Raw genomic sequence first — 57,671 nt, 5'->3', positions numbered from 1 at the left:
CGGCGGCGCCCGGCGTTCCCCGGCGCCGCCGCCGACGCCGCCGAGCTCCCGAACGCAGGAGGGCCGGCCGTCCGGGGACGCGGAATACGGTCCGGCCGTTCCGGGTTGCAGTGCACGTCTTGATCTTTAGCGACCGGTGCGGCCGCCGCGACGCGGCGGGGGACGGGGGAGATATGACGGATTACGGCCACGACCTGCTGTTCGGCTCGTTCATCACTCCCCGGGCCGCCGCCCCGGAGGAGGTGCTCCACCTGGCGACGGTGTCCGAGGCCGCCGGCCTGGACCTGGTGACGTTCCAGGACCACCCCTACCAGTCCGGGTTCCTCGACACGTGGACGCTGCTGACCTATGTGGCCGCGCGCACCGAGCGCATCCGCCTGTCGGGCAACGTGCTGAACCTGCCGCTGCGACCGCCCGCCGTGCTGGCGCGCGCGGCGGCGAGCCTGGACCTGCTGAGCGGCGGACGGTTCGAGCTCGGCCTGGGCGCCGGCGGGTTCTGGGACGCCATCGAGGCCATGGGCGGACGCCGCCTGGCCCCCGGGGAGAGCGTCGACGCGCTCAGCGAGGCCATCGACGTGATCCGCGGCGTCTGGGACGTCGGCGACCGGACGCGCTTCCGCCTGGACGGCGCGTACTACCGGGTCGACGGCGCCAAGCGCGGCCCCGCCCCCGCCCACGACATCGGGATCTGGCTGGGCGCCTACAAGCCGCGGATGCTGCGCCTGGTCGGCCGCAAGGCCGACGGCTGGATGCCGTCGCTGCCCTACATGAGCGGCCCGCGCCAGCTCGCCGACGGCAACGCCGTCATCGACGAGGCCGCCGCCGCGGCCGGACGCGACCCCGCCTCCGTGCGCCGCCTGCTCAACATCGCCGGCCGGTTCGGGCCGCGCGGCGAGGGGCTGCTGTCCGGCCCGCCCCGGCAGTGGGCCGAGCAGCTGGCCGGGCTCACCTTGGAGTACGGGTTCAGCGGCTACATCGTCATGGCCGACGACCCCGCGGTCATCCAGACCTTCGGCCACGAGGTCGCCCCCGCCACGCGCGAGCTGGTCGCCTCCGCCCGCGCCGCCGCGGCGACCGGAAGCTGACCTCGGCGCGCCCCTCCGCCCCGGCCGCGCCGCCCGCCGCGGCCGGGCGCGCTTCCTTGCCGGGCCCCACGACCGTCGCTAGCGTTAGTTGAAAATTTCATTTTCGAGGAGAGCCACGGTGGTGCACGCGAAGCCTGCCTGCCGTCCCGGTCCTCGCCGACGGATCGCGCGCATCGCCGATCTGGCCGGTCTGCTGCTGCGCACGGGGCTGCTCTTCTCAGGCCGTCCCCTGCGCGCCCCCCGCCAAGTGCGCGCACTGCGCCGGTGGGGGACCACCCTGGCCGGTCTCACCGTGGCCAACGCGGTGCGGGAGCCCGACCGGCCGGCGCTGATCGACGACCGCGGCGCGCTCTCCTTCGCCGAGCTGGACGACCGCACCGGGCGGCTCGCCGCGGGCCTGCGGCCGGACGTCCCGCGCCCCCGCGTCGGCGTGCTGTGCCGCAACCACCGCGGCATGGCCGAGACCCTCATCGCCTGCGGCAAGAACGGGGCGGAGGTGCTGCTGCTCAACACGGGCTTCGGGGTCGGGCAGCTGCGCGCGGTGCTGGCCGAGCTGCGGGTGGACGTCCTCGTCGCCGACGCCGAGTTCGCCTCCGCGCTGGCGGCGGTGCCGTCCGAGCTGCGCCGCCGGGTGCTGTGGACCGGTGAGGGGGCCGACGCGGGCGACGGCCCCGGCGGGCCCACCCTCGAGGAGGTCATCGACGAGACCGCGGAGGCGCGGCGGACCCCGCCGCCGATCGCGGGGCGCACGATCGTGCTGACCTCCGGCACCACGGGGCAGCCCCGAGGGGCCCTGCTGTCGCCGAACCCGGGGCCGTGGGCGCTGGCGTCCCTGGCCTCGCGCCTGCCGCTGCGCGCCCGCCAGACGGCGATCATCGAGGCGCCGCTGTTCCACACCTGGGGGCTGGCCGCCCTGCAGATGGCGCTGGCGATGCGCTCCGCGGTGGTGCTGCACCGGCGCTTCGACCCGGTGCGGACGCTGCGCGCCGTGTCCGAGCACCGCGACGCCGTCCTGTTCGCCGTCCCGGTCATGCTGCAGCGCATCATGGAGCTGCCCGAGCCGGTGCTGCGCGGCTGCGACGCGTCCCGGCTGCGGATGGTGGCGGTCAGCGGCGCGCCGCTGCCGGGCGACCTGGCCGTGCGGTTCATGGACGTGTTCGGCGACACCCTCTACAACGTCTACGGGTCGACCGAGACCGCCTGGGTGTCGATCGCCGGGCCGAAGGAGCTGCGGGCCCATCCGGACACGGCGGGACGCCCGCCGCGGAGCACCTCGGTGGCCATCCTGGACCCGGCGGGAGGGCGGGTGCCCGACGGCGCGATCGGCCGCATCCACGTCGCCAACGAGGCGCTGTTCGAGGGCTACACCAGCGGCGAGCCGCCGCGGATCCGCGACGGGCGGCTGAGCACCGGCGACGTCGGCCACTTCGGACCGGACGGCCTGCTGTTCGTCGACGGCCGCGAGGACGGGCTGGTGGTGTCCGGCGGCGAGAAGGTCGTCCCCCGCCAGGTGGAGGACGCCATCGCCCGCATGCCCGGCGTGCTGGAGGTGGCGGTGGCGGGCGTGCCCGACGCCGCGTGGGGGCAGCGGCTGGCCGCCTACGTGGTGCCGCGCCGCGGCGCCCGGCTCACCGCGGACGCCGTCCGCCGGCACGTGCGCGACCAGGTGGCCGCCTACGCGGTGCCCCGCGACGTGCACTTCGTCCCCGAGCTGCCGCGGAACGCGACGGGCAAGGTCGTGCCCCGATGGCTGGACCCGGCCAGGCCCCGGGAGGTCCGCTCCGAAGGCCAGGTGAGCTGGCCGCACGCCGCGCCGTGACCGGCGCGTCCGAACACCCCTGATCGTCTTCTTATGCTGGGGTGATGCTGACTCGCCACGGGGTGCCCGCCGCCGCATTGGCGGCGCTCGTCGTCGCGGCCACGGCGGTGATGTGGCTGCGCGCCCCCGCCCATCCGCCGTGGCAGGCGCTCCTGGACGGGGTGCTCGTGCTGAGCGTGTGCGGCACGCTGGCGCTGTGGCGGCGCCGTCCCGTGGCCGGCTGCGTGTACGGGCTGGCGGCGACCGGCGCCTACTACATCCTCAGCCCGGTCGACGGGCCGCTGATCATCGTGACGATCGTGAACCTGTACGGGGTCGCGGCGACCGGGCGGGTGCGCACGGCCACGGCGCTCGGCGCGGTCCTGGTGATCGCCGCCGGGCTCGGCACCCTCGCCGGCAACCGGGACGTCAACAGCGTCGCGATCATCATGATGACCGGCTGGGTGGTGGCGCTGATCGCCCTCGGCGCCGTCCGGCACGGCCGCCGGGAGGCGCTGCGGGCGGCGGTGCGGCGCGCCGAGGAGGAGGCGCGCTGGCGGGCCACCGCCGAGCGGCTGCGCATCGCGCGCGAGCTGCACGACGTCGTCGGCCACCACCTGTCGATGATCAACGTGCAGGCGGGCACCGCGCTGCACCGGCTGCACCGCGACCCCGAGCAGGCCGGCCGGGCGCTCGCCGTGATCAAGGAGGCCAGCCGGGACACGCTGCGCGAGATGCGCGCCGCGCTGGGCGTGCTGCGCGCCGTCGACGAGGAGCCGGGCACCGCGCCCGCCGGGCGGCTGGACCGGCTGGACGACCTGGTCCGCCACGCCGAGCTGGCGTCGCTGGAGACGACGGTGCGCGTGGAGGGCGAGCCGCGGCCGCTGCCCGCCGGGGTGGACCTGGCCGCCTACCGCATCCTGCAGGAGTCGATCACGAACGTGACCCGGCACGCCGCGGCCCGGCGCGTCACCCTGCGGATCGGCTACGGTACGGCGCACCTGCTGGTGGAGGTCGAGGACGACGGGAGGGGCGCCGCGGTGGACTCGGGCGGGGACGGCAACGGCATCCGCGGCATGCGGGAGCGCGCGCGGGCGCTGGGCGGCGAGCTGACCGCGGGGCCGCTGCCCGGCGGCGGGTTCCGGGTGCGGGCCCGGCTGCCGTACGGGGCGGACCGATGATCCGGGTGCTGCTCGCCGACGACCAGGGGCTGGTGCGGGCCGGGTTCCGCTCCCTGCTCGACGACGAGGACGACATCGCCGTCGTCGGCGAGGCGGCCGACGGGGAGACCGCCGTGGCGGCCGCGCGGGAGCTGCGCCCCGACGTCGTCCTCATGGACATCCGCATGCCCGGCATGGACGGCCTGGCCGCCGCCCGCCGGATCATGGCCGCCGACGCGTCGGTGCGCGTGGTGATCCTCACGACGTTCGACATGGACGAGTTCGTGTACGGGGCGCTGCGCGCGGGCGTGGCGGGGTTCCTGGTCAAGGACACCGAACCGGAGGAGCTGCTGCGCGCGGTGCGGGTGGCGGCCCGCGGCGACGCGCTCATCAGCCCGTCGGTGACGCGGCGGCTCATCGCCGAGTACGCCGGCCGCAAGGCGCCGCCCGCGCCGGACGCGCGGCTGAACGCGCTGACCCCGCGCGAGCGGGAGATCGCGGAGCTGGTCGCCGGGGGATTCGCGAACGACGAGATCGCGCGGCGCCTGTCCCTCAGCCCCGCGACCGTCAAGAGCCAGGTCAGCCGCATCATGACCAAGCTGGGCGTGCGCGACCGCGCGCAGCTGGTCGTGCTGGCCTACGAGAGCGGCATGGTGCGTCCCGGCTGGCTCGGCTGAGGCCGTCGCAACTTGCGCGGCACCCGGCCGCAACCGGGGGTGTAGGGGCGCGTCCGCGCCGCGCAACGAACGGGGTAACCAGCCGCCGCCTCGCGGCCGATGTGCACCGCCGTGCCGTTCTCGCAGGCTGAGGGCATGAACGAGAAACCTTCCACGCCCTCGTCGGCGAGCAGGGCCGGGGCCGCGGTGGTCGGCTTCCTGGTCGGCGGGGCGGGCGGCTTCGTGGCGACCGAGGCGTTCGCCGCGTTCTGCCACTTCGTCCTCGGCGTGACCCTCGACGTGGAGGACACGCCCGCGCTGTTGGTCGTGTTCGCGGGTCTTCCCCCGCTGCTGGCGGTGGTCGGCGCGATCCTCGGGGTCCGCATCGCCGCCCGGGAGAGCGGAGGGGACCGGTGAGGACGGGAGTGTTCGGACGCCTGGCCGACTGGTCGTACCGCCGCCGCTGGATCGCGCTCGGCCTGTGGGCGCTGGTGCTGGCGGCGGTCACCGTCGCCTCCCGCGCCGTCGGCACCGACTACCGCAACGACTTCACCCTGCCGGGCACCCAGTCGCAGCGCGCGAGCGACCTGCTGGCCGAGCACGGCGCCGCGCAGACGGGCGACTCCCTGCAGATCGTGGTCAAGGCGCCGGGCGGGCTGCGCGCGCCGGATGCCGAGCGCCGCGTCCGGGACATGCTCGGCCGGGTGGACGGCCTGCCGGGCGTCGCGGCGGTCCGCGCCCCCTACGACGACGCCGCCGCGATCTCCCGCGACGGGACCATCGGGTACGCCACCGTCGCCCTCGCCGGCAAGGCCGAGAGCATCCCCCGCGACGACGTGGCGCGCATCGTCGACACCGCCCGGTCGGCGTCCGCCGACGGCCTGCGGGTCGAGGTCGGCGGGGAGGCGGCGCGCGGCGCGGAGGAGAGCGGCGGCGGCGCCGAGGGCGCGGGCATGCTGGCCGCGCTGGTCATCCTGGTGCTGCTGTTCGGGTCGCTGGTCGCCGCCGCCCTGCCGCTGGTCACCGCGCTGTTCGCGGTCGGCTCGGCGATCGGGCTGATCGGCCTGGCCTCGCAGGTGGCGACCGTCGCCGACTTCACCCCGCCGATCCTGATGCTGGTCGGCCTCGGCGTCGGCGTCGACTACGCGCTGCTGGTGTTCCACCGCTACCGGCAGGAGCTGCTGGACGGCGCCGAGCCGCGCGACGCCGCCCGGCGCGCCCTGGACGCCGCCGGCCGCACCGTCTTCGTCGCCGCGTGCACCGTCGTCATCGCGCTGCTCGGGCTGATCGCGCTCGGCCTCGGCGCGCTGCAGGGCGTGGCCGTCGCGGTCGCGCTGACCGTGCTGGTCACGATGCTCGCCGCGCTGGTGCTGCTGCCGGCCCTGCTGGGCCTGTTCGGCGGGCGCATCCAGCGGCAGGTGCGCCGGCGCGCCGAGCGGGCCGCCGCGCGCGGCAGGGAGCCGGGCGCGGGCTGGCGGCGGCTGGCCGCGGCCGTGCAGCGCCGCCCGCTGCCCGCGCTGCTGGTGGCGCTCGCGGCGCTGCTGGCGCTGTCGGCGCCCGCCCTGGACATGCGCCTCGGTTTCGCCGACGCGGGCAACGACCCGGCGTCGACGACCACCCGCAAGGCCTACGACCTGCTCGCCGAGGGGTTCGGCCCCGGCTTCAACGGCCCGCTGGTCGTCGTCGCCGAGACCGACGCCGCGCAGGCGGGGCGCGTCCGGCAGGTCCTGGAGCGCACCGAAGGCGTGGCCGCGACCACGCCGCCGCTGCCGTCCCGGGACGGCGCCCTGCACACGCTGATCGTCTTCCCCGACGCCGCGCCGCAGGACGAGCGGACCGCCGACCTGGTGCACACCCTGCGCGAGGACGTGCTGCCCGACGGGTTCCTGGTCGGCGGCCCCACCGCCGCCACCCAGGACTTCAGCGACACGGTGGCCGCGCGGCTGCCGGTGTTCGTCGCGATCGTGGTGGGCCTGTCGGCGCTGCTGCTGCTCGTGGTGTTCCGGTCGGTGCTGATCCCGATCAAGGCGGCGCTGCTCAACCTGCTCAGCATCGCCGCCTCGCTGGGCGCGATCACGCTGGTGTTCCAGGACGGCCGGTTCGGGGTGCCGCCGGGCCCGATCGAGGCGTTCATCCCCGTGATGATCTTCGCGATCGTGTTCGGGCTGTCCATGGACTACGAGGTGTTCCTGCTGTCGCGCATCCACGAGGAGTGGACCGCCGCGCGCGACCCGGGCCGCGCCGTCCGCGAGGGCCTCACCGCCACCGGCCAGGTCATCACCGCCGCCGGCGCCATCATGATCGTGGTGTTCGCCGCGTTCGTGCTGAGCCCGAGCCGGATGCTGCAGCAGTTCGGCCTGGGCCTGGCCGTGGCGATCCTGCTGGACGCCGTGGTGATCCGCTGCCTGATCGTCCCCGCGGTCATGCAGCTGCTGGGCCGCCATGCCTGGTGGCTGCCCGGCCCGCTGGCCAGGCGCCTTCCGCAGGTGGCGCTCGAACGCCCCGCCGCCTGAGCACGGCGGCCGCGTGCGGCCGTCCAGGGGAGCCGGCCCCCGGACGGCCGCACGTCGTGATCTACGACGTAAAGGCCGCCGCCGGAAGCACGCGGATCCGCCGGATCAGTCCTTCAGGGCGGCGGCGACGGCGTCGGCGAGCGAGGTGGTGGGGCGGCCGATCAGGGCGCGCAGGTGCCCCGAGTCGGTGGTCAGGTCGCCGCGCGCGACCCCGGTGTCGCTGTCGGCCAACGCCTTGGCGTACGGCTCGGGCAGGCCGGCCGACACCAGAGCCTTGGCGTACTCCTCCTCGGACAGGTTCCGGTAGACGATCTCCCGGCCGGTCTGCCGGGACAGCTCGGCGGCCAGCTCGGCCATGGTGAACGAGGCGTCGCCGCCCAGCTCGTAGATCTTTCCGGCGTGACCGTCCTCGGTCAGGACGGCGGCAGCGGCGGCGGCGTAGTCGGCCCGCGCGGCGGCGGCGATCCGGCCGTCGCCGGCGGCGCCCACGAGCGCGCCGCTCTCCAGCGCGGGCGCCAGGTTCTCGGTGTAGTTCTCGAAGTACCAGCCGTTGCGCAGGAACGCGTACGGCAGGCCGGACTCGCGGATCACCGCCTCGGTGGCCCGGTGCTCCTCGGCCAGCGTCATCCGCGTGGTGTCGCAGTTGAGGATGCCGGTGTAGGCGATCAGCTCGACCCCGGCGGCGACGGCCGCCTCGACGACGTTGCGGTGCTGGGGGACGCGCCGGCCGACCTCGCTTCCGGAGATGAACAGCAGCCTCCGCGTCCCGGCGAGGGCGGAGGCGAGGGTGTCCGGCGCGTCGTAATCGGCCCGGCGCACCTGGACGCCTCGTTCCGCCAGGTCCGCGGCCTTGTCGGGGGTGCGGACCGCGGCGACGATCCGCTCGGCGGGCACACCGCGTTCCAGCAGCGCCTCGACGGCAAGGCGGCCGAGCTTGCCGGTGGCTCCCGTCACGGTGATCACAGTGATGTCCTCTCGTCGGTTCGTACGATCGAAATGTTGGGCACTAACTATTAGATAGCACTAACCAGAGGGGAGGGTCTGGCGGCGCGGCCACGGCCGGGCCGGTTACCGTTGAGACATGACCAGCACGAGCCCGGACGTGACCGATCCCGCCCCCGGCACCGGGTGCCGCGCGCCCGAGACCGACGTCACCGACGAACTCGTCTGGGACGTGTTCGCCCGCGCCTGCCCGTCCCGCCGCACCCTGGAGAACGTCACCGGCAAATGGGGGACGCTCGCCTTGGTCGCGCTCACCGAGGGCAGGCACCGGTTCAACGCGCTGCGCCGGCGCGTCGACGGGGTGAGCGAGAAGATGCTGGCGCAGACCCTGCACACCCTCGAACGCGACGGCCTGGTCGTCCGCGACGTGCGCGCCACGATCCCCCCGCACGTCGAGTACAGCCTGACGCCGCTCGGCGAACGCGTCGCGGCCAAGCTCCGCGAGCTCATCGATCTGATCGAAAGCGAGATGCCCGCCGTGCTGGCCGCCCGCGCCCGCTACGACCGCACCTGACCGGCCGCCGCGGCCGGTGCGGCGCTCCAGCGGTCACGGACCCGGCTCGTCGGCGGCGCGGAATCGCAGAAAGAACCGCCGCGGGCGCCGGCCGACGACCGGTCGGGCAGCGTGGAAGGCATGGCTCCCAGGTGACGGGGCGGCGTCGCCCAGGGCGCGTCAGCCGAGGTCGGCCAGGTCCAGGGCGGCGGCGAGCTCGGAGAAGTCGCCGTCGGGATAGGCCTGTTCGGCCCAGATGGTCTTGCCGTTCGGGGTCGGGCGCGACCCCCAGCGCTGGGAGAGCTGGGCGACGAGGAGCAGGCCGCGTCCGCCCTCGTCCATGGCGCGGGCCCGGCGCAGGTGCGGGGCGGTGTCGCTGCCGTCGGAGACCTCGCAGATCAGCGTCCGGTCCCGGATCAGACGCAGCTGGATCGGGCCGCGGGCGTGCCGGATCGCGTTGGTGACCAGCTCGCTGACCAGCAGTTCGGTGACGAACGCGGCGGCGTCCAGGCCCCACCGGGACAGCCGGTCGGTGACCTTCCTGCGGGCGTCGGCGACGATCGCCGGATCGGACGGCAGATCCCAGGCGGCGACGTGGTCGGCGTCCAACGCGTGCGTGCGCGCCACGAGCAGGGCGACGTCGTCGGCCGGGCGGTCGGGCAGCACGGCGTCCAGGATCCGGTCGCACGTCGCCTCCAGCGACGGCAGGGGCCGGGCCAGCGAGCGGCGCAGGCGTTCCAGCCCCGCGGCGAGGTCGTGGTCGCGGGACTCCACCAGCCCGTCGGTGTACAGCACGAGCGTGCTGCCCTCCGGCACCTCGACCTCGGCGGACTCGAACGGCAGGCCGCCGAGGCCGAGCGGCGGGCCCGGCGGCAGGTCGAGGAACTCCACGGCGCCGTCCGGGCCGACGAGCACCGGCACCGGATGGCCGGCGCGGGCCAGCGCGCACCGGCGCGAGATCGGGTCGTAGACGGCGTACAGGCAGGTGGCGCCGATGTCGACGCCGGCGTCGTCGTCCTCGGCGCAGATCCGGCCGACCAGGTCGTCGAGGCGGATGAGCATCTCCTCCGGCGGCGGGTCCACGTCGGCCAGCGTGCGCACGGCGGCGCGCAGGCGGCCCATGGTGGCCGAGGCGTGCAGGCCGTGCCCGACGACGTCGCCGACGACCATGGCGACCCGGGCCCCCGACAGCGGGATCACGTCGAACCAGTCCCCGCCGACGCGGGCATGGGAGCTGGCGGGCAGGTACCGGGTGGCCACCTCCACGGCCGACTGCTCGGGGAGCCGCCGCGGCAGCAGGCTGCGCTGCAGGGCCAGGGCGGTGGTGCGCTCGCGGCCGTAGCGGCGGGCGTTGTCGAGGCAGACGGCGGCCCGGGCGGTGAGCTCCCCGGCGAGCACCACGTCGTCCCGTTGGAACGGCTCCGGCCTGCGGCCGCGCGCGAAGGTGGCGACGCCGAGCGTGACCCCGCGGGCGCGGATCGGCAGCGTCAGCACCGAGTGGATCCTGTGCGCGCGGACGGCGGCCACGCGCGCGGGGTTGTGGCTGATCGAGACGAGGAACCCCGGGTCGCCGGTGCCGGTCAGCACGGGCTCGCCGGTGGCGAGGCAGCGGGCCGCCGGGGAGAAGGCCGGATGCCCCTCGACCTCCCCCGGTTCCAGCACCACCTCGGGCGCCCCGGGCAGGACGGACCGGTAGGCGACGCGGCGCAGCGCGACCGGGCCGATGATCGGGCCGGGGCTGGGCTCGTCCCCGTCGAGCACGGAGTCCAGCAGGTCGACGATGGCCAGGTCGGCCAGCCGGGGGACCGCGATGTCGGCCAGTTCCCGGGCGGTGCGGGCGAGGTCGAGGGTGGTGCCGATCCGCGTGCTGGCCTCGTTCAGCAGGGTCAGCCGCTCCCTGGCCCAGTGCTGGTCGGTGATGTCGAGCACCCCGATCCACACGGCCCGGACCCTGCCCTCGTGGTCCCGCAACGGGGAGATGGACACCGACCACGCGTGCGCGCGGGCCTCGCCCGGCACCCGGCGGTGGGTCTCCCGGTGCACCGGCTCGCCCGTATCGATCACGCGGCGCATGTACCGCTCCAGCGACGCCCACTGGGGACCGGACATCACCTCGGTCAGGCGCCGACCGCGCAGATCGTCTTCGGTGATCCCGAACATCCGGCACATGCGGTCGTTGACCCGCAGGCACAGCAGGTCCGCGTCATGGATCGCCAGGGCGAACGGCGACTGGGTGAAGGCCCAGTTCAGCAGGTGCTCGCCGTGCTCGGCGCGGTCGTCGCCGTCGGCGTGGGGCGCGAGGGAGGGGCTCTCGCCGAAGGTCGTCAGGAACCACTGCAGGCCGCCGCCGGGACCGCGGCTCGGGTGCGCCAGCAGGTCCACGGCCACGCGGCCGCCGTCCTTGCGCCGCAGCCGCACCTCGCCGTTCCAGTCGGCGCGCTCGGCCAGGCTCCGCCGGACCGGCGACGGAAGCTCGTCGGCCAGCAGGGCGGCCGCCGGACGGCCCACCACCTCCTCGGCGGCGTATCCGAGCAGCCTGTGGGCGCCTGGGCTCCAGCACAGGACGACGCCGCGCTCGTCCACCACGGCCGTGGCCGCGTCGACGGCGAGTTCGACGCCCTCGGTCCGGTCCCAGGGGTAGCCGGTGTCCCCGTTCATCACTGTTCTCCCGCCGTGGCGGGAGACCTCCCCCGTACGTTGTCGCAGGTCGCCGCGCAGACGGTATATCTGACCGTATCAATACGGTACAAATCAATCAAAATGGTAAAAATTCCATCATCCTCGGGCCCGGTCTGCGAAAATCGCGGACGCCCCTGCTGATCATGCACTCAGGGAGCTTTCAGGTTCGCCGGGTAACGTGACCGCGGTGAGCCGGGAAGCCTGGTCGGCAAGGGGAGACATCCCGCGTCCGAAGTGAGCCGCGACGTCGGCCGCCGTGGAACGCGCCGGCCGCCGTCACGCCCTCACCGCGCCGCGCCCCGCGCTCATCCGACGAACCGGTTCGGACAGCACAGGAGTGTTGCATGCGGATTCTCGTCCTCGGCGGTGACGGGTACCTCGGCTGGCCCACGTCACTGCACCTTTCCCGGTGCGGCCACGACGTCGCCGTCGCCGACAACTTCGCGCGGCGGCAGTACGATTTCGAGCTCGGCGTCGAAAGCCTGGTCCCGATCGAATCGCTGCAGACCCGCGTCGCGGCGTGGCGCGAGGCGACCGGCGCGTCCATCGAGGTGTTCGTGGGCGACCTGACCGACGCGGACTTCACCTACGGGATCCTGCGCTCGTTCCGGCCGCACGCCGTGGTGCACTTCGCCGAGCAGCGCGCCGCGCCCTACTCGATGATCGACCGCAAGCACGCGGTCTACACGCAGGTCAACAACGTCGTCGGCACCCTCAACCTGCTGTACGCCATCGCCGAGGTGGACCGCGACATCCACCTGGTCAAGCTCGGCACGATGGGCGAGTACGGCACCCCCAACATCGACATCGAGGAGGGCTGGCTCGACCTGGAGTACAAGGGGCGCAAGGACCGGGTGCTGTACCCCAAGCGCCCCGGCTCCTTCTACCACCTGTCCAAGGTGCACGACAGCCACAACATCGAGTTCGCGTGCCGGATCTGGGGGCTGCGCGCCACCGACCTCAACCAGGGCGTCGTGTACGGGCAGCAGACCCCCGAGACCGCGCTGGACGACCGGCTGGCGACCCGGTTCGACTACGACGCGGTGTTCGGCACCGTCCTCAACCGGTTCGTCATCCAGGCGGTGCTCGGGCACCCGCTGACCGTCTACGGGCGCGGCGGCCAGCGCCGCGGCATCATCGACATCCGCGACACGGTCCGCTGCATCCAGCTGGCCTGCGAGAACCCCGCCGAGCGGGGCGAGTTCCGGGTGTTCAACCAGATGACCGAGGCGATGTCCGTCAAGGAGATCGCCGAGACCGTGGTCCGCTGCTTCCCGGGCGAGGCGCGCATCGAGCACCTGGACAACCCGCGCGTCGAGCAGGAGGAGCACTACTACAACGTCACCCACACCGGGCTGCTGGAGCTGGGGCTCACCCCGCACCTGCTCTCCGATACGCTGATCACCTCGCTGTTCGACGTGACCAAGCGGCACGCGCACCGGGTGCGGCTCGAGGCGCTCAGGCCCAAGGTCGACTGGCGCCGCCACGCCAGCCCCGTGCAGGAGACGTGACCGACCGGGAGTCGCGATGAGCTCACCCGAGGGCGCGTTCACGCGCGCCACCGGCCGCGCCGTGTCCGGCGAGGACGGCGGCGCCGACAAGCCCCGCTACCGGCGCTACCAGTACGACCTCATCGCCCCGCATTGCGGCCGCAGCGTGCTGGAGGTCGGCGCCGGGCTCGGCGAGTTCGCCGCGCAGTTCACCGGCCTGGACCGGCTCGTCGTCACCGACGTCGACCCGGACGCGGTGGCGGTGATGAAGACGCGCTTCGCCGAGCGGCCCGAGGTCGAGGTGCAGCAGTTCGACCTGGCGGGCAGGGCGCGCCTGGACCGGCCGGTCGACTCGGCGGTCGCGATCAACGTGCTGGAGCACTTCGAGGACGACGCGCACGTGCTCGCCGTGCTGGCGCGTTCGGTCGTCCCGGGCGGCACGATCGTGCTCTGGGTGCCCGGCTACCCGAGCCTGTTCAGCGACTTCGACCGGCGCGTCGGCCACGTCCGCCGCTACACGCCCGCCACGCTGCGGGACGCGATCGCCCGGGCGGGGCTGGTGTGCGAGCTGTCGCGGCCGGTGAACCTGCTGGGCGGCGTCGCCTGGTGGGCGGCGATGAGGCTCGGCAAGGTGCAGGGGCCCAACGGCGGGGCCGTGGGCCTGTACGACCGCGTGCTCGTCCCCGCCACCCGGGTGGTCGACCGGCTGCTGCCGATCCCGTTCGGGCAGTCGGTGCTGGCCGTCGCCCGGGTGCCGCGCGCCGGGGGCGGAGAGGGCGCGGTGAGCCGATGACCGCCGCCGCTCCGACCCGGGCTGCCGGACCCGCCGCGCGGGGCCGCGGCCGCCGCTCGCTGCGCCGCGTGTTCACCAAGTACACGATCGGCTCGGTGGCGGCGGCCGCGGCCAGCGAGGCGGTGCTGCTGGCGGCCTACGGGACGGGGCTGCTCGGCCCGTCGGCCGCGTCGGTCGCGGCGTGGACGGCGGGCGCGGCGGTCAACTACCTGCTCAACCGGTGGGCGTGGGACCGCCGCGGCCGCGTCGACCCGCTCCGCGAGCTGCTGCCGTACTGGCTGATCGCGGTGGCGACCATGGCGCTCAGCGCGTGGGCCACCGGCGTCGCCGACGACCGGGTCGGCGGGCTGGTGGAGTCGGGCTGGCTGCGCACCGGGCTGGTCGGCGGGGTGTTCGCCGCCGTCTACGGGGTGATGTTCGTGGTGAAGTTCGTCCTCTTCCACTACCTGGTCTTCGCGGACGGCCCGCGCCGCCCCCGCCCGGCGCGCCGCTCCCGCCACCAGGTGCCGAACACCACGCGGGAGTAGCGGTAGCCGTACACCAGGTTGCCGCCCTTCTTGGTCGTCCCGGCCGTGCGCCGCCGCATCGTCGCCGGGACCTCCCGCACCCGGTACCCCCGGGAGATCACGCCGATCAGCAGCTCGGACGCCTGGTACTGCGGCTGCCGCAGCGTGACGTTCGCGGTGACCTCGGCGCGCATGGCGCGCAGGCCGAAGGAGGTGTCGGTGATGCGCCGCCCGGTCAGCAGGCTCACCAGCCAGGCGAACACGTGCACGCCCGCGCGCCGCACCCGGTCGTCGGTCTCCTGGCGGCCCAGCCGCCGCGACCCGGTGACGAAGTCGGCCTCGCCGCGCAGCACCGGCGCCAGCACCCGTTCGATCTGCGCCGGGTCGTACTGGCCGTCGGCGTCGGTGGTGACGATGTAGTCGGCGCCGCCCTCGCGGGCGATGCGGTAGCCCAGGCGCAGCGCGGCGCCCTGCCCGCGGTTCACCGGGACGTCGCACACCATCGCGCCGTTCTTGCGGGCGATCTCGGCGGTGGCGTCGGTCGAGCCGTCCACCACCACGATCGTCGCGGTCTCGTGCCCGGCGACGGTCGCGGGGAGGGAGGCGACGACCTCGCCGATGCCCTGCTCCTCGTTGTAGGCGGCGATGACGATCGCGACCGGCGGCAGCCGCGTCCCGTACTCGGCGCGGAACGCCGCCACCGCCGCCTCGTCGACGTCCTTGATCGCGCGGTTCGGCTGCGCGGTCATGACTCGACGCGCCCTCCGCTCTCCTCCGAGGCGCCGTGCGCCCCGCCCTCGCCCGTGCGATGCGCGGGGGCGAAGTCGGGCCACACCGTCGCCAACCCGGAGCGCAGGTCGTGACGCGGCTCGTAGCCCAGGGCGCGGGCCGCGGAGATGTCGAGCACGACGGCGGGCATCTCCCCGGCCTTGGGCGGCACGTGCTCCACGGGGATCGGCGCGCCGGTGACCTCCCGCGCGATCTCGATCAGGTCGTTGACGCTCGTCGACCGGCCCGACCCGACGACCAGCGGGCCGGTCACGCCCTTGCGCCAGGCCAGCAGCACGGCCTGGACGATGTCGTCGACGTGCACGTAGTCGCGCACCTGGCGGCCGTCGCCGTACACCTGGACGCCGGTCCCGGTCGCGGCGGCGCGCATCAACCGCGGTACGAAGCTGTCCTTGTGCCGCATCCCCGGGCCGTACACGTTGGCGAACCGCAGCGCGCACGCCCGCATGCCGTACACGCCCGAGTAGGCGCTGAGCAGCATCTCCGCGGCCGCCTTCGTCGCCCCGTACGGGGTGAGCGGCCGCAGCGGCACGCGCTCGTTGATCGGTGCGTCGCCCACGTCGCCGGTGACGGCGTTGGTCGAGGCGAACACGACCCGGCGCACCGCCTGCTCGCGGGCCAGTTCCAGCAGACCGGCGGTGGCCTCGACGTTGAGCCGGTACACCCCGGCCGGGTCCTCGATGGACCGCAGCACCGAGGTCGCCGCGGCCAGGTGGACGATGCCGTCCGGCCCGGTGCCGACCGCCCGCTTGCGCACGTCCGGATCGCACAGGTCGCCCACCACCGAGCGGACCGCCGGATCGGGATGGGGCCTCTGGTCGGCGACCACCACCTCCGCACCGGCCTCCAGGAGGGCCGCCACCAGGCGGCCGCCGATGAACCCCGCCCCGCCGGTGACGAGCACCCGCGCGCCCTCGAGCCGCGCCTCCTCCGGCGACTGCTGCCCCTCCACCGCCGACGACTCCCTCACTGCGTTCACTCGCGACACTCTCGTCAGCCTGTATGAAGGTCGACCCTAATGGACGGCGATCGCTTCCAGGGCGGCGGCGTCCCGTCCGCCCGGTGTGTCGGCGGCGGCCCCGGTTCGGCATGATGACCGGCGGAGGGGAGGACACCAGGTGACCCATGTTGCGGCGGCGGGCCTGCCGCTGGTGATCGGACTCGTCCTGGCCGTGACCGCTCAGCGCGCCGGGTGGCGGCCGTCGCTCGCCGCGGCGCTGGCGGTCGGCGCGGCGCTGCGGCTGACGCTCCTTGCGGTCGCCGCCCGCGACTCCTGGCAGCCCTACGACCTGGCCGAGGACTTCCGCTCCACCGCCGACACCGTCCTCGCCGGCCGAGATCCGCTGGTGTACCTGCGCGAGGGCGGCTGGCATTTCCTGCCCTTCCTCGCCTACGTCCTGGCCGGGCAGCGGGCGCTCGGCGACCTGCTGGGCGTGCCGTGGAGCGTGATCGGCCGGGCGGTGCCGATCGCGTGCGACCTCGCCCTGATCCCGCTCGTGGGCAAGCTGGCCGCCGACCGCGATCGCGACGCGAGCGGGCTGCGGGCCTTCCAGTACGCGTGCGCACCGGTCGGGGTGATGGTCAGCGCGATCCACGGGCAGTTCGCCCCCATCACGCTGCTGTTCGGGGCGGCCGCGCTGGTCGCCGCGCGCCGCGGCCGCGCGCACGCCGCGGGGCTCCTCGCCGGGTTCGCGGTGACCTCCGCGAGCTGGGCGGCGCTGCTGCTGCCCGGCGTGCTGCTCGTCCTGGCCGGCGGACGCCGGCGGATCACCGCCCTGGCCTGGACGGCCGCCGTGCCGCTCGGGTTCCTGCTGAGCGGCTGCGCGTTCCTGGGCACGCCGGTGGGCGATCTGCCCGCGACGGTCGCCAAGTCGCTGTCGGCGCGGCCCGTCGTCGGCGACTGGGGCTGGACGGCGGTCGCGACCGGCGGGCACCAGGTCGTCGACCCCGCCTACGGCCGGATCGGCACGCTCGTCCTCGCCGGGGGAGTGCTGGCCGCCGCGTGGTGGTGGCGCCGCGCCGACCCCGTCGCCCTGACGCTCGCCCTGCTGCTGGCCTTCCTGATCGTCACGCACCGTTTCGGGGCGCAGTACCTGGCCTGGCCGATGCCGTGCCTGATCGCCCTCGCCGGCCGCGGCACCCGGCTCGCCGTCGCCGCGTCCGGCGTCTGGGCGGCGTTCGGCTACCTCTATATGACGCGCCTGGACGACTCCGCCTGGCGGGACGTCCACGTCTGGTGGGCGCTGTCGTCGCTCGCCGTCGCGGCGCTGCTCGTCCGCGCGTTGCCGCCACGTCCGGCGCCGGGAGAGCAGGGGAGCGGCGAGCGGGACGACGAGGCCGCGCGCGAGCCCGACCAGACGCCCGCGCGGTAGCCGATGACCGGCGGCGGCTCGGCAGGTTCGATCGGCCGCCCGGTGAGCCGGGAATCAACGACGGGTCGGATCACCCGGCCCGTCGAAAGGCGTCCCGCGGCAGCGCCGGATCAGTGGCCGCCTTTCCCTATGCGCCTCTCAAGAAGGCGCCTCGTCGACGCAAGCGCGGTGGCGGTGCCGCATGCCGGGAACGCCCGTCACTGATCCGGCCTCGCCGACGCCGACGGAACCGCCCGCTCTGCTGCCGGGACCCGCGGCGCGTCAGGAGCGGTGCTCGTCCACCAGGAGCGTCTGCAGAACCTGGCCGATCTCGCCGGAGGTGTCGGCGAGGGACGCCTGGGCGAGGGCGCTGCCGCCCGGGCTGGCGTGGACGCGGGCGTCCATGCAGAGCCATTCGCCGACGGGGTCGCGGTGCAGGGCCACGGTCACGTCGGTGTTGATGACCAGCAGCTTGGCGAAATCGAGCTGGGCGCCGACGCCGGAGGCGCTGTCGGCCAGCACGAGCGCGCGCACGAGAGGCGAGTCGGACTCGCCGGCGACCAAGGGAATGCGAGAGCGCGCCCATGCCCGGCCCGGCCCCCGGCGGGTGAAGGAGCCGTCCGTGTGGCGCCATTCCATCGCCGACAGGTAGCCGTCCAGGTGGGCGCCCGGCCACGCGGCGACGGTGTCGGCGTCGTCGGGCAGCGGGGGAGGGGCCGGCGCGTGGTCGGTCGGTTCGACGTGGGCGGGGGCGGCGGCGATCCGCCAGCCGGTGGCGCGGGCGACCGGCCGCCCGTCGTGCGACAGCTCCGCTTCCAGCAGGCTCACCCTCCGGCCGGGGCGCACGGTGCGGACCGCGACCCGCAGGGGCGCCACGGGCACCGGGTTGAGGATCTCCACGGTGACTCGCGCCACCCGCGTTCCGGGAGCGGGGTCGTGCCGTTCGAAGGCCCGGCCGAGCAGCGCCGACACCGGGCCGCCGTGCTGGAAGTCCGGAGACCACGGCCCCGCCGTGGCAGGCGTGCTGGCGAAGGCGTCCTCGCCGAGCGGTTCGTAGAACGATTCGGCCGGCGGCATGGTCGACACCGTCACCTCCCCATCAGTAGAACGCCATTCTAGAGGAGGGGCGTCGATTCGGCGATGACAGCGCGCGAGCACTCACCGGCGGGGACGGGTGCGGCGGGACCGGATCCCCGTCGTATGCGGGCCGCATTTCCGTAAAACCCCGCCGCCGCACGTTCCGGCCTTCGGAGAAAGCGGGAGGCCCGAACCCGTTATCAACGGGGGCGCGGACCGGCGCGCATGCCCAGTCGCATGGCCTCCCGCTGTCCGTACACGCACAGAGCCCAGATGACGAACACGTCCAGAGCGATAATCAGGACCGACCAGACCGGGTAGTACGGAATGAACAGGAAGTTCGCCACCGCGCTGAGCACCGCCATGCCGACGCCGACGATCCGGGCCCACAGACGTCCGGTCATGATCCCCCAGCCGGTCAGCACGAGCAGGAGGCCGAGGCCGATGTGGATCCAGCCCCATGCGGTCACGTCGACCGAGAAGGCGTAGCTGGCGGTGACCGCGTAGAAGCGGTGCTCGGCGAGCGCGGCGATGCCGGCGATCAGCTGGAAGATGCCCACTGTGATCAATAGGATGCCCGCGAACAGCACGACCCCCAGGGCCCACTCGGCCCGTCTCTCCTCGGTCGCGGGCGGCTGCGTCTTCTCCGACATGCGACTCTCCTCACAAGTCTCGCGACAGGTCTCGCGGCGTTTCCCAGGGGACCGCCGCGCCCTCGGTGTCGACGAAGAGGCGGCGGACGGACACGCGCCGCCGCTCTCTGCGGCTGCGCGTCGAAGTGACGACGACCCGCACGGCACTCCCCCTGTCGAGCACGGGTCGCGTCTGCCCTGCCTCTTACCCCGCGAATGCACGGTTAGCCGGACGGGAAGGGCGCCGCGGCGGGCGCGCACACCGACGCGCGTCGTGCGCGCGACAAGGTGCGCGACGGCAATGGCGATCCGGTCCCCCGGCATCGGGGCGCCCGTCGAGCGGACTCCTCGACGGTGCGAAAGGCGCCCGGCCGCCAAGGCCGACTGCCGGCGCCGCGCCCGGAATGCTTCTCGTCGGTCCCCGCCGCGTGCTTCGGCAACGGCATGCGATGGTGATCGGTGTCTCGTGTTCCCGCAAATCGGCACCTGGTGTGCCGACACGATGAAATTTGTGGTACGAGTTCACCTGACCAGCACCGGTTCGCTGGTTCATCCTTGTCACATCGTGACCGGATGGCAGTGTCGATCCACGCCGTGATCTCACGCGACGACGCGATGATCTCGCGTGGGACCATGGATTGACCGCACAGTGGGAGGAATCCGAGTACATGGCTACGCGACCGCACATGGCCAAGCTGGACGATGTCACCAAGTTCGCCGAAGGGCTGAGCGACGACTTCCTGATGTGCCGCACCTGGGCGCACGCCTGGGATCCGCGCACCTCGGCGGTGCAGCGCGCGAACGGCCGCATCCACTGGACGGTGGAGTGCTCCACCTGCGGCACCATCCGCACCCGTGTCATGACACCGAGCGGCGGCATCGTCGGTAACCGCTACAGCTACCCCGAGGGCTACCAGTCCGGTGGCATCGGCCGGATCGGCCAGCGCGGCCTCGCCGCGATCCGCATGGAGTCGCTCAAGCGCATCGGTGGCGCCTGATGCAGGAAGTTTTGATCGTCACCTACTGCGACCGCTGCTACCAAGACGATCAGGCCAAGACCGACGCGACGCTGACCGTCCAGGTGAGCATCGGCAACGACGAGGCCCGGCTGGACCTGTGCGAGCGCTGCGACCAGGCCCTGCTGGAGCCGCTGCGGGAGCTGCTGCGCACCCGCGGCCCCGCCCAGCGGGCGCTGGAGCGCGCCGCCGGCGCCGGCGGGTCCGATCGCCCCGCTCGGGTCCGTCCCGACGTCTCGGTGCGCTGCGGGGAGTGCGGGACGGAGATCGCGCTGCGCAACCGCGGCAGCCATTCCCGTGCCAGCCACGGTTGCGATCCGCAGGACATCAAGTGGTATTTCGGTGACGACGTCACCGAGGTGTGGGCCTGCTCCTGCGGCCTGGCGTTCCCCAACGAGCACGGCCGGACGACCCACGCGCACCGCGTCGGCCATCCTCTCCCCGAGGAGACCGGTCCGCAGGCACCGCCGCGCGCTGCATGACAACGGCGGTCCCCGCCGGTCGCGCCGTACCGGTGGAGACCGCCGTGCCGGGAACCCCTGCCCGGAACCGCCCTCGCGACGGGGCGGGACCGGGCAGGGGGCCCGGTCCCGCGACCGCGGGCGTTCCCGCGCCGGTCAGTCGGTGCCGGACTCGATCGCGGCGTGGTCGAGCAGCTCGCCGTCCCCCGCGCCCTCGCCGCGGGAGGCGATCGCCTCGGCCCCGCCCTCGGACATCGTGCCGATCAGACCGGTGGAGGCCGCCTGCGCGGCGCCGACCAGCGGCGGGCGCGGGCCGCCGACCAGGCCGAGCGAGGCGTACTGTTCGAGCTTGGCGCGCGAGTCGGCGATGTCCAGGTTGCGCATGGTCAGCTGGCCGATGCGGTCGACGGGCCCGAAGGCGGAGTCCTCGGTGCGCTCCATGGACAGCTTGTCGGGGTGGTAGCTGAGCGCGGGCCCGGAGGTGTCCAGGATGGAGTAGTCCTCGCCGCGCCGCAGCCGCAGGGTCACCTCGCCGGTGACCGCCGACGCGACCCACCGCTGCAGCGACTCGCGCAGCATCAGCGCCTGCGGGTCCAGCCAGCGGCCCTCGTACAGCAGCCTGCCGAGACGCCGTCCCTCGGTGTGGTAGATGGCGATGGTGTCCTCGTTGTGGATCGCGTTGACCAGGCGCTCGTAGGCGGCGTGCAGCAGCGCCATGCCCGGCGCCTCGTAGATGCCCCGGCTCTTGGCCTCGATGACCCGGTTCTCGATCTGGTCGGACATGCCCAGGCCGTGCCGGCCGCCGATGGCGTTGGCCTCCAGCACCAGGTCGACGGGGGAGGCGAACTCCTTGCCGTTGATGGTGACCGGCCGGCCCTGCTCGAACCCGATGGTGACGTCCTCGGGGACGATCTCGACGTCGGGGTCCCAGAACCGCACGCCCATGATCGGCTCGACGATCTCGATGCCGGCGTCGAGGTGCTCCAGCGCCTTGGCCTCGTGGGTCGCGCCCCAGATGTTGGCGTCGGTGGAGTAGGCCTTCTCGGGGCTGTCCCGGTAGGGCAGGCCCCGGTCGAGCAGCCACTGCGACATCTCGGCCCGGCCGCCGAGCTCGCTGACGAAGTCGGCGTCCAGCCACGGCTTGTAGATGCGCAGGGACGGGTTGGCGAGCAGGCCGTAGCGGTAGAACCGCTCGATGTCGTTGCCCTTGAACGTCGAGCCGTCCCCCCAGATCTGCACGTCGTCCTCGAGCATGGCGCGCACCAGCAGGGTGCCCGTCACGGCCCGGCCGAGCGGGGTGGTGTTGAAGTACGCGCGGCCGCCGGAGCGGATGTGGAACGCCCCGCACGCCAGGGCCGCCAGCCCCTCCTCGACGAGCGCGGTGCGGCAGTCGACCAGCCGCGCGATCTCGGCGCCGTACGCCGTGGCGCGCCCGGGCACCGACGCGATGTCGGGCTCGTCGTACTGGCCGACGTCCGCGGTGTAGGTGCACGGGACGGCACCCTTCTCGCGCATCCACGCGACCGCGACCGAGGTGTCGAGGCCACCGGAGAAGGCGATCCCGACGCGTTCACCGACAGGCAGGGAAGTGAGCACCTTGGACACGAGTACAAGTATGCACACCAATGCATGATCATGCAAACGCGGGTCTGGCGGCGATCGTGGCACCGGTCCGGGCCGTCCTCGCTGCAGGCCCGATCGGGTGATCGCCGACAAGGACCTGCAGGACGGCCGCGATCCGCCGGTCACTGCGGCGCCGCAAGATCGCTACGACGATCCCCGAACGCGCCGATCAGCAGGCCGGACGGGTCCGCCGCGGCTCACGTGGAGGGCGTCCGCCGACCTTCGATCCAGCCGTCTACAAGCGCCGCAACGTGGTCGAACGCTGCATCGGCCGTCTCAAGCATCGGCGCGGCGTCGCCACCCGGTTCGACAAACTCGCCCGCAACTAGCGAGCAGAGATCGTTTTGGTCGGTGTCTCGTTCTGGATCAACGCATGATCCACCGGACACGGCCTAGCGGGGCCGCTGGGAGGCGGCGGCCTCGGGCCGCAGGTCGCGCAGGCCGAGCCGGTGCGCGGGCTCCTCGGCGAGCGCGATCTCGCGGGTGACCCGCAGGTCGGACCCGACGTGCAGGAGCTCGCCGGGCGCCATCGCCCGCCAGGCGGGGTCGTCGTCCATGCGCTCGCTGGCGACCACCACCGCGGGGGCGGCGGACAGGTCGGCGGAGTGGATCCGCATGCGACCCGCCGTGCCACAATGGTCGAGATGCCGGTCGCCGTGGTGCCCGCCGCGGCGGCGTTCCAGCACGTACAGCGGGTGGGTGTCGGGATACCGCAGCGCCCACAGCCCTTGCGCGGTCGTCAGCACCAGGTTGAGCGAGAACACCGGCAGGTGTCCGGCGACCCAGCGGGCGGCGCGGACGACGCCGCCGGAGACGTCGCCGCCGCACGCGCGGATCTCCCTGGTGATCAGAGCGAAGAACCGCTCCGAGTCGGTGTCGCCGCCGACCAGCGACCGGGCCGGCCCCAGTTCCGCCTCCAGCTCGTCCAGGCCCTCGATGACGCCGTTGTGCGCGAACAGGCGCCCGTCCTGCTCGAACGGGTGCGTGTTGCGCGCGTCCAGCCCTCCGGTGGAGGCGAAGCGGATGTGCGCGAGGAAGGTGGACGACCGCACCTGCCGGGCCTCCCGCGCGAACGCCCGGTCCGCGTAGGCGGCGATGGGCGCCTTGTCCAGCCGGGGCGTGCCGTCCGCGTCGAAGAAGCCGAGACCGGTGCCGTCGGGTTCGCGGTGGCTCTGGTCGGCGAGGCTGTCGGGGGCGTCCAGGAGCCAGAAGGTGGCGCGGGTGCGCCGCGGGGAGCTGCTCATCCCGAACAGGCGGCACATGTCGCCCCTTTCCGTCGTCAGCGGCGGCCGTGCCGCCGGGGGTCCCCGCTCTCGGCGCCGTGGGCGAACGCCGTGGCGTCGCCGGCGCACCGCTGCGGACGGTCCTGCCGCTCCAGACGCGGCAGGACCCGGCGCAGGTCCTCCAGCAGCAGGTCGGCCAAGTCGTGGCTGAAACCGTTGCGCACCACGATCCGCAGCACGGCCAGGTCGGTGCGGTTGGGCGGGAAGGTGTAGGCCGGCACGAGCCAGCCGCGCTCGCGCAGGGCCGCCGAGACGTCGAAGACGCTGTAGCCGGTGACGTCGTCCCGCAGCCGGAACGCGAACACCGGGGCCTGCCCGCCGTCGGTGAGCAGCTCGAACGGGCCCAGTGCGGCGATCTCCCGGGCGAGGCGGGTCGCGATGTCCCGGCACGTCTGCTGGACCCGGCGGTAGCCCTCGAAGCCCAGCCGCAGGAAGTTGTAGTACTGCGCCACCACCTGGGCGCCCGGGCGGGAGAAGTTCAACGCGAAGGTCGGTATGCGCCCGCCCAGGTAGGAGACGTCGAACACCAGGTCGTCGGGCAGGGCGTCGTCGTCCCGCCACAGCACCCAGCCGACACCGGGCATCACCAGGCCGTACTTGTGGCCCGAGGTGTTGATCGAGGCCACCCGGGGCAGGCGGAAGTCCCACTCCAGCTCCGGGTCGAGGAACGGCGCGATCATCGCCCCGGAGGCGCCGTCCACGTGGACGGGCACGTCCAGCCCGGTCCGCTCGTGCAGGTCGTCCAGCCGGGCGGCGAGCTCGGCCACGGGCTCGTAGCTGCCGTCGAAGGTCGAGCCCAGGACGGCCACGACGCCGATGGTGTTCTCGTCGCACAGCGCCACCGCGGCCTCGGGGCTCAGGTGGTACCGGTCGCCCTCCATCGGCACGTAGCGCGGTTCGACCTCGAAGTAGTCGGCGAACTTCTCCCAGCAGATCTGGACGTTGACGCCCATCACCAGGTTCGGTCGGTCGGCCCGGCGGCCCCGCGCGTCGCGCCGGTGCCGCCACCGCCGCTTGAGCGCGAGCCCGCCGAGCATGGCCGCCTCGCTGGACCCCGTGGTCGAGCAGCCCACCGCCCGCCGCGCGTCCGGTGCGTGCCACAGCCGCGCCAGCATCTGCACGCACCGCATCTCCAGCTCGGCCGTCTGCGGATACTCGTCCTTGTCGATCATGTTCTTCGCGACGCACTCGTCCATCAGCCGCAGCGCCTGCGGCTCGGCCCAGGTGGTCACGAAGGTCGCAAGGTTCAGCCGCGCGGTGCCGTCGAGCATCAGCTCGTCGTGCACCATCTGGTAGGCCGTGTCGGGATCCATCTCCCCGGCGGGCAGCGCGTACCGGGGCACCCGCACCGGTTCCCGGCTGAAGACGGGATTGGCCTCCAGATCGCGGTCGCCGCGGCCGCCGTGCCGCGGCTGCTTCAGCGCCATCCCCGACATCCCCCCAGATCAGCGTGGTAGGGGGAGGCTTTCCCGGCATCCGGTGTCCGACACACCGCCGTGCCGGGGGAGCGCCGGGCTTACTTCCAGCCGCCGTAGGGGACGGTCAGCACCTCCATGTTGTGTCCGTTCGGGTCCTCGAAGTACACGCCCCGGCCGCCGTCACGGCGGTTGATCTCTCCGGCGCCGCTGTGGTCGGGGTTGGCGTAGTAAGGGATCCCCTCCTCCTTGATCCGGGCGAAGATCCCGTCGAACTCCTCCTCGGTCACCAGGAACGCGCAGTGGTGCCAGCGGAAGTCGTCGGAGTCCATGAAGTCGAGCGTGACGCCGTTGCTCGTCGTCACGGGCACGAACGGGCCCGTCGGCGGGCCCGTCTCCACCCCGAGGATCCGGGCCAGGAACTGCGCGGACGCCTGCTTGTCGCGGGCGGGGACGATGATGTGGTCGAGCTGCACCGGCATGGTCATCACCTTTTCGTCGACCGCTGCCTCTGCTCCCAGTCTGCGACCTCAAGTCCGGTCGAGGCCAACCATCGGCAGACCGCTCGGCGCGCAGGACGGATCGACGTGACGAGCACGATCGCGCAGTGCTCCTCTGCTGTGGTGCGCCGCTCGGCCCGCCGATACCGCCGGCCCGCTGCTCCCCGATCATCGGGACGCCGAGCGTCCCCAGGAGGCGACGAGCCCGACAGGAGGCGACGGCCGCGACAGGCGTCTGAGGCGTCGTTTCGGCGTCAGACCGCGGCTTGGACTTCTTCGACCGGTGGTGCGGTCTCCTTCTGCCGGGGTCGTCCGGGCCCCGGCAGTGACAGCCGCAAGATCCGCTTCCAGACCGAAGCCGTCTGCCGCGCCAGCGAACCGGAGTTGTAGGGAAGGCCGAATCGCTCGCACAGGGCGCGGACCCGCGGGGCGATCTCGGCGTAGCGGTTGCTGGGCATGTCCGGGAACAGATGGTGCTCGATCTGGTGGCTCAGGTTGCCGCTCATGAGGTGCAGGAGCGGGCCGCCGTCGATGTTGCAGGAACCCAGCAGCTGGCGCAGGTACCACTGGCCTCGTGTCTCGTCCTGGATCTGTTCCTCGGTGAAGACCTCGGCGCCTTCGGGGAAATGGCCGCAGAAGATGACGGTGTGCGCCCACACGTTGCGGGTCAGGTTCGCGGTGAGGTTGCCGAGCAGGACCGGCAGGAAGCACGGCCCCGCCAGCAGCGGGAACGCCACGTAGTCTTTGATGATCTGGCGCCGCACTTTGGCGGCGACGGCCCGCAGCTGGCCCAGTGCCTCCTTCAGGCTCTTGTCACCTGTGGGTATGCGCTCGAGCTCCACGTCGTAGATCGCGATGCCGTACTCGAAGAAGAGAGCGAGCAGCGCGTTGTACAACGGCTGGGCGAGGTAGATCGGATGCCATTTCTGCTCGGGGTGGACTCGCATGGCCGAGTAGCCGATGTCGCGGTCCTTGCCGAGCACATTGGTCCAGGTGTGGTGGACGAGGTTGTGCGAGTGCTTCCACTGGTCGGCGGGGGATGCGGTGTCCCACTCCCACGTCGCCGAGTGGATCTTCGGGTCGCGCATCCAGTCCCACTGGCCGTGCAGGACGTTGTGCCCGATCTCCATGTTCTCAAGGATCTTCGATACGGCCAGCGCCGCGGTCCCGGCGGCCCAGGCGGGCGGCAGCCACGACGCGAACAGCAGCACGCGGCCGGCCATCTCCAGCTTGCGCTGTGTCGCGATGAGACCGCGTATGTACCTCGCGTCGTCCTCTCCGCGACTCGCCATGACCTCATCGCGGATCTTGTCCAGCTCACGGCCGAACTCCTCGACGTCGGCGCGCGTGAGCATCACCGCAGTCGGCGTGCTCCGGGTGGTCGGCATGGTGCGCTCTCCTCCTAGAGTTCGATCTCGACAGGGCCGGCGGCGGCCGACACGCAGGTCTGGATCAGGTCGCCCTCTTCCCCATGGATCCGGCCGGTGCGCAGGTCGCGCACCCGACCGGACGAGAGCCGTGCCAAGCAGCCGTAACAGATGCCCATGCGGCAGCCGCTCGGCATGAGCACGCCCGTCTCCTCCCCGACGGTCAGCAGCGGAGTGTCGCCGTCGGCGTCCACTTCGCGGCGGCTCCTGGTGAAGCGGACGAGTCCGCCCGTGCCGCCGACCGCCGCGGGCCTCGCGGGACGGAAGCGCTCGACGTGCAGCTGATCAACGGGCCCGGACCAGTGTGCGGTGATTTCATCGAGCATCTGAGCAGGTCCGCATACCCACGCGGCGCGCTCCGTCCAGTCCGGACACAGGTCGGCCAGATCGGTCGGTTTCAGGCGTCCGTCGGTCCGTGTGTGCCGTTCGTACAGCCGCAGATTCGAGAACTCTGCCGCCAGTTCTCGAAGCCGCCTTCCGAAGATGACGTCCTCGGCTGTGGGAGCCGAGTGGACCAGCACCACGTCCAGCGGCTTCGCGCGGGGCGCGGTGCCCTTGCGGGCGCCGTCCGCGTCCCCGAGGCCCGCGCTCCCTGCGGCTCCGTAGGCGAACAGACTGTCCAGCATCGCCATCACCGGCGTGATCCCACTGCCGGCCGTCAGGAACAGCACGCGGGTCGGCGGTGGCTCCGGAAGCACGAATTCACCCTCCGGACGGCCGAGGCCGATGATCATCCCGGGCTCCGCCCGCCGCACCAGATGACCGGAGACCAGTCCGTCCGGGACCGCCTTGACGGTGATCGTGATTCGGCCGTCGGGGCGTCGTGGGGTCGAGGACAGCGAGTACGTCCGCCAGTGACGCACGCCGTCGATGTCGACGCCGATCCTCACCCACTGGCCGGGTCTGTGCGGAACCCAGCCGCGGCCAGGGCGGATCACCAGCGTCACCGCGTCCGCGGTCTCCGGACGCACGGCCTCGACCCGGCCGCACAGCTCCTCGACGGACCACAACGGGTTCACCAACCGCAGATAGTCGTCAGGCCGCACAGGGGTCGTCAGCCACCTCGCGGCGCTCGCCAGGCGCCGACGGACCCACCGGGACGCGATGTCTGATGTGGTGGTCGACGGAGCGGTCACGGATTCTCCACTTTCCACAGCCACGACATCTAACGCTTGGTGTCACATTTTTGACTGACAGTGATTTCAATTGGAGCGCAACATGCCGCAGGCACAGGCCCATCGCGCTTCTTACGGAAGGTGCCCCAGCCCACCGCCGCGCGGGACCCGGTGCGACGGCCGTCGACGGCTCTCACTGCCTCCTCTGCCGTTCAGGGCCGCCGCGGATTCCGGGGTCTGTGATCACAACCGGGCCGCAACAGATCATCGTTGACGGGCTCGGCGGGCCTGCCGGCGCAGCTGGGTGATGCGAGTGGTTCCGACGATCAGGGTGATGACGATCCCGGCGACCATCGCGATCAGCAACGCGACCGCCAACGGCAGGGTGCCGTGCAGGCTGAGGAAGGACACCCGTACCGTGGCGGTATTGCTCAGCAGGAACACGATGAACGCGATGGCCGCCACCGCGGCGGCCCACATGCCCGCCCATGCGCGACCGGCGCGAGTTCGAGCGGTGGAGGCCGCGGGCGGCGACGATCCGGCATCGGCCCCTTCGGTCGTCAAGTGCCGTGGGGGCTCGGCGGGTTCGCGACCGGACCGGAAAGGTCGGGACAAGCGCAGCATCGGCATGGAGTCCCCCAGGTGCACCGATATGTCGGACAACCTCTGTCGGGGGTTCCCAGATATCCCGACTCTACGCTCTGATATCCCGACTCTACGCTCCGCCTGCTCGTGCCGTGTCCAGATGGCACGCCGGGGGCGTCACCCGGCGCCGCAAGGGCGGCCCCGACACCCTTGCCGCGTGCCGCTCGATCGTCAGATGCCGTGCCGCCGGACGCCCAGGACCCGCTCGCAGGCGCGGGCCTCGGCCTCGCGCCCGAACGGGGCGCGTTCCGCGCGGACGGCGCGGCGGGTCTCCTCGGCGATCAGGTCGGCGTTGATCGCGCCCGCGGCGGTCGCGCCGGACGCCGCCGCGAGGATCACGGTCGCCAATGGATCGGCGACGTTGCCCGCGACCCACACCCCCGGGACCGCGGTGCGGCCGGCGGCGTCGGCCTCGATGTGCTCGCCGCCGCCCGACGGGTGCGGGACGGGCAGCAGCCCCAGGCCGGACAGCACCGCCGCGTGCGGCACGGCGCGCGGCGCCACCGCCAGCGCCCGCAGCGGGATCACCTCGCCCGTCCGCAGGCGCACGCCCGAGAGCGCGTCGCCGCTCATCTCAAGGCCGGACACCTCGCCGTCCACGACGGCGACGCCGCGCGCGGCCAGCTGCCCGGCCTCCTCCTCGGAGAGGCCGGGGCCGGTGTGCGTCAGCAGCGTGACCTTGTCGGTCCACTGGCGGAACAGCAGCGCTTGGTGCACCGCCCGCGCGTCGCAGGCCAGGATCCCGATCGGCTGGTCGCGCACCTCCCACCCGTGGCAGTACGGGCAGTGCAGGACGTCGCGTCCCCACCGCTCGGCGAGGCCGGGGACGTCGGGCAGCTCGTCGGTGATCCCGGCGGCCACGAGCAGCCGCCGCGACCACACGCGCCGCCCGGTGTCAAGGCGCACCGCGAACCCCTCGCCCTCGCGCGCCGCCGACACCGCCAGGCCGGTCACGACCTCGCCGCCGTAGGACGCGACCTCCCGCCGTCCCGCCTCCAGAAACCGCTCGGGCGGCATGCCGTCGCGGGAAAGGAACCCGTGCATGCGGGCGGCCGGGGCGTTGCGCGGCCGCCCGCCGTCCGCCACCAGGACCGAGCGCCGCGCCCTGCCCAGCATGAGCGCCGCGCTCAGCCCGGCCGCGCCGCCGCCGACGACCACCACGTCGTATCGGCCGCCGTCGTCAATCCGCATCGTGACCACCTCCGAGCCGACTGTGGCCCGCGCGGCGCCGATGGGACAAAAGACGTTGCCGAATCCGCAAAACGCGGCTTCCTTCCGTGGCCGCCGCGTCAGCCCGAGGCATCGGCGGCCGCTGGGCGGCCGTCAGGCGGGGGGAGAGGCGGGCGGGGCGGCGGCGCGCCGCCCGCCTGGGCGGTCTGCTGGTTCAGCCCGCCTGCTGCCACAGGTCGGGGCCGAAGACCTCGTAGTGGATGCGTTCGTCGCTGATTCCGGCGTCCAGCAGCCCGCGCCGCACGTCGCGCATGAACGGGATCGGGCCGCACATGTAGACGCGGGCCTTCTCCGGCAAGGACAGGCCCGAGACGTCCATGAGGCCCGCGCGGATCTCCTCGGCGGCCGTGTCGGCGCCGTCCGGCTCCTCGTACCAGGTGATCCGGCGCAGCTCGGGCATGCGCCGCGCGGCGGCGGCGATCTGGTCGCGCAGCGCGTGCGCGGCGGGCGAGCGGTCGGCGTGCAGCGCCAGGACGCGCCGGTCGGGCGAGACGGCCGCGAGGTGGTCGATCATGGCGGCCACGGGGGTGATGCCGATGCCCGCGCTGACCAGGATCAGCGGGTCGGTGTCGTCGTCCAGGACCAGGTCGCCGAACGGCGGGGACAGCTCCAGCACGTCGCCCTCGGCGACGTTCTCGTGAAGGTAGGTCGACACCGCGCCGTCGGGCGCGCCGCCCTCGCCGCGCACCCGCCGCACGGTGATCTGGACGGTGCCGTCGGACGGGACCCGCGACAGCGTGTACTGGCGCGGCTGGCGCAGCCCGTCGGGCAGTGTCACGGCCACGCTGACGTACTGTCCCGGACGGTATCCGGGGACACCGCCGCCGTCAGCGGGGGACAGCACGAAGGAGAGCACGTCCTCGACCTCGGGGCGGCGCTCCACCACCCGCCACGGGCGGAACAGATCGGCCGGCGTGGTCTCCGCCTCCCGGTAGAGCCGCGCCTCCTCGGCGATCAGCAGCGTCGCGAACAGCCAGTACACCTCCGACCAGGCCGCGTGCACCTCGGGCGTCACCGCGGGGCCCAGCACGGTCTTCACCGCCTCCAGCAGGTGCCGCCCGACGATCGTGTACTGCTCGGGCCGCACGGCCAGGGAGGCGTGCTTGTGGGCGATGCGGGACAGCAGGAGCTGCACGGAGGCGGCCTCGGCCCCGTCCTCGTGGGCGATGCGCCGGGCGAACGCCGCGACCGAGCCGGCCAGGGCCTGGCGCTGCTCCCCGTTGGCCTGGTTGCCCTGGTTGAACATGTTGCGCAGCTCGGGGTGCGCGGTGAACATCGCGTCGTAGAACGCGGCGGTGATCTCGGTGCCGTGCTCGATCACGGCGGGCAGCGTCGCCCGGATGGTCTGGGCGTGGTCGGTCGACAGCAAAACGCGATTCCCTTCTGGTGGTTCAACGGATGGTCGACGGCCACGTCGGCGATGCGGCCGCCGCGCTCGTCCTGCGGATCCGGCGGAAGACCGAGATCCTCGCCGCCGTCAGGAGCGGCGGCGCCGCGGAGCGGTGCGAGCGGTGCCGGGGGAGGCCGATGCCCGCGGCGAGCGCGTCGCGCGGTCGGCCCTCACCGACGGCGACGCCGGCCGCTCCGCCCGTGCGGACGCGGGCGGGACAGTGGGCATGGGTGTCTCCTTTGCGTAGACAAACCCAATAATGGTCATTTGTTGTGGTTTGCTGGCCGGGACTTTGGTCCCGGATGGCGGGGCCGTTCGGCACGCCCGCACGGTGCGGGAGGCTCCGCCCGGCCGGTGCGACGCGACGCGCGCCCCGCGCGAATCACGCGCCGTCGTCCAGCGGGGCCCGCCAGATCAGGACGGTTCCGCCGCCGGGGCGCGGACGCGTCTGGAAGGAACCGCCCAGGCGTCGGGCGCGTTCGGCCATGTTGCGCAGGCCGCTGCGGCGGCCGCCCTCGGGGATGCCGACACCGTCGTCCTCCACGCGCAGCACCACCTCGTCGTCGCCGACGTCGACGGCCACGTGCGCTTGGGCGGCCCGCGCGTGCCGGGCGACGTTGGACAGCGCCTCGCGCGCGACGGCGAGCAGATGCTCGCCGACCTCGTCGGGGACGGCGGTGTCGAGCAGCCCGTCGAGCCGGACGGACGGCGCGAAGCCGAGGTTGTCGGCGGCGTCGTCCACGACCGCGTGCAGGCGGCTGCGCAGGCTCTCCTCGTCGGGGCTCGTCTGGAGGGCGAAGATGGTGGAGCGGATCTGCCGGATGGTGTCGTCCAGGTCGTCGACCGCCCGCTGGACGCGCGTCGCCACGTCCGGGTTCCGAGTGATCTTGATGACGCTCATCAGGGTCATGGCGGTGGCGAACAGCCGCTGGATGACGGTGTCGTGCAGGTCCCGGGCGATGCGGTCGCGGTCCTCCAGCAGGGTCAGGCGTTCGGCGTCGCGGCGCCGGTCGGCCAGCTCCAGCGCCACCGCCGCCTGCCCCGCGAACGCCTCCAGGAGGCGCTGGACGACCTCGCTGAACGCCGCGGCGCTCGGCGGGTTGACCAGGGCGAGCACGCCGCGCGCCGACGCGCCCAGCCCCAGCGGGACGATCAGCAGCGGGCCGATCCGCGGACCCGAGGACGAGGCGGCGGCGCCCGCCGCGGCCTCGCCGTCCACCGTGCGCAGCGACACGCCGGTGCGGTACACCTCGCCGACCGGGCCCTGGTCGATCGGCGTGCGCAGGCGGGCGAGCCGGTCGGCGCCCGCCCCGTCGGCGGCCTGGAACACCAGGTCGGGCGACCCCTCGTCGGCCAGCCACACCGCGGCCGCGTCCGCGTCGGCGATCTGGCGGGCCCGCCGCGCCACCAGCGTCATGGCCTCGCGCGACCCGGTGCCCGACAGCAGGGCCGTGGAGATCTCCGCCGACGCCTCCAGCCAGCGTTCGCGGCGGCGCGTCTCGTCGTAGAGGCGGGCGTTCTCGATCGCCACGCCGGCGGCCGTGGCCAGCGCGACCACCATCGCCTCGTCGTCCTCGTCGAACTGGGCGCCGCCGGTCTTCTCGGTCAGGTAGAGGTTGCCGAACACCTCGTCGCGGACCCGGATCGGCACGCCCAGGAAGGTGCGCATCTTCGGATGGTTCGGCGGGAACCCCGCGGACTCGGGATGCGCGGTGAGGTCGGCCAGCCGCAGCGGCCGCGGCTCCTTGATCAGCAGCCCGAGGATGCCGCGCCCGTGCGGCCACTGCCCGATGGCGTCGAACTCCTCCCGGGTCAGCCCGGCGGTGACGAAGCGGGCGAGCCGCTCGCCCTCCTGCTCCACGACGCCGAGCGCGCCGTAGCGGGCGTCGACCAGCGTGGTGGCGGCCTCGATGATCCGGTTCAGCACCGACTCCAGGTCCAGCTCGCTGCCGATCGAGACCACGGCCTCCAGCAGGGCGTGCACCCGGTCGCGGGTGACGCGGGCCGCCTCCAGCCGGCTGTGCAGCTCGTCCAGCAGGTCGTCGAGCCGCAGATGCGGCAGCATCAGCCTGACGCGCTCGTCTCCGTCCTGGGTCACCGGCCTGTCTCCCTCACCGCGGACACGGTCGACGGGGTCTCCAGTGGTCGGTCGGGGGCGGGGCGCCGCGGCGGCGCCGGGCGGGCGCCGCCCGGAGGCCAGCGTATCGCCCTGGCTCCGGGCCCGACGCGGGTCGGAGGACGTCATGACGCCGGGAGCGCGGTCGCGAGCAGGACGATGCCGACGGAGCCCACCAGCGAGGCGACCGCCATGGCGCGGGCGAAGCCGACGCGGCCGCGGCCGTTGCCCCATCCGTGCAGGGCCGCGGCGGCCATGACGGCGGAGAACAGCAGCAGCTTGGCGGCCAGGGTGCGGCCGTAGCCGGGCTGCGCGAGCGACGACCAGGTGACGCCCTTGTGCCAGGCCAGCGCGATGCCGGTGGAGATCTGGACGGGCAGGAACACCGCGCCGGTGAAGACGCCGAAGCGGCGGCCGACGGCCCGCAGCATCCGGGCGCGCTGCCCGGTGTCGAGCATGCGGCGGGCCAGCGGCAGCACGACCAGGGACACCGTCAGCTGGCCGCCGACCCACAGGGCGGCGGAGGTGACGTGCAGGAACCGGATCAGCGACCACCAGCTCACCGGTCCGCCTCCCCGGTCACCTGGACGATGCCGTGCGCGCCGTTCTCGCCGTGGCGCATGTCGTGGTCCACGAACGTGTACCGGCCCGCTTCGGGGAACGTCGTCTCCACGAAGCCGCCCTGGGCGGCGGCGAGGTCGAGCACCTGTGCGCCTCCTCGTCCCCGTCCGGGGCGCAGCAGGTAGGCGCCCTCCTTGTAGACGGTGTCGAAGCGCGTTCCGACGATGTGGAAGGCCGTGCCGGAGCCGGGTCCGGCGGCGACCACCCAGAACCGGACCCGCTCGCCGACGCGGGCCGTCAGCGGCGCGTGGTCGTAGCCGGCGGCCGTGCCGTTGAACATCCAGGCGTCGGCGTCCCCGCGCCGCATCCGCGCGGCCCGTGCCGTGTCGTCGTGGTTTCCGACGTACAGCTCGCCCTGCACGATGACGTACTCCCGGTCGACGCGCGGCAGGTCCGGCGGGTCGATGATGACGGCGCCGTACATGCCGTTGGCGATGTGCTGGAGCATCGGCATCGTCGAGCAGTGGTACAGCCAGGCCCCCGCCTGGTCGGCGCGGAACCGGTAGGTGAGGCGCTCGCCGGGCTGGATGGTGCGCATCGGCCGGTCGGGGGCGAGGGCGCCCGCGTGGAAGTCGATGCCGTGGCCCATCGTCCCGTCGTTGATGAAGGTGACGACGAACACGTCGCCGACGCGGCCGCGCAGCGTGGGGCCGGGGACGGTGCCGCCGAAGGTCCACATGCGCTGCCGGACGCCCGGGGCGACCTCGATGTCCTTCTCGGTGGCGCGGATCTCGACGTGGTGCTCCCGTCCGCCGGGCGCGGGGCGCAGCGCCGCGTCGTAGGGGCGCCAGGAGGGGCTCATCGGGGCGGTCAGGTCGAGGGAGGCGGGGGACGTCTGCGCGCCCGCCGCCGTCGCGCGGGAGTGGGCCGTCTGCCCGTCGGCGACGATGCGCATCGTCATCCCCGCGGCCCGGTGCCCGGCGACGGTGCACCAGCCCTCGATCGTGCCGTCGAGAGGGGGCAGCCGCAGCGTCGCGCTCTGGCCGGGGCGCAGCATCGGCGTGCGCTGGCCCGTGGCCAGCCGCAGGTCGTGGTACTGGGCGTCGGCGTTGGTGACGCGCAGCACCAGCCGAGTGCCGGGGGCGGCCTTGATGGTCGAGGGCCGGACGCGCATGCCGGCGAGCGTGACGTCCACGGTGCGGACGCCGGCGGCGGCCGCCGCATGCTCGTGCCCCGCGCCGGTGGGCCCGGGGGTGCCGTCCTGCCCGCTCACCGCGATGACCACCGCGAACGCGGTCAGCAGGGAGCCGATCGCCAGGCCCGCGACCGGCGGGGAGAACGTCAGTTTCGAGGAGCGGCCGATGGCGCCCGCGGCGAGCACCACGAACACGGCGAGAGCGGCCGCCAGGACGGCCCACGCCGCCCGCTGGAGCCACGGCGGCACGGGCAGGGCGACCAGCGGGGCGGCCAGGTTGACCGCCGCCAGGCGCGTCTTCCACCCGAACGCGAGCAGGGACGAGTTGCGCTTCAGCTCGGCGGGTCCCCCGCCCAGCACCACCGGCAGCAGGAACGTCAGCGCCCCGATGAGCGTCTGACCGACGAACCCCGCCAGCAGGAACGGCACCAGCGGCTCGACGGCCTGCGCCACGCGATCGGCGGGACGCGCCGCCACCACGGCCAGGTCGGCGGCCACCGCCGCCGCGAAGCAGGCGGTCGCGGCCGCCAGCATCCAGGACGCGGGCGTGTGCGGGCGACGCTGCACAACCGCGCGGACGAACGGCGCCAGGGCGAACGCGGCCGCGCCGAGGTAGACCGCCAGACCGGCGACGGCGACCCAGCGCATCCCCGCCACGAGCCCGCCGACCGCCGCGGCCAGCCCGGCGACGGCCGGCGGCAGGGCGCGGCGCGCGATCGGGCCAGTGCCGTCCGGAACCCGGGTGCGCAGGACGGTCGGCCACAGCACGAACAGGGTGCCGAGCACCGCCAGCCCCACCCAGCCGAGCAGGTTGGCGTGGATGTGCGCGGCCTCCACCCGCAGGCGCGCGGCGCCGGACACCCGTCCCGACGCCATCACCCCGCCCAGCGTCCCGCCGACGACCAGCGCGGCCGCCGCGCAGATGTACCAGGGGACCAGGTGGGCGAACCGGCCGCCGAGAGCGCGCCGCGACCGGACCGCCAGTGCGCCGGCGTGGGCGCCAGCGACGACGACGACCAGGACGGCCCCCGCGACCGCCAGGCCGGACCGGCCGCCGGCGACACCGCACAGCACGGCCGCGACGCCGGCGTTCAGCGCGACGAGCCGGGCCGCCTGCCACCGCCGCGCCGGCGCGGGCAGCCGCTGCATCGCGGTGGCGAAGTGCTCCGACCAGACGACGATGGCGTTGGTGACCGCGCCGAGCAGGAACAGGTGCGCCGCGGACCACTCCGCCGCGGGGAGCCGCCCGCCCGTGAGCAGCGCGGCGACGGTCAGCGCCAGCCAGCCGACCACGACCGCGTTCGCGGCGGCGTGCCACGACGCGCGCGGCCGGCGCGGCGGCGCCTCGGGGGTGCGCGGCTCGATCTTCACATCCGCCGAGGTCATCACGGCATCACGACTCCGTCCGAGATCCAGGCGGGACAGGGCACCGGTTTCATCAAGCTAGGACTAGTAAATACTGACCTAGTTGTGAAAACCCATTCGGGGTGCCCCCAAGCGTCCCGGCGGGCGGTCCGTCCAGGCGCTCCCACACCACCACGAACCGTCCGGCGGGGTAACGGCGCTTTGGTCGGTCGATCCGAGGACCTTCGTCCCTGGGGGCCGCTCCGGCCGCGGGGGAGAGTCGGGCGGTGACAGCGGCAGCTCGTGGAGGTGCGCCATGCCTCACCCCTTCGCCACGCACGTCGGACTCCGGCGCCTGGTGACGGCGGCGATCGCGGCCCCGTCGGTGCACAACACCCAGCCCTGGCGCTTCCGGCGCGGCGACGCCGAGACCCTGGAACTGCACGCCGACCCGGAGCGCCGGCTGCCGGTCCTCGACCCGCGCGGCCGCTCCCTGCACCTCAGCTGCGGGGCGGCGCTGCTCAACCTGCGGCTGGCGATCCGGGTGACCGGGCACCGGCCGCTCGTCCAGCCCTTCCCGGACGCGCGGGACAAGCCGACGCTCCTGGCGTCGCTGCGGGCCGTGCCCGCCCCCTCGGCGTCGCTGACCGACGCGGAGCTGTACGCCGCGATCCCGCTGCGGCACACCAACCGCCAGCCGTTCTCCACGCGGCCGGTCCCGCGCGCGGTCCGCGAGGAGCTGGCCGCCGCCGCCAGGGCCGAGGGGGTCGTGCTGGGCCTGCCGGGACCGCAGACCACCGCCCATCTGCTCAGCCTGGTCGCGGCCGCCGACCAGGAGCTCGCCGCCGACGCGGACTACCTGGAGGAGCTGACCCGCTGGACCTCCATGGGCTGCCGCGGCGACGGCGTCCCCTGGTACGCCTTCGGGCCCCGCCCCACCGGCCGCGGCGTGCCCGTGCGGGACTTCGGCCTGGCCCGCCCGGTGCCCGGACGCGAGGTCGACCACTTCGCCGCCCGGCCGCAGCTGGGCGTCCTGATGACCCGCGCCGACGGGCCCGAGGACTGGCTGCGCGCCGGGCAGGCCCTGCAGCGGGTGCTGCTGACCGCCACGCGGCGCGGGGTGTCGGCCTCGCTGCTCACCCAGCCCCTCGACGTCCGCGACCGCAGCTGCGGCCCCTGGGTGCCGCGCACCGCGGGCCACATCCAGGCGATCCTCCGGTTCGGCTACGGGCCGCCGGTGCCGGGCTCGCCCCGCCGCGGCGTCACCGAGGTCCTCCAGAGCGCCTGACCTCCCCGCGGGCTGTTCCTGCGGCGGGGGCGCCGCGCCCGGACGTCAGCCGTCCTCCGCGCCCTCGCCGTCGGAGTCCTCATCGCGTCGGCGCAGGTGCGCCAGACACAGGTTCGGTTCGACGAACGGGTCGAGCCGCTCGGCGGAGAGCGGCGCGTTCATCTCGGCCAGCGCGCCCTGGATGAGGCCGAGATGCAGGGGGCAGATCACGTCGCGGTGCTCCTCGGCCAGCTCCCGGAACGGGCAGTGCACCAGCCGGATCAGCACGTCGTCGCCCGCGGCCTCGGCCTGCGATCCGAAACCGATGTCGGTGAGCAGGCCGGTCAGCCGCTCCAGGGCCTGCCGCGCGTCGACCCGTTCGAACGGGGCGGGGCGGTCGGCCAGATAGCGTCCCCAGGCCCGGCCCGCCTCGGCCGCGGACTCGGCCGGCTCCGGCATCGTGCCGGCGATCAGACTGGTGAGGATCTGCGCCAGCAGCCGGTAGCTGCGCACGCCGTACCCGGTGGCCGCGGCGCGGTACAGGACGCGGGGCCGGCCGGGCCCGGCGCGCTCCTCGGTCGCCCGTTCGGCGAGCCCGGCCTCGACCAGCCCGTCCAGGTGGAACCGCGCGGTGTTGGGATGCAGCCCGGTGCGCTCCGCCGCCTCCCGCACGCCCAGCGGCCCGAACGCCCGCAGCACGTTGAGCACCGCGGAGCGGCTGTCGCCGAGCGCCGGCCGCGGCTCGGCATCGACCAGATCACGCTTGCCCACACCCGGAGTTTATGCAAATGACCGTGGTAAAAACAGTCCGTGGTCGGGCGGTGGCGCCGCGCGCAGTCAGGGGAGGCGCTCCCAGCCGCGCCGCGGGGCGCGCGCCCCGAGCCGCTCGTCGCGGCTGTGGTAGACGATGTAGGGGCGGGTGAGATAGCCGACCGGCGCCGTGAGCATGTGCACCAGGCGGGTGAACGGCCAGATGCAGAACAGCAGCATGGCGCTGAGGGCGTGCAGCTGGAACAGGATCGGAACGTCCGCCATGAGGTCCGGGTCGGGCCGCAGCATGAACACCGACCGGAACCAGGGGGACACGGTCTCGCGGTAGTCGTAGCCGCCGCCCGCGAGGTTGGCGGCGACGGTGGCGGCCAGCCCCAGCACGATGACCAGGGTGAGGACGGCGTACATCAGCTTGTCGTTGCGGGTCGTGGCGGAGAAGACCGGCCCGACGGTGCGGCGCCGGTAGATCAGGATCGCCAGGCCCGTCAAGGTGCAGAAGCCGGCCGCGGTGCCGAGCGTCACTGCGGCCACGTGGTAGGCGTGCTCGCTGATCCCCGCCGCCTCGGTCCAGGTGTCCGGGATGACGAGCCCGCCGACGTGCCCGAGCAGGACGATCAGGATGCCGAAGTGGAACAGCGGGCTGCCGATGCGCAGCAGGCGCTTCTCATACAGCTGCGACGAGCGGGTCGTCCAGCCGAACTTGTCGTAGCGGTAGCGCCAGTAGTGGCCTATGACGAAGACCGCGATGGCGACGTACGGGAGCGCCACCCACAGCAGCACGTCCAGGACGTCCGCCTGTCCGCCGCCGTGCGGCGCGGTCGCGGCGGCCCCCTGGACGCGGGCGGCGAGGACACTGATCATTTGCGGGCTCCAACGACGGGTTCGGGCAGCAGGGCGGGGTGACCGGCGTGCGCGTCGAAGGGGGCGAGGCCGACCTCCTCCTCGGGCGGCCCCTCGGCGGCCAGACGGGCCACGGCCTCGCGCACGTCGCCGTCCAGCGGGGGCAGGGTGGCCGAGACGGCGTCCAGCACGGACGCCCAGGGCGATCCGGCCTCGGCGAGCGCCAGGCGCAGCAGTTCCAGCCCGGCGCGGTGCTCCAGCAGCAGCCGCCGTCCCTCGCGGCGGTCGCCGGTGGCGGCGAACTCCAGCACGACGGACAGATGGTCGGGAAGCTCGCCGTCGGCGAGGACGAGCCCCGCCGCGCGGTAGGCGTGCTTGAAGCGCAGCAGCGCCATGCCGCGCTTACGGGTGTCGCCGTAGGCGTAGTAGGTCAGGTAGAGGCAGCAGCGTCTGCGGTGGTCGAAGGTGGCGACGTAGTCGGCGGCCAGCTGCGCCAGGGGCGTGGCGTCGAGGTGGTCGAGGAACCGCCCCAGCGGCTCCCCGAGGGACGGCGGCAGCGCCGCCACCGCCTGGCCGAGCAGCGGACGGCGGGCGAGCAGCCCCTCGTCCGGGTAGCCGAGCAACAGCGAGGCGGTCTGCCAGGCCGCCGTCAGTTCGGCGTCGGTCGGCGCGGAACGCCCGCCCGGTGTCCTGATCCAGGTCTTCATGGCCGTGGCTCCGTTTCCGCGGTGCCCGCCCCGGCGGGCGGGTCGCCGCCCGGCGACGCGTCGTCCGGCCCGCCCGGCTCGTCGCGGCGGGGCGGGAACAGGCCGGCGGGCCTGCCCTTGCCGTCCCAGTTGAGCAGGTTGATGCGGGCGCGCCGGTCGGACGGGTCGGCGGAGCGGTCCGCCGTCTGACGTTCCCGGAGCATGTGGAAGTTCTCCACCGCGATCGGGGAGGCGCCGCCGGACGACTCGCCGAACGGCCCCCAGCCGCCCATCCCGGGGCCGCCCTCGTAGTTCAGGCTGCACTCGGTGGCGAGCTCTTCCAGCTTGTGGGCCTGCTCGGCGTGCGCGGGCGGGATGACGTAGCGCTCGTCGTACTTGGCGAGCGCCAGCAGCCGGTACATGTCGTACATCTGCTCGCCGGTCATGCCGACCTTGGCGGGGATGCCCTCGTCGGGTTCGCGCCCCAGGTTGATGTCGCGCATGTAGGAGCGCATGGCGGCCAGGCGGCGCAGGACGGCGTCGACGGGGGCCGGGTCGCCGGCCGTGAACAGCTGGGCCAGGTAGTCGACGGGGATGCGCAGGGCCTCGATGGCGGCGAACAGGTTGCCGGTGTCCTCGGCGTCGTGCCCGGTGTCGCGGACGACGTCCACGACCGGGGACAGCGGCGGGATGTACCAGACCATCGGCATCGTGCGGTACTCGGGATGCAGCGGCAGCGCCAGCCTGTAGGTGTTGATCAGCGCGTGGACGGGGGAGCGCTGGGCCGCCTCGATCCAGTCGCGCGGGATGCCCTCCCGCTCGGCGGCCGCGATGACCACCGGGTCGTGGGGGTCCAGGAACACCTCCAGCTGCGCCTCGTACAGCGCCTTCTCGTCGGGCGTGGACGCGGCCTCGAGCACCTTGTCGGCGTCGTAGAGCATCAGGCCGATGTAGCGCAGACGCCCCACGCAGGTCTCCGAGCACACCGTGGGGAGGCCGACCTCCACGCGCGGGAAGCAGAAGGTGCACTTCTCGGCCTTGCCGGTGCGGTGGTTGAAGTAGACCTTCTTGTACGGGCATCCGGTGATGCACATCCGCCACCCGCGGCAGCGGTCCTGGTCGACCAGCACGATGCCGTCCTCGGTCCGCTTGTAGATCGCGCCGGACGGGCAGGACGCCGCGCACGACGGGTTGAGGCAGTGCTCGCAGATGCGCGGCAGGTAGAACATGAAGGTCTTCTCGAACTCCAGCTTGACCTTCTCCGCCACACGGCCCAGCACCACGTCGCGCTCCTCCAGGCCGGGGGAGCCGCCGAGGTCGTCGTCCCAGTTCGCCGACCAGGAGATCTTCATGTCCTTGCCGGAGATGAGCGACTTGGGACGCGCGACGGGAGTGTGCTCCTGCAGCGGCGCGTTGGTGAGCGTGTCGTAGTCGTAGGTCCAGGGCTCGTAGTAGTCGTCGAGGGACGGCAGTTTCGGGTTGGCGAAGATGGTGAGCAGCTTGCGCAGCCGTCCGCCGCCCTTGAGCGTCAGGCGCCCTCGCCGGTTGAGCGTCCAGCCGCCGCGCCACTTCTCCTGGTCCTCGTAGCGGCGCGGGTACCCCTGCCCGGGGCGGGTCTCGACGTTGTTGAACCACACGTACTCGGTGCCGCTGCGGTTCGTCCACGCCTGTTTGCACGTCACCGAGCAGGTGTGGCAGCCGATGCACTTGTCGAGGTTCATCACCATCGCCATCTGCGCCATCACGCGCATCAGTACGTCACCTCCTGCGCGCGGCGGCGGATCACGGTGACCTCGTCGCGCTGGTTGCCGGTGGGGCCCAGGTAGTTGAACGCGAACGACAACTGGGCGTAGCCGCCGATCAGATGGCTGGGTTTGATCAGCAGCCGGGTCAGCGAGTTGTGGATGCCGCCCCGGCGCCCGGTCGTCTCGCTGCGCGGCACGTCGATGAGCCGGTCCTGGGCGTGGTGCATGTAGACGGTGCCCTCGGGCATGCGGTGCGACACGATCGCGCGCGCCACCACGACGCCGTTGCGGTTGACCGCCTCGATCCAGTCGTTGTCAGACACCCCGATCTTCGCGGCGTCCCGGTCGCTGATCCAGATGGTGGGGCCGCCGCGCGACAACGACAGCATGAACAGGTTGTCCTGGTACTCCGAGTGGATGGACCACTTGTTGTGCGGGGTGAGGTACCGCACGGCGATGCCGAGCTCCCCCTGCTCGCCCGCGCGCGGCTCGCCGAACAGGGCGTGCATGTTCAGCGGCGGCCGGTACACCGGGAGCTGCTCGCCGAGCTCGGCGATCCAGTCGTGGTCGAGGTAGAAGTGCTGGCGCCCGGTGAGGGTGTGCCAGGGCTTGAGCCGCTCGACGTTGATGGTGAACGGCGAGTACCGGCGCCCGCCGCTCTCCGAGCCGGACCACTCCGGCGAGGTGATGACCGGCGTCGGCCTGGCCTGGGTGTCGGCGAAGGTGATCTGCTTGCCCTCGTGCTCGGCGGCCAGGTCCGCCAGCGCCGTGCCGGTGCGCTCCTCCAGCGCCCGGAACCCCTGGACGGCCAGGTGCCCGTTGGTGGTGCCCGACAGCGCCAGGATCGCCTCGCAGGCGTGCACGTCGCGGACCAGGGACGGGCGCCCGTCGGCCGGTCCGCCGCGGATCACGCCGTTCGCGCGCCGCAGGTACTCCACCGGGCGCGTCAGGTCGAACGAGACGCCCTTGACGGTCGCGCCGAGCGACTCGGCCAGCGGCCCGAGCGCGGCCATCTTGGCGGCGACGGCGCCGTAGTCGCGTTCCACGACCACCAGCTTCGGCATGGTCGCGCCCGGCACCGGGGCGCACTCCCCGGTCTTCCAGTCGCGGACGCGCCCGTGCGGGGTGGCCAGCTCGTCCGGGGTGTCGTGCGTCAGCGGCACCGCGACCACGTCCTTGCGGACGCCCAGGTGCACCGCGGCCATGCGGCTGAACGCGTCGGCGATCGCCTGGAAGGCGTCCCAGTCGGTGCGGGTCTGCCAGGGCGGGGCGATCGCCGGGTTGAACGAGTGCACGAACGGGTGCATGTCGGTGGTGCTGAGGTCGTGCTTCTCGTACCAGGTCGCCGCCGGCAGCACGATGTCGGAGTAGATCGTCGTGCTGGTCATCCGGAAGTCCAGCGACAGCAGCAGGTCCAGCTTCCCGACGGGGGCCTCCTCGCGCCACGCCACGTCCTTCGGCCTGGCCTCCGGCGGCGCCTCGGCGGCGCGCAGCTGCGCGTCGGCGCCGAGCAGATGCTTGAGGAAGTACTCGTTGCCCTTGGCGGACGAGCCCAGCAGGTTGGCCCGCCACACCGTGAGGATCCGCGGGAAGTTCTCCGGCGCGTCGGGGTCCTCGCACGCGAACCGCAGCCGCCCCTGCTCGAGCTGCGACACGATGTACTCGCCGACCGGCATCCCCGACGCCTCCGCCTCGTCGGCCAGGTCGAGGGGGTTGCGGTCGAACGTCGGATAGGACGGCATCCACCCCAGCCGCGCCGCCTGCGCGATGACGTCCGCGGTGCTCTTGCCCGCCAGCCGCCCCTCGGCGGTCGCGGCGGCGAGGGCGTCGGCGCCGAAGCGGTCGTAGCGGAACTGGTCGGTGTGCAGGTACCAGTACGCCGTGCCGATCATCTGGCGGGGCGGCCGGGACCAGTCCAGCGCGAACGCCAGCTGCGCCCACCCGGTGAACGGGCGGCACTTCTCCTGGCCCACGTAGTGCGCCCAGCCTCCGCCGTTGACGCCCTGGCAGCCGGTCAGCGTGGTCAGCGCCAGGAACGCCCGGTAGATGGTGTCGGAGTGGAACCAGTGGTTGGTCCCCGCCCCCATGATGATCATCGAGCGGCCGCGGGTCTGCTCGGCGTTGGCGGCGAACTCCCGGCCGATCCGCGCGGCGGCCGCCGCCGGAACCCCCGTGATCGGCTCCTGCCAGGCCGGGGTGCACGGCTCGGACGGGTCGTCGTACCCGGACGGCCAGGTGCCCGGCAGGCCGTGGCGCCGCACCCCGTACTGGGCGAGCAGCAGGTCGAACACGGTCGTCACCAGGTGCTCGCCGACCCGCCGCACCGGCACGCCCCTGCGCAGCGTCCCGGGCGTCCCGTCGGGGGCGTCGAACCGCGGCAGCTCCACCTCGACCGGTGGTTCGGCCGCCGGGTCGTCGGCCACCGACAGGCGCGGGTCGGCGCCCTCGAGGTCCAGGTTCCAGCGTCCCGCGCCCTGCTCGCCGTACCGGAAGCCCAGTGATCCGCCGGGGACCAGGGGACGGTCGGTGACGGCGTCCAGCAGCACGGTCTTGAACGCGGCGTGCTCGGTGCGCGCCTCGGCGCCGGGCAGGTCGGCGGCGGTGAGGAACTTGCCCGGCACGTACGCGTCGCCCGCGGCGTTCGGCTCCAGCCGCACCAGGAACGGCAGGTCGGTGTACCGCTTGACGTACTCGGTGAAGTAGTCGACGCGGCGGTCGACGAAGAACTCCTTGAGGATCACGTGGCCCATCGCCATCGCCAGCGCGCCGTCCGTGCCGGGCTGTGCGGCCAGCCATTCGTCGGCGAACTTGACGTTGTCGGCGTAGTCGGGGGAGACCGCCACCACCTTCTGCCCCCGGTAGCGGGCCTCGGCCATCCAGTGCGCGTCCGGGGTGCGCGTCACCGGCAGGTTCGACCCCCACATGATCAGGTAGCCGGCGTCCCACCAGTCGCCGGACTCGGGCACGTCGGTCTGGTCGCCGAACACCTGCGGAGAAGCCACCGGCAGGTCGGCGTACCAGTCGTAGAACGACAGCATCGTCCCGCCCAGCAGCGACACGAACCGGGCGCCGGACGCGTGCGACACCATCGACATCGCCGGGATCGGCGAGAACCCCGCCACCCGGTCCGGCCCCCACGTCTTCACCGTGTGGACGTGCGCCGCGGCGATCATCTCGACCGCCTCGTCCCAGCTCGCCCGGACCAGGCCGCCCCTGCCCCGCGCCGACTTGTACCGCCGCGCCCGCTCCGGGTCGGACACGATCTCCGCCCACGCCGCCACCGGATCGCCGGTGCGGGCCCTGGCCTCCCGGTACATCTCCAGCAGGACCCCGCGGACGTACGGGTACCGCACCCGCGTGGGCGAGTAGGTGTACCAGGAGAACGCCGCGCCGCGCGGGCAGCCCCGCGGCTCGTACTCCGGACGGTCCGGCCCCACGGACGGGTAGTCGGTCTGCTGGGCCTCCCAGGTGATGATGCCGTCCTTGACGTACACCTTCCACGAGCAGGAACCCGTGCAGTTCACGCCGTGCGTGGACCGCACCACCTTGTCGTGCGACCAGCGGTCCCGATAGAACTCGTCCGCCTGTCGGCCGCCCTTCTTGTGGAGGGTGCGCCGGTCCTGCGATACGTCCGCGCGGGTGAAGAACCGGCGCGTCCCCACGAGAGCGTCCATCAGCGGACTGTCGAGGCCCGCCTCGCTCCGCCCCCGGCCATTACCCGCACTCACCGTCGCTCCCCCTCTGTCTCGTCCCCTTTTGCCTGTGCGCCATGGGTTCCTCCCGCGGGCGGGTCACGTCTGCCCGACGATGCGGCCATGGGCCGCCTCCTCCACCGCCCGGCGCACCACCGAAACGGTGAACGCGGCCGCGGCGACCGCTACCACGGCCAGCAGCACCAGCCCGAGGGCGTAGGAGCCGTAGGCGCCGTAGAGGGACCCCATCACCAGCGGCGGAACGAAGCCGCCCAGACCGCCGGCCGCGCCCACCACACCGGTCACCGAGCCGACCTTGCCCGCCGGCACCAGCCGCGCGACCAGCGCGAACACGGCGCCGCTGCCGACGCCCAACGCCGCGGCCATGGTCAGGAACGCCAGCGTGCCCACCGGCATCAGCGGCGGCGCGAACGCCTGCACCACCGCGCCGGCGGCCACCACCGCCAGCGCCGCGGCCAGGACCCGCGCGGGACCGAACCGGTCCGACAGCCACCCTCCGAACGGCCGCATGACGACCGCGAGGATCACGAAACCGGCCATCCGGGCGGCCGCGTCCGCCTGCGCCAGCCCGTACTCGTTCTTCAGATGAGTCGGCAGATATACCGAGAAGGCAACGTACCCGCCGAACGCCACCGCATACAGCGCGGACGCCTGCCAGGTGACGCCCAGCCGTGCGGCCTCCGCCAGCCGCCGCGCCGCAGGCTCGGCGGAGGCCGCACGGCCGGGCGCCTCGCGGAGCACCAGTGCGGACACCGCCGTGTACACCGCCAGCACGAGCGCGGTGACCCCGAACGGGGTCGCCGTCCCGCCCCAGTCGACCAGCTTCACCGTCGTCAGCGCGCTGATCGCGGTACCGCCCATGCCGGCGCCGAACACCCCGAGCGCCAGCCCGCGCCGCTCGGGCGGGAACCAGGCGTTGACGAACGGCACCCCGACGGCGAACGCCGTGCCGCCGATGCCGAGGAAGAAACCGCCGATCAGCAGCGCCGCGAAGGACGACTGCCCGGCCCATCCCAGGAACAGCACCGGGACGATGGTCGCCGCCGACACCACCGGGAACATCACGCGCCCGCCGAACCGGTCGGTCAGCGCCCCGACCGGGATCCGGCCCAGCGAGCCGACCACCACCGGCACCGCCACCAGCAGCGCCTGCTCGAAAGTGGTGAGATGCAACGCGTCCTTGAACCGGGGGCCGAGCGGGCTGAGCAGCGCCCACGCCCAGAAGTTCAGCGCGAAGCCCACGGTGGCCACCGCCAGCATCGCCATCGGCCGCCCGCCCGGATGCGCCGCCTCGGACGCCCCGGCCCCCTGCTCCCGTTCGCCTGCCACCGGCCTCACTTCCCACGCACACCCGACGGCCGCAGCCGTCCTCTCGCAGGGCTTCCCGAACTGGTCCGCTTCACGCCGTTCCAACGGTGGCCCGTCCGGTCCCACAGGTCCTAGGGACCTTGGTCCCGGCGCGGCGGGCTGTTCGTCGGCCTCGCGGCGAGCCTTCCGCGTCCGCGCACCGTCCCATGCCGTCCTGGGCGCGACGCGGCCGCCTGCCCCGTACGGGGAGGGAGACACAGGACCTGCGGCGCCGGGGTCGTTCGGCGTGCGGACTTGTGTGTTGACGCCCGGGCGGCGCGGCCGCCTGCCCAGCGCGGAAACGCATGCCCTGCGGCGCTGCGGTCGTTCGGGGCGCGGCCTGTCCGTCCACGGGCGAACGGGGGTTCTCGCGCAGAAGGGGCCGCGGACGACGCGTTCCGCGGCCCCTTCTCGTCGTGTCAGTTCAGGTTGAGGGTGAACGTGGTGGTGTTGTTGCGGATGTCCTCGTGGTTGTCGCTCAGGCTCAGGCCGTTGAAGGTCGCCGAGCCGACGGCCGGACCCTGGCCGGGCTCGGGCTCCTCGTTGACCCAGATGCCGAAGCCCGACTTGGCGTCGAACTCGTCACCGCTCTTGCGCGCCCCGGAGATGGCGACGTCGGTGAAGACGACGTCGGTGATCGGGTTGAGCGGCCGCCCGTCGGAGTACTTGGTCTGGAACATGATCCCCGAGTACGTCGGGTCGACGATGTCGACATCGTTGACCCGGATCCCCCGGAACGGGTACTCGCCGGAGTACGCCCACAGTGCGGGGAAGGTCTGCCGGCCCCAGAAGTGGCCGCCCGCCCGCACGAGCGAGATGTTCTCGAACGTCGTCTTCGGGTCGGCCTCGAAGCCCAGCGCCGGGATGCTCCCGAACCGCAGCGTGGCGATGGTGATCCCGGGGTAGACGAGGGTGTCGGCGATGTACAGGTTGCGGAAGGTGTTGCCGCCGCCCCCGTAGACCGCCAGGCCCGCGGCCCGCCAGGTCAGCAGCGAGGTGAGGTTCTCGTAGACGTTGCCGGTCTGCTGCTCGTTGTGGCGGTCGACGGCCGGGAACAGCGCGAAGCCGTCGTCGCCGGTGGTGCGCGCCTCGATGTTGCTGACCGTGTTGCCGCTGCTGCCGTTGGTCAGGTTGAGGCCGTCGGCCCACATGTTCCTGATCCGCGAGTTCTTGATGACGGAGTTGTCGACGTTGGTGCCCCAGAAGAGGCAGACCGTGTGCTCGACCCAGATGTCGTCGATGGTCATGTCGGCGACGTTGCTGAAGTCGAACACCTTGCCCGGGCCGTCGATGCGCACGGTGTAGTTGCCGAAGAAGGCGAACCCGGAGAACGTCGAGCCGTTGGCGGACGCGTCCGCGTGGAAGCCCGCGTCGGTGTTCTGCTGGTTCCTCGGGGTGTGGAACCGCGTGAACCACGGGCCCGCGCCCACGACCTTGACGGCCTTGCCGTAGACGTTGAACTTGTGGGTCGTCTCATAGTCGCCCGGCGGCAGGTACACGCCCTCCAGGTTGGGGTCCTGCCGCGCCCGGTCCAGGGCGTTCTGCACGTCCTGGTGGGTGAAACCGGCGGGGACCGCGTACTTGGCCGGGTCCGGGTTGGGCTTGGCGGCCACCTGCTCGGTGTTGATGAAGTCGATGGCGTAGGTGGTCGTGTTGTCCGCGTCCTTCTGCAGCTTGATCTTGCTGCCGGCGGGCACGGTGGTGCCGAGCATCAGGTTGGCCTCGTCGTAGATGTGGCGCGGCGGGCCCGCGCTCGGCGCGTCGCTCGGGTTGGCCTCGTCGCCGTACACCCAGGTGTAGCGGGACGTCAGGTCGAGGGCCTTGTGGAAGGTCCCGTCGACGTAGACGTTGAGCGTCGCGTCGATGCCGCCGCCGCCCGGGGCGTCGGGGATCGAGTAGCGGACCACCAGCGTGTTGGTGGGCGCCGTGGTGGTGAACTCGACGCTGGCGCCGGTTCCGGTGAGCCGGACCGCCCGGCGGCCCGACGCCTCGCCCGCCAGGTCCCCGACGGTGCGGTTGGGGCCGACGACCGTCGCGCCGCCGGCGAGCACGCCGTCCTCCGCCTCATACCACTCGTACGGCATGGTGGCGCCGCGTCCCGCGGCCGCCGCGCGGGGAGAGGTGTCGTCGGCGCGTCCGCCGGGCTTCTCGGCCGCGGCGGCGGGGGACGCCACCGGGCCGAGGAGGCCGCCGGACGCGGCCAAGGTCACGGACAGCAGGAGCGGGGTCAGCTTCCGTTTCATTTGTTCTGCTCCCTCGGTGAGCGGGGGGTTGGGGGCACTTCCGGGGGAAAGGTCTGATCAGCGCAGCCACACGGCGGTGTCCGCGGGCAGCACGTCGCCGTCCAGCGGCCCGCTGGCCAACAGGACCTCGCCGTCGACGCGCACGGGGTCGGCGCCGAGGTTCACCACGCAGGTGAGGCCCGAGTCGCGGGTGAAGGCGAGCACGTCGTCGCCCATCGGCAGCCAGGTCAGGGCGCCGTCGCCGAGTTCGGCGGCGCGGATGCGCAGCGCGGCGCGGTAGAGGGACAGCATCGAGGACGGATCGGCCTGCTGGGCCTCGACCGTCAGGTCCTTCCAGTCGGCGGGCTGCGGCAGCCACGGCGTCCCGGCGCCGAACCCGAACGGCGGCTCGGTGCCGGACCAGGGGAGCGGCACCCGGCAGCCGTCGCGACCGGGGTCGGTGCGGCCGGAGCGGCGCCAGATGGGGTCCTGCCGCAGCTCGTCCGGCAGGTCCTCCACCTCGGGCAGCCCCAGCTCCTCGCCCTGGTAGATGTACACGCTCCCGGGCAGGGCGAGCGACAGCAGCGCCGCGGCCCGGGCCCGCCGCATGCCGACCGTGAGGTCGCTGGGCATGCCGTGCTTGCGGTCGGCGTGGTCGAACGCGGTGTCGGCGCGGCCGTAGCGGGTGACCGTGCGGGTGACGTCGTGGTTCGACAGCACCCAGGTGGCCGGGGCGCCGACCGGCGCGAGCGTGGCGAGCGTGTCGTCGATGACGGTCCGCAGGGCGGCCGCGTCCCAGGGGGCGCCGAGGAACGGGAAGTTGAAGACGGTGTGCAGCTCGTCCGGCCGCAGGTAGCGGGCGAGCCGCTCCTGGTCGGGCAGCCACACCTCGCCGACCAGCATCCGGCCGGGGTAGGCGTCGGTCAGGCGCCGCCACTCCCGGTAGATGTCGTGGACGCCGTCCCGGTCGGTGTACGGGTCCCGTCCGTCGGGCGCGGCGTCGGGGTCCTTGACCGGCAGCGCGGCCGAGTCGACGCGGAAGCCGTCCACGCCCCGGTCGAACCAGAACCGCAGCACGTCCAGGAACTCGGCGCGCACGTCGGGATGGTTCCAGTTGAAGTCGGGCTGCTCGGGGGCGAACAGGTGCAGGTACCACTCGCCGTCGGGGGCCCGCGTCCAGGCCGGGCCGCCGAAGATCGACTGCCAGTCGTTGGGCGGCGCGTCCCCGTCGCCGCGCCGGAACCAGAACCGGGCGCGCTCGGGGGACCCCGGACCGGCGGCCAGGGCGGCGCGGAACCACGCGCTCTGGTCCGAGGTGTGGTTGGGCACCACGTCGAGGATGACCCGGATGCCCAGCGCGTGCGCGTCGCCGATGAAGGCCTCCGCGTCGGCGAGGGTGCCGAAGACCGGTTCGATGCCGCGGTAGTCGGCGACGTCGTAGCCGCCGTCGGCCATCGGCGACGGGTACCAGGGGTTGAGCCACACGGCGTCCACCCCCAGCTCGGACAGGTAGGGCAGGCGGGAGCGCAGCCCCGCCAGGTCGCCCACGCCGTCGCCGTCGCCGTCGGCGAAACTGCGCAGGTAGACCTGGTAGATCACGGCTCCCCGCCACCATGCTTCGGGCATGCTCACGCGCTCCTCGGGACTGTTCGCGGACGTTCGGAGAGGTGACGTTCGGAGAGGCTCGGTCGCGACTTCACGGTCACTGTTCGATCGGCGCCGTCGGAAAGGACTCGTCGGGCGCCGCCGGACGGGCGGCGCCGGGGACGGGGTCAGCCTTTGAGGCCCCCCGCGGTCAGACCGGCCATGATGTGCCGCTGGAACAGGAAGAACACGACGATGGTCGGGATGCTGGCGATCACCAGGGCCGCGGTCATCGTGGTCTGCGGCATGTTGGCCCGCAGCGAGGCGATGCCCACGCTGATCGTCATCTTCTCCGGGTCCTGCAGCACGAGCAGGGGCCAGGCGAAGTCGCGCCACACGTTGACCACCGTGAAGATCGACACGACGCCGAGGATCGGCCGCGACACCGGCAGCACGATCGACCACAGGATCCGCAGCGGCGAGGCGCCGTCGACCTGCGCCGCCTCCAGCAGGGCGGTGGGGATCGCGTCGAAGAAGCGCTTGAGCAGGAAGATGTTGAACCCGTTGGCGACCGCGGGCAGCCAGATCGCCCACGGCGTGTTCAGCAGGTCCAGCCGGACGATCGGCACGTCCTTGACCGTCAGGTAGGCGGGCAGCAGGATCACCGTCGGCGGGATCATCAGCGTCGCCAGCATGCCCATCAAGATCACGTTGCCGAACCGGGGGCGCAGCTTGGACAGCGCGTAGGCCGCGGCGACGTCGAACGCCATCGTGAACGCCCAGGCCCCCGCCGCGTACTGCAGGGTGTTCAGCAGGAACCGGTCGAGGTTCATCATCGTCCACGCCTGCCGGTAGCTGTCGAAGGAGACGGACGACGGCACGAACGTGGGCGGGATGCGGGCGAACTCCTCGCCGGTCTTCATCGCCCCGGTGACCATCCAGTACAGCGGGAACACGAAGACGGCCGTGAACAGCATCACCGTCGAGACCAGGACGGTCCAGTAGATCCTGCGGCCCCACGGCGAGTTCAGCTGGTGCGGCGACAGCACCGTCCGGTGCCCGGTGGCGAACGGCTTCGGACGGCGCCGCCTGGGCGCGCGCCGGGACGGCGGGGCGGACGCGGCGGGCGGACGCGTGGCGGTGAGAGAGGGCATGGTGACGGGCCTTCAGGTGACGTTGCGCGACACGCGCAGGTAGGCGGCGGAGAAGACGATCAGGACGATCATGAGCATCAGCCCGAGGGCGCTGCCCCCGCCGAAGTCCTGGTAGTCGAAGGCGTACTGGTACATCAGGTAGACGACGCTGAGCGTGGCGTCCTCCGGGCCGCCGCCGGTGAGCAGGTACGGCTCGATGAACACCTGCATCGTCGCGATGATCTGCAGCAGCAGCATCACCAGCAGGATCAGCCGGGTCTGCGGGATGGTGACGTGCCAGATCCGGCGCAGCGTCCCGGCGCCGTCCAGCTCGGCGGCCTCGTACAGCTCGCCGGGGACGGTCTGCAGCGCCGCCAGGTAGATCAGCGTGCCGGTGCCCAGGTTCATCCAGGTGGACACGATCACCAGCGAGATCAGCGCGGTGTCCCGGGAGTCCAGCCAGCTCAGACCCGGCAGGTGCACCAGGTTCAGCAGCTGGTTGAACAGGCCCGGCCCCGGGTCGTAGAACCACTTGAACAGCAGCACCGACACCGCCGGCGGCAGCATGACGGGCAGGTACACCACGAACCTCAGGTAGCCGCGGGCGTGCCGCAGCTCGTTCAGCACCAGCGCGATCGCGAAGGGGACCACGTACCCGCACAGCAGCGCGAGCAGGGTGAACATCGCGGTGTTGCGCCAGGCGGGCCAGAACGCGGGGTCCTGCACCACCGTCCGGATGTTGTCGAGCCCGACCCACTGGGGCGGATCGACGAAATTGTTCTTCTGGAAGCTCAGGACGACCTCGCGGGCCATCGGATACCAGGAGAAGAACGCGAAGCAGATCAGCGCTCCGCTGAGGAACCCGTAGGCGGTGAGGTTCCGCCGTACCGCCAGGCCGAGCCGCCTGCGCGGCGCCCCCGCCGGGCGGAGGCGGCCGCCGTGCGAAACGGTCATCGTGGTCCTTCCGGTGCCCCGGGAGCGCCGGGCGGCGCCCCCGGGAGGTGGGCGTCAGTTGCTGCGGGCGAGGAGTGCGTTGACCTTCTTCTCGGCGTCGGCCAGCAGCTGGTCGATGTCGGCGTCCCTGCGGGTCAGGACGGCCGACATGACGCCGTCGAGGATCGCGTAGATGGCCTGCGCGTTCGGCGGCTCCACCTTGGGCGTGACGCCGGACGACCCCTTCTCATACGGGGCGAAGTTGTCCACGGGCACGGTGGCGTACTGGCGCCGCAGCGCGCGCTCCTGGGCGCCGCTGGCGTTGTCGCCCCACAGCAGGTTCTCGGGGACGCCGACCGGGCGGCCCCCCTCCTTGAACCGCTTGTAGTCGAACTGGCCCTGCCCCGGCGTCAGGTTCCGGAAGTCCAGCCACAGCATGGCGGCCTTGATCTGGTCCGGGCTCGCCTTCGGGTTGATCATGTAGGCGTCGCCGCCGAGCAGGGACGCCCTGGCCTCCGGCAGCGTGGTCGCGCCGATGTCCTCGATCTCGGCGCCGAAGTTGAGGAACGTCTCGACGGCCACGTCCGGCGCGCCGACCATCATGCCGAGCTTGCCGCTGCCCATCATCCGCATGAGGTCCTCCCAGCGCAGCAGCTGCTTGGTCCCCATGGAGTCGTCGGTCCAGCGCATGTCCTTGAGGGTCTGCAGGACGGCGCGCCCTTCGGGGCTGTTGAACGCGGCCTTCTTGCCGTCGGGGGTGACGACGTCGCCGCCCCGCCCGTAGATCTCGGCGGTGAAGTGCCAGCCGCCGGTGTTGCCGGCGCTGTACTCGCCGTACCCGACGTAGCCGGGGCCCAGCGCGGAGATCTTCTTGGCGGCCTCGCGGACCTCGGCCCAGGTCTTGGGCGGGTTGTTCGGGTCGAGCCCCGCCTTGGCGAACAGCTTGCGGTTGTAGACGAGCCCGGTGGTGTAGCCCTTGCGGGGGACGCCGTAGATGCGGCCCTTGCCGTCCTGGAGCGCCTTGAGGAACTGCGGGTTGACGTCCTTGAGCCGCTTGAGGGCGCCGACGTAGGGGGTGATGTCGGCGGCCTGCCGGTTCTGAATGATCTTCTGGGCGTCGGTGTAGTAGACGTAGAAGACGTCCTCCATCTGCCCGCCGGCCAGCTTGGCCTGGAACGTCTCGGGCACGATGCAGGGGAAGGCGTCCTTGCCGACGACCGTGATGTTCGGGTACTCGGCCTGGAACGCCTTGACGTCGGCGTCCCACGCGGCCCGCTCGGCCTTGGCGGTCTTCGGGGGCCGGCAGCCGACGGTGATCGTCACCTTGGTGTTCGGATCGAGCGGCCCGGCCGTCGCGGCGGCCCCGCGGTCGTTCTGCCTGCTGGACTTGGCGCCGCACGCGGTGCCCGTGACGGCCAGTGCCGCCGTCAGCAGCACCGCCACTGGACGGAGTCTCATCGGGGGTTCCTCCTCGGGGGATTGCGAGGAACATACAGAGACGTACATCACAACGCAAGACCCGAATTTTTCAACGCAAGAACACGACGAAAGATCGCAAACTTTGGAACGCGCCCGGAATGACGAGAGCCGCCGCCCACGGGGGCGACGGCTCGGAGCGCGATGCGCGCGCGATCAGCCGGAGGCGGCCGGCCGCGGCGGCGCGGTGGAGCCGCGGACCACCAGCTCGGGCTCGTAGAGCAGCTCCTCGGCGGGCGCCGACCCGCGCTCCATCTGCGTGACCAGCATGCTGACCGCCGCCCTGCCCATCGCCTCGATCGGCTGGCGGACCGTGGTGAGCGGCGGGTGCGTGCAGTTGATGAACGCCGAGTCGTCGAACCCGACCACCGACAGGTCCTCCGGCGCCGACAGCCCGGCCCGGCGCACCGCCCGGATCGCCCCGAGCGCCAGCACGTCGCTCGCGCAGATCACCGCCGTGTACCCCGCCGCGATGATCCGCGCGGCCACCGAGTGGCCGCCCTCGATCGAGAACATGGCGTGCGCCACCGCGTCGTCGGGCACCTCGCCCGCGACCGCGCGGAACGCTGCCAGCTTGCGCTGCGACGGGATGTGGTCCTCCGGCCCCAGCAGCAGCGCGATGCGCTCATGCCCCAGCGACGTCAGATGCGCGTAGGCCTGCTCGACGGCGACCGCGTCGTCGGTGGACACCCGGGGGAACGTCAGCTCCGGCACCCCCGCGTTCACCAGCACGACCGGAAGCCCCAGCTCCATCAGCCGGTAGTAGTGGTCGTGCGGGGAATCGAGCTCCGCGTAGTGCCCGCCCGCGAACACCACGCCCGACACCTGCTGGTCGACGAGCATGTTGACGTAGTCGGCCTCCGACAGCCCGCCCGCGGTCCGGGTGCACAGCACCGGCGTGAACCCCCGCTGGGCGAGCGCGCCCCCGATCACCTCCGCCAGCGCCGGGAAGATCGGGTTGCCCAGCTCCGGCAGGACCAGGCCCACCAGCCGGGCCCGCTCCCCGCGCAGCTGCGTGGGCCGCTCGTAGCCCAGCACGTCGAGCGCGGTGAGCACCGCCTGCCGCGTCGCCTCCGACACCCCCGGACGCCCGTTCAGCACGCGGCTGACCGTCGCCTCGCTGACTCCCACCTTCTTCGCGACCTCGGCGAGCCGCCGGGTCCGCGCGGACTCCCCTGACTGACTCATTGCGCAAGGATACGACAGCCCTGTGCAAGTGAACGTCCGATCTTGCGCAAACGACGCAAGTGAGCCGCTCCCTCGGCGACCGGTGCGGGACGAAGGTCCCGGAAGTTCGGGCCATTGGTCCCTCGGCGGCGGAGCCCGTTGGTCCCTGGTCCGGCCGCGCGCTGATCGCTGGGATGTACGGGATCCTCATCCGAGTTCTGGAGTTGCCGCATGACGTCGAGTTCCGCCGTGCAGGTGGAAACGGTCGACAGGCCCGTGACGCGCAAAGGGACGCGTCTGGTCTCCTGGCTGACGTCGACCGACCACAAGGTGATCGGCTACCTCTACTTGATCACCTCGTTCGCGTTCTTTCTCATCGGCGGCGTCCTGGCCCTGGTCGTGCGCGCCGAGCTGGCGCATCCGGGACTGCAGCTGGTCTCCAACGAGCAGTACAACCAGGCCTTCACCATGCACGGCCTGATCATGCTGCTGCTGTTCGCCACCCCGCTGTTCACCGGGTTCGCCAACGTGGTGATGCCGCTGCAGATCGGCGCTCCGGACGTGGCCTTCCCCCGCCTGAACATGCTGAGCTACTGGCTGTTCCTGTTCGGCGGGCTGATCGCGGCCGCGTCCTTCCTCACGCCGGGCGGCGCGGCCAGTTTCGGCTGGTACATGTATCCGCCGCTGTCGAACGCCATTCACAGTCCCGGCATCGGCGCCGACATGGGCATCATCGGCCTCACGCTGGGCGGCTTCGGCACGATCCTTTCGGCGGTCAACTTCATCACCACGATCCTGTGCATGCGGGCGCCGGGCATGACGATGTTCCGGGTGCCGGTCTTCACCTGGAACGTGCTGATCACCAGCATCCTGGTGCTGGCGATCTTCCCGGTGCTGGCCGCGACGCTGGTGGCGCTGGAGTCCGACCGCAAGTTCGGCTCGCACATCTTCGACGCCGAGACCGGCGGCGCGCTGATCTTCCAGCACCTGTTCTGGTTCTTCGGGCACCCCGAGGTCTACGTGATCGCGCTGCCGTTCTTCGGGATCATCTCCGAGATCATCCCGGTGTTCAGCCGCAAGCCGATCTTCGGCTACGTGGGCATGGTGGCGGCCACGCTGTCGATCGCCGGCCTGTCGATGGCCGTGTGGGCGCACCACATGTTCACCACCGGCCAGGTGGTGCTGCCCTTCTTCTCGTTCATGACGCTCCTGATCGCCGTGCCGACCGGGATCAAGTTCTTCAACTGGGTGGGCACGATGTGGCGCGGACAGCTGACCTTCGAGGCGCCGATGCTGTTCTCGGTCGGCTTCCTCGTGACGTTCCTGTTCGGCGGACTCACGGGCGTGCTGCTCGCCTCGCCGCCGATCGACTTCCACGTCAGCGACTCCTACTTCGTCGTCGCCCACTTCCACTACACGCTGTTCGGCACCGTGGTGTTCGCCATGTTCGCCGGGTTCTACTTCTGGTGGCCGAAGATGACCGGCAAGGTGCTGCACGAGGGCTGGGCCAAGGTCCATTTCTGGACCCTGTTCATCGGCTTCCACGGCACCTTCCTGGTCCAGCACTGGATGGGCGTCCAGGGATTGCCGCGGCGGTTCGCCGACTATCCCGCCGAATTCACCACCCTCAACATGGTGTCCACGGCCGGTGCGTTCCTGCTGGGCATCTCCACGATCCCGTTCCTGTGGAACATCTACCGCACCGCCAAGTCCGCGCCGCGGGTGACCGTGGACGACCCGTGGGGCTACGGCGGATCGCTGGAGTGGGCGACCTCCTGCCCGCCCCCGCGGCACAACTTCACCTCCATTCCGCGCATCCGCTCCACGCGGCCCGCCTTCGACCTGCACCACCCGCGCGCAGGCACCGAGACGGGCTGACGAAGGACCGGTCGGCGACGGCCAGACGGCCTCGCGACCCCGCGCCCGTCCCGCCGTCCTCCCCCTCCGGCGGGACGGGCGCCCCTCACCAAAATCCGCCCTGCCCAGAGCGTGACCCGCGCGATACCACGCTGCAGTCCCAACAATTGAGCACAGCGGCCGGGACACCTGACCGCCGCCGCGCAACCACCGGCGCCCGAGAAAGAAGGGTGCGAAAACACTCGATCGATCACGAGCGGGCCGACCGACAAGAAACCTGGATCGGTCACCGCCGGCCGTAATGCGGATCGCGTCCTCGGAAGCATTGTGGATTTCCGCCCGGCGGCACGGTGACCAGTGCCGGTCCGGCCCAAGGCATCACTGTCCCCGAATACGACGAGCTTCACTCCGCAAGGCGCCCCTTGTGCCCCCGTGCCGGGCTCACCGGCTCAGCGATTGAATCCACCTTGCAACGACGCCAGAAGGCGGCCGCTGGATTTGGCCGTGACCGGAGGCAATGTCAATACCTGCTCGCGCAGTTTGCCGAGCAGCTCCAGGGCGCGGTCGAGCACGGCCTCGGGGCCC

At 72.8% G+C, this 57,671-nt stretch carries 45 protein-coding genes and 1 pseudogene; 16 read left to right on the top strand and 30 right to left on the bottom strand.

Translation table 11 applies throughout. The annotated features are described in order from the left end of the window. Positions 1-173: 173 nt before the first annotated feature. The 6 genes from AR3_RS14375 (at position 174) to AR3_RS14350 (ending at position 7,212) form a co-directional block, all read left to right on the top strand. Positions 174-1,085, top strand: coding sequence for an LLM class flavin-dependent oxidoreductase (locus AR3_RS14375; RefSeq protein ID WP_067914382.1), 912 nt, complete (start codon positions 174-176; stop codon positions 1,083-1,085). 121 nt (positions 1,086-1,206) lie between these two features. Then, positions 1,207-2,904, top strand: a complete 1,698-nt coding sequence (locus AR3_RS14370; protein WP_227023268.1) for an AMP-binding protein — start codon at positions 1,207-1,209, stop codon at positions 2,902-2,904. A 44-nt stretch (positions 2,905-2,948) separates the two neighbouring features. After that, positions 2,949-4,064 carry a sensor histidine kinase gene (locus AR3_RS14365; protein ID WP_067914377.1) on the top strand — a complete coding sequence of 372 codons (1,116 nt, stop codon included), beginning with the start codon at positions 2,949-2,951 and terminating at the stop codon, positions 4,062-4,064. Beyond that, positions 4,061-4,720 carry a response regulator gene (locus AR3_RS14360; protein WP_067914374.1) on the top strand — a complete coding sequence of 220 codons (660 nt, stop codon included), beginning with the start codon at positions 4,061-4,063 and terminating at the stop codon, positions 4,718-4,720. Before AR3_RS14365 ends, AR3_RS14360 begins: the two co-directional genes overlap by 4 nt. Positions 4,721-4,855: 135 nt before the next feature. After that, positions 4,856-5,116, top strand: coding sequence for a hypothetical protein (locus AR3_RS14355; protein ID WP_146150331.1), 261 nt, complete (start codon positions 4,856-4,858; stop codon positions 5,114-5,116). Further along, entirely contained in the window at positions 5,113-7,212 is a 2,100-nt protein-coding gene (locus AR3_RS14350) for an MMPL family transporter (protein WP_217998538.1), read from the top strand. Before AR3_RS14355 ends, AR3_RS14350 begins: the two co-directional genes overlap by 4 nt. Before the next feature lie 105 nt (positions 7,213-7,317). On the opposite strand, the gene AR3_RS14345 is transcribed toward AR3_RS14350, so the two are convergent. Then, entirely contained in the window at positions 7,318-8,166 is an 849-nt protein-coding gene (locus AR3_RS14345) for an SDR family oxidoreductase (protein WP_227023269.1), read from the bottom strand. A 127-nt stretch (positions 8,167-8,293) separates the two neighbouring features. Between AR3_RS14345 and AR3_RS14340 the strand changes: the two genes are divergently transcribed. Continuing rightward, positions 8,294-8,728, top strand: coding sequence for a winged helix-turn-helix transcriptional regulator (locus AR3_RS14340; RefSeq protein WP_067914369.1), 435 nt, complete (start codon positions 8,294-8,296; stop codon positions 8,726-8,728). A gap of 159 nt (positions 8,729-8,887) precedes the next feature. On the opposite strand, the gene AR3_RS14335 is transcribed toward AR3_RS14340, so the two are convergent. Next, the gene (locus tag AR3_RS14335) at positions 8,888-11,365 is read right to left on the bottom strand and encodes a SpoIIE family protein phosphatase (RefSeq protein WP_067914366.1); all 2,478 of its coding nucleotides are present in this window, start codon (positions 11,363-11,365) and stop codon (positions 8,888-8,890) included. Positions 11,366-11,730: 365 nt separating this feature from the next. Between AR3_RS14335 and AR3_RS14330 the strand changes: the two genes are divergently transcribed. From AR3_RS14330 to AR3_RS14320, 3 genes are read left to right on the top strand one after another with little or no spacing between them, the layout of a single operon-like run. Continuing rightward, positions 11,731-12,897, top strand: a complete 1,167-nt coding sequence (locus tag AR3_RS14330; RefSeq protein WP_067914363.1) for an NAD-dependent epimerase/dehydratase family protein — start codon at positions 11,731-11,733, stop codon at positions 12,895-12,897. A 16-nt stretch (positions 12,898-12,913) separates the two neighbouring features. Further along, positions 12,914-13,669, top strand: a complete 756-nt coding sequence (locus tag AR3_RS14325) for a class I SAM-dependent methyltransferase (protein ID WP_067914360.1) — start codon at positions 12,914-12,916, stop codon at positions 13,667-13,669. After that, complete coding sequence (locus AR3_RS14320; protein ID WP_067914357.1) at positions 13,666-14,196, top strand: GtrA family protein; 531 nt, start codon at positions 13,666-13,668, stop codon at positions 14,194-14,196. The genes AR3_RS14325 and AR3_RS14320 overlap by 4 nt, the downstream gene beginning before the upstream one ends. Here AR3_RS14320 and AR3_RS14315 read toward each other — a convergent pair. Both AR3_RS14315 and AR3_RS14310 read right to left on the bottom strand, forming a co-directional pair. Beyond that, complete coding sequence (locus AR3_RS14315; RefSeq protein ID WP_067914354.1) at positions 14,112-14,924, bottom strand: glycosyltransferase family 2 protein; 813 nt, start codon at positions 14,922-14,924, stop codon at positions 14,112-14,114. The two genes, AR3_RS14320 and AR3_RS14315, sit on opposite strands and share 85 nt — an antisense overlap. Next, the gene (locus tag AR3_RS14310; protein WP_217998537.1) at positions 14,921-15,943 is read right to left on the bottom strand and encodes an NAD-dependent epimerase/dehydratase family protein; all 1,023 of its coding nucleotides are present in this window, start codon (positions 15,941-15,943) and stop codon (positions 14,921-14,923) included. The genes AR3_RS14315 and AR3_RS14310 overlap by 4 nt, the downstream gene beginning before the upstream one ends. Positions 15,944-16,082: 139 nt before the next feature. Between AR3_RS14310 and AR3_RS14305 the strand changes: the two genes are divergently transcribed. After that, a complete protein-coding gene (locus AR3_RS14305) occupies positions 16,083-17,336 on the top strand; it encodes a glycosyltransferase 87 family protein (protein ID WP_067914352.1) in 1,254 nt (417 codons plus the stop codon). A 261-nt stretch (positions 17,337-17,597) separates the two neighbouring features. Here the strand turns inward: AR3_RS14305 and AR3_RS14300 are convergent, their stop codons facing one another. Continuing rightward, positions 17,598-18,392 carry a thioesterase family protein gene (locus tag AR3_RS14300; protein WP_067914403.1) on the bottom strand — a complete coding sequence of 265 codons (795 nt, stop codon included), beginning with the start codon at positions 18,390-18,392 and terminating at the stop codon, positions 17,598-17,600. Positions 18,393-18,592: 200 nt separating this feature from the next. Beyond that, complete coding sequence (locus AR3_RS14295; protein ID WP_067914349.1) at positions 18,593-19,045, bottom strand: DUF7144 family membrane protein; 453 nt, start codon at positions 19,043-19,045, stop codon at positions 18,593-18,595. 665 nt (positions 19,046-19,710) lie between these two features. Here AR3_RS14295 and AR3_RS14290 point away from each other — a divergent pair. Next, a complete protein-coding gene (locus tag AR3_RS14290; RefSeq protein WP_067914346.1) occupies positions 19,711-20,022 on the top strand; it encodes a hypothetical protein in 312 nt (103 codons plus the stop codon). Then, positions 20,022-20,522: a hypothetical protein gene (locus AR3_RS14285; protein ID WP_146150332.1), complete on the top strand. Its 501-nt coding sequence runs from the start codon at positions 20,022-20,024 to the stop codon at positions 20,520-20,522. The genes AR3_RS14290 and AR3_RS14285 overlap by 1 nt, the downstream gene beginning before the upstream one ends. 135 nt (positions 20,523-20,657) lie before the next feature. On the opposite strand, the gene argG is transcribed toward AR3_RS14285, so the two are convergent. Further along, complete coding sequence (argG, locus tag AR3_RS14280) at positions 20,658-22,106, bottom strand: argininosuccinate synthase (protein WP_067914340.1); 1,449 nt, start codon at positions 22,104-22,106, stop codon at positions 20,658-20,660. A 254-nt stretch (positions 22,107-22,360) separates the two neighbouring features. Here argG and AR3_RS32925 point away from each other — a divergent pair. Beyond that, a pseudogene (locus tag AR3_RS32925) lies at positions 22,361-22,453 on the top strand (IS5/IS1182 family transposase); the annotation flags it as partial. Between the two features lie 63 nt (positions 22,454-22,516). Here the strand turns inward: AR3_RS32925 and AR3_RS14275 are convergent. From AR3_RS14275 to AR3_RS14225, 11 genes are all read right to left on the bottom strand, one after another. Then, on the bottom strand, positions 22,517-23,386 hold the full coding sequence (locus AR3_RS14275; protein WP_067914337.1) for a class II glutamine amidotransferase: 870 nt from the start codon (positions 23,384-23,386) through the stop codon (positions 22,517-22,519). Between the two features lie 17 nt (positions 23,387-23,403). Further along, positions 23,404-24,834, bottom strand: a complete 1,431-nt coding sequence (locus AR3_RS14270; protein ID WP_067914335.1) for a glutamate decarboxylase — start codon at positions 24,832-24,834, stop codon at positions 23,404-23,406. Between the two features lie 89 nt (positions 24,835-24,923). Then, the gene (locus tag AR3_RS14265; protein ID WP_067914400.1) at positions 24,924-25,304 is read right to left on the bottom strand and encodes a VOC family protein; all 381 of its coding nucleotides are present in this window, start codon (positions 25,302-25,304) and stop codon (positions 24,924-24,926) included. 272 nt (positions 25,305-25,576) lie between these two features. Further along, the gene (locus tag AR3_RS14260) at positions 25,577-26,710 is read right to left on the bottom strand and encodes a fatty acid desaturase family protein (RefSeq protein WP_067914331.1); all 1,134 of its coding nucleotides are present in this window, start codon (positions 26,708-26,710) and stop codon (positions 25,577-25,579) included. Positions 26,711-26,724: 14 nt separating this feature from the next. Then, the gene (locus AR3_RS14255) at positions 26,725-27,696 is read right to left on the bottom strand and encodes a ferredoxin reductase (protein ID WP_245637883.1); all 972 of its coding nucleotides are present in this window, start codon (positions 27,694-27,696) and stop codon (positions 26,725-26,727) included. A 432-nt stretch (positions 27,697-28,128) separates the two neighbouring features. Then, positions 28,129-28,494: a lipopolysaccharide assembly protein LapA domain-containing protein gene (locus tag AR3_RS29625; RefSeq protein ID WP_083951494.1), complete on the bottom strand. Its 366-nt coding sequence runs from the start codon at positions 28,492-28,494 to the stop codon at positions 28,129-28,131. Between the two features lie 186 nt (positions 28,495-28,680). Beyond that, on the bottom strand, positions 28,681-29,700 hold the full coding sequence (locus AR3_RS14245) for an NAD(P)/FAD-dependent oxidoreductase (protein WP_067914325.1): 1,020 nt from the start codon (positions 29,698-29,700) through the stop codon (positions 28,681-28,683). Positions 29,701-29,893: 193 nt separating this feature from the next. Next, positions 29,894-31,108, bottom strand: coding sequence for a globin domain-containing protein (locus AR3_RS14240; protein ID WP_067914322.1), 1,215 nt, complete (start codon positions 31,106-31,108; stop codon positions 29,894-29,896). A gap of 403 nt (positions 31,109-31,511) precedes the next feature. Then, on the bottom strand, positions 31,512-33,194 hold the full coding sequence (locus tag AR3_RS14235; protein WP_067914394.1) for a sensor histidine kinase: 1,683 nt from the start codon (positions 33,192-33,194) through the stop codon (positions 31,512-31,514). A gap of 176 nt (positions 33,195-33,370) precedes the next feature. Beyond that, entirely contained in the window at positions 33,371-33,808 is a 438-nt protein-coding gene (locus AR3_RS14230) for a hypothetical protein (RefSeq protein ID WP_067914319.1), read from the bottom strand. Then, positions 33,805-36,387 carry a multicopper oxidase domain-containing protein gene (locus tag AR3_RS14225; protein WP_067914316.1) on the bottom strand — a complete coding sequence of 861 codons (2,583 nt, stop codon included), beginning with the start codon at positions 36,385-36,387 and terminating at the stop codon, positions 33,805-33,807. Before AR3_RS14225 ends, AR3_RS14230 begins: the two co-directional genes overlap by 4 nt. A 274-nt stretch (positions 36,388-36,661) precedes the next feature. Here AR3_RS14225 and AR3_RS14220 point away from each other — a divergent pair, with 274 nt between their 5' ends. Continuing rightward, on the top strand, positions 36,662-37,633 hold the full coding sequence (locus AR3_RS14220; RefSeq protein ID WP_067914313.1) for an Acg family FMN-binding oxidoreductase: 972 nt from the start codon (positions 36,662-36,664) through the stop codon (positions 37,631-37,633). 45 nt (positions 37,634-37,678) lie between these two features. Here the strand turns inward: AR3_RS14220 and AR3_RS14215 are convergent, their stop codons facing one another. From AR3_RS14215 to AR3_RS14160, 12 genes are all read right to left on the bottom strand, one after another. Beyond that, positions 37,679-38,383 (bottom strand): helix-turn-helix transcriptional regulator, encoded by a 705-nt coding sequence (locus tag AR3_RS14215; protein WP_067914310.1) that lies wholly within the window; start codon positions 38,381-38,383, stop codon positions 37,679-37,681. Between the two features lie 66 nt (positions 38,384-38,449). Continuing rightward, entirely contained in the window at positions 38,450-39,244 is a 795-nt protein-coding gene (gene narI, locus AR3_RS14210; RefSeq protein WP_083951491.1) for a respiratory nitrate reductase subunit gamma, read from the bottom strand. Continuing rightward, positions 39,241-39,930 (bottom strand): nitrate reductase molybdenum cofactor assembly chaperone, encoded by a 690-nt coding sequence (gene narJ, locus AR3_RS14205; RefSeq protein ID WP_067914307.1) that lies wholly within the window; start codon positions 39,928-39,930, stop codon positions 39,241-39,243. Before narJ ends, narI begins: the two co-directional genes overlap by 4 nt. Beyond that, positions 39,927-41,660 carry a nitrate reductase subunit beta gene (gene narH / locus AR3_RS14200; protein ID WP_067914304.1) on the bottom strand — a complete coding sequence of 578 codons (1,734 nt, stop codon included), beginning with the start codon at positions 41,658-41,660 and terminating at the stop codon, positions 39,927-39,929. The genes narJ and narH overlap by 4 nt, the downstream gene beginning before the upstream one ends. Beyond that, a complete protein-coding gene (locus AR3_RS14195) occupies positions 41,660-45,328 on the bottom strand; it encodes a nitrate reductase subunit alpha (RefSeq protein ID WP_067914301.1) in 3,669 nt (1,222 codons plus the stop codon). Before AR3_RS14195 ends, narH begins: the two co-directional genes overlap by 1 nt. A 117-nt stretch (positions 45,329-45,445) precedes the next feature. Further along, positions 45,446-46,705, bottom strand: a complete 1,260-nt coding sequence (locus AR3_RS14190) for an MFS transporter (protein ID WP_390098785.1) — start codon at positions 46,703-46,705, stop codon at positions 45,446-45,448. A 428-nt stretch (positions 46,706-47,133) separates the two neighbouring features. Further along, positions 47,134-48,957, bottom strand: a complete 1,824-nt coding sequence (locus AR3_RS14185; protein ID WP_146150333.1) for a right-handed parallel beta-helix repeat-containing protein — start codon at positions 48,955-48,957, stop codon at positions 47,134-47,136. A gap of 57 nt (positions 48,958-49,014) precedes the next feature. Continuing rightward, positions 49,015-50,562 carry a glycoside hydrolase family 13 protein gene (locus AR3_RS14180; RefSeq protein ID WP_067914293.1) on the bottom strand — a complete coding sequence of 516 codons (1,548 nt, stop codon included), beginning with the start codon at positions 50,560-50,562 and terminating at the stop codon, positions 49,015-49,017. A 146-nt stretch (positions 50,563-50,708) separates the two neighbouring features. Further along, positions 50,709-51,674 (bottom strand): carbohydrate ABC transporter permease, encoded by a 966-nt coding sequence (locus AR3_RS14175; protein WP_083951490.1) that lies wholly within the window; start codon positions 51,672-51,674, stop codon positions 50,709-50,711. 12 nt (positions 51,675-51,686) lie between these two features. Next, positions 51,687-52,607 carry a carbohydrate ABC transporter permease gene (locus AR3_RS14170; protein WP_067914291.1) on the bottom strand — a complete coding sequence of 307 codons (921 nt, stop codon included), beginning with the start codon at positions 52,605-52,607 and terminating at the stop codon, positions 51,687-51,689. A gap of 54 nt (positions 52,608-52,661) precedes the next feature. Next, on the bottom strand, positions 52,662-54,044 hold the full coding sequence (locus AR3_RS14165) for an ABC transporter substrate-binding protein (RefSeq protein WP_067914288.1): 1,383 nt from the start codon (positions 54,042-54,044) through the stop codon (positions 52,662-52,664). A 174-nt stretch (positions 54,045-54,218) separates the two neighbouring features. After that, positions 54,219-55,250 carry a LacI family DNA-binding transcriptional regulator gene (locus tag AR3_RS14160; protein WP_067914285.1) on the bottom strand — a complete coding sequence of 344 codons (1,032 nt, stop codon included), beginning with the start codon at positions 55,248-55,250 and terminating at the stop codon, positions 54,219-54,221. Positions 55,251-55,460: 210 nt separating this feature from the next. Between AR3_RS14160 and ctaD the strand changes: the two genes are divergently transcribed. Further along, positions 55,461-57,107 carry an aa3-type cytochrome oxidase subunit I gene (gene ctaD / locus AR3_RS14155; protein WP_067914282.1) on the top strand — a complete coding sequence of 549 codons (1,647 nt, stop codon included), beginning with the start codon at positions 55,461-55,463 and terminating at the stop codon, positions 57,105-57,107. The last annotated feature ends 564 nt before the right edge of the window (positions 57,108-57,671 follow it).

The sequence above is a fragment of the Actinomadura rubrobrunea NBRC 15275 genome, assembly GCF_001552235.1.
GTDB lineage: Bacteria > Actinomycetota > Actinomycetes > Streptosporangiales > Streptosporangiaceae > Spirillospora > Spirillospora viridilutea.
Note: the sequence above shows the minus strand (reverse complement) of the source record. Positions and strands in the feature narration are given on the sequence as shown.

Bases quoted from the DNA above. Each gene is read 5' to 3' on its own strand.
- AR3_RS14195 (WP_067914301.1), bottom strand. From the start codon at position 45,328: ATGGACGCTCTCGTGGGGACGCGCCGGTTCTTCACCCGCGCGGACGTA.
- AR3_RS14300 (WP_067914403.1), bottom strand. From the start codon at position 18,392: ATGCCGCCGGCCGAATCGTTCTACGAACCGCTCGGCGAGGACGCCTTC.
- narJ (WP_067914307.1), bottom strand. From the start codon at position 39,930: ATGAAGACCTGGATCAGGACACCGGGCGGGCGTTCCGCGCCGACCGAC.
- AR3_RS14375 (WP_067914382.1), top strand. From the start codon at position 174: ATGACGGATTACGGCCACGACCTGCTGTTCGGCTCGTTCATCACTCCC.
- AR3_RS14295 (WP_067914349.1), bottom strand. From the start codon at position 19,045: ATGTCGGAGAAGACGCAGCCGCCCGCGACCGAGGAGAGACGGGCCGAG.
- AR3_RS14235 (WP_067914394.1), bottom strand. From the start codon at position 33,194: ATGCTGCCGCATCTGCGGCTCGACGACCTGCTGGACGAGCTGCACAGC.
- AR3_RS14325 (WP_067914360.1), top strand. From the start codon at position 12,914: ATGAGCTCACCCGAGGGCGCGTTCACGCGCGCCACCGGCCGCGCCGTG.
- AR3_RS14290 (WP_067914346.1), top strand. From the start codon at position 19,711: ATGGCCAAGCTGGACGATGTCACCAAGTTCGCCGAAGGGCTGAGCGAC.
- AR3_RS14185 (WP_146150333.1), bottom strand. From the start codon at position 48,957: ATGAAACGGAAGCTGACCCCGCTCCTGCTGTCCGTGACCTTGGCCGCG.
- AR3_RS14160 (WP_067914285.1), bottom strand. From the start codon at position 55,250: ATGAGTCAGTCAGGGGAGTCCGCGCGGACCCGGCGGCTCGCCGAGGTC.
- narI (WP_083951491.1), bottom strand. From the start codon at position 39,244: ATGATCAGTGTCCTCGCCGCCCGCGTCCAGGGGGCCGCCGCGACCGCG.
- AR3_RS14365 (WP_067914377.1), top strand. From the start codon at position 2,949: ATGCTGACTCGCCACGGGGTGCCCGCCGCCGCATTGGCGGCGCTCGTC.
- AR3_RS14315 (WP_067914354.1), bottom strand. From the start codon at position 14,924: ATGACCGCGCAGCCGAACCGCGCGATCAAGGACGTCGACGAGGCGGCG.
- AR3_RS14270 (WP_067914335.1), bottom strand. From the start codon at position 24,834: ATGGCGCTGAAGCAGCCGCGGCACGGCGGCCGCGGCGACCGCGATCTG.
- AR3_RS14355 (WP_146150331.1), top strand. From the start codon at position 4,856: ATGAACGAGAAACCTTCCACGCCCTCGTCGGCGAGCAGGGCCGGGGCC.
- AR3_RS14225 (WP_067914316.1), bottom strand. From the start codon at position 36,387: ATGACCTCGGCGGATGTGAAGATCGAGCCGCGCACCCCCGAGGCGCCG.
- AR3_RS14285 (WP_146150332.1), top strand. From the start codon at position 20,022: ATGCAGGAAGTTTTGATCGTCACCTACTGCGACCGCTGCTACCAAGAC.
- AR3_RS14245 (WP_067914325.1), bottom strand. From the start codon at position 29,700: ATGCGGATTGACGACGGCGGCCGATACGACGTGGTGGTCGTCGGCGGC.
- AR3_RS14170 (WP_067914291.1), bottom strand. From the start codon at position 52,607: ATGACCGTTTCGCACGGCGGCCGCCTCCGCCCGGCGGGGGCGCCGCGC.
- AR3_RS14275 (WP_067914337.1), bottom strand. From the start codon at position 23,386: ATGTGCCGCCTGTTCGGGATGAGCAGCTCCCCGCGGCGCACCCGCGCC.
- AR3_RS14340 (WP_067914369.1), top strand. From the start codon at position 8,294: ATGACCAGCACGAGCCCGGACGTGACCGATCCCGCCCCCGGCACCGGG.
- AR3_RS14320 (WP_067914357.1), top strand. From the start codon at position 13,666: ATGACCGCCGCCGCTCCGACCCGGGCTGCCGGACCCGCCGCGCGGGGC.
- AR3_RS14220 (WP_067914313.1), top strand. From the start codon at position 36,662: ATGCCTCACCCCTTCGCCACGCACGTCGGACTCCGGCGCCTGGTGACG.
- AR3_RS14360 (WP_067914374.1), top strand. From the start codon at position 4,061: ATGATCCGGGTGCTGCTCGCCGACGACCAGGGGCTGGTGCGGGCCGGG.
- AR3_RS14165 (WP_067914288.1), bottom strand. From the start codon at position 54,044: ATGAGACTCCGTCCAGTGGCGGTGCTGCTGACGGCGGCACTGGCCGTC.
- AR3_RS29625 (WP_083951494.1), bottom strand. From the start codon at position 28,494: ATGCCGATGCTGCGCTTGTCCCGACCTTTCCGGTCCGGTCGCGAACCC.
- AR3_RS14335 (WP_067914366.1), bottom strand. From the start codon at position 11,365: ATGAACGGGGACACCGGCTACCCCTGGGACCGGACCGAGGGCGTCGAA.
- AR3_RS14330 (WP_067914363.1), top strand. From the start codon at position 11,731: ATGCGGATTCTCGTCCTCGGCGGTGACGGGTACCTCGGCTGGCCCACG.
- narH (WP_067914304.1), bottom strand. From the start codon at position 41,660: ATGCGCGTGATGGCGCAGATGGCGATGGTGATGAACCTCGACAAGTGC.
- AR3_RS14260 (WP_067914331.1), bottom strand. From the start codon at position 26,710: ATGCCGACCACCCGGAGCACGCCGACTGCGGTGATGCTCACGCGCGCC.
- ctaD (WP_067914282.1), top strand. From the start codon at position 55,461: ATGACGTCGAGTTCCGCCGTGCAGGTGGAAACGGTCGACAGGCCCGTG.
- AR3_RS14175 (WP_083951490.1), bottom strand. From the start codon at position 51,674: ATGCCCTCTCTCACCGCCACGCGTCCGCCCGCCGCGTCCGCCCCGCCG.
- AR3_RS14265 (WP_067914400.1), bottom strand. From the start codon at position 25,304: ATGCCGGTGCAGCTCGACCACATCATCGTCCCCGCCCGCGACAAGCAG.
- AR3_RS14180 (WP_067914293.1), bottom strand. From the start codon at position 50,562: ATGCCCGAAGCATGGTGGCGGGGAGCCGTGATCTACCAGGTCTACCTG.